The organism is Streptomyces rubellus (genome assembly GCF_036323805.1).
Classification (GTDB): Bacteria; Actinomycetota; Actinomycetes; order Streptomycetales; family Streptomycetaceae; genus Streptomyces.
Genome location: NZ_JAZDCX010000004.1, coordinates 114252 through 171304, shown reverse-complemented (window position 1 = coordinate 171304; position 57053 = coordinate 114252). Strand labels below are relative to the sequence as shown.

Genomic DNA, 57053 nt, shown 5'->3' with positions numbered 1-57053 from the left:
AGACGCTCAGGGCGGCGACCAGACTGGTGACGGACGTGACGGAGCGGGCGGTCCCCCTCCTCACCGAGGCGTCCGACACCGTCCGCTCGGCGCAGAGCCAGCTCAGCCGGGTGGACGCCATCGCCGCCGACGTCCAGGAGGTCACGGCCAACGCCTCGGCGCTGTCCTCGACGGTGTCCACCGCCTTCGGCGGCCCGCTGGTGAAGGTCGCCGCCTTCGGATACGGCGTGCGCCGCGCCCTCGCCCGCAAGGACGGCACACCGCGGCCGGGGCGCACCGTCGTCGGCCGCTCCGTCCCGGCCGCGCGCCGCACAGGCCGTGCCGGACGCACCGGACGTGCCGGAAAGGACTGACGACCACCGTGTTCCGCCGCGTCTTCTGGTTCGGAGCCGGCGCCGCCGCCGGCGTCTGGGCCACCACCAAGGTCAACCGCAAGCTGCGCGCCCTCACCCCCGAGAGCCTCGCCGCCCGGGCCGCCGACCAGGCCGTGGCGGCCGGGCACCGGATGAGGGAGTTCGCGCTCGACGTCCGCGCCGGAATGGCGCAGCGGGAGGGCGAGCTGAACGACGCACTGGGGCTGACGGCGGCGGACGGGACGGCCGCCCCGGCCCCCGCCGCTCCCGACCGCCCCGGGCTCCCGGGCGGACGCCCCCGCCGCGAGCTCGGCACCACCCACCCGTACGACCGGAATGAGGACCACTGATGGAGTCGGCTGAAATCCGCCGCCGCTGGCTGCGCTTCTTCGAGGAGCGGGGGCACACCGTCGTGCCGTCGGCGTCACTGATCGCGGACGACCCGACGCTGCTGCTGGTCCCCGCAGGCATGGTGCCCTTCAAGCCGTACTTCCTGGGCGAGGCCACCCCGCCGTACAAGCGGGCCACCAGTGTGCAGAAGTGCGTGCGCACCCCGGACATCGAGGAGGTCGGCAAGACCACCCGGCACGGCACCTTCTTCCAGATGTGCGGCAACTTCTCCTTCGGCGACTACTTCAAGGAGGGCGCCGCCCGGTACGCCTGGGAACTGCTCACCACGCCGCAGGACGGAGGCGGCTACGGGCTGGACCCGGAGAAGCTGTGGATCACCGTCTACGAGGAGGACGACGAGGCCGAGCGCATCTGGCGCGAGGTCGTCGGCGTCCCCGCGGAGCGGATCCAGCGGCTGGGCAAGAAGGACAACTACTGGGACATGGGCGTCCCCGGTCCCTGCGGACCCTGCTCCGAGATCAACTACGACCGCGGCCCGGAGTTCGGCGCCGAGGGCGGCCCGGCCGTCAACGACGAGCGGTACGTGGAGATCTGGAACCTGGTCTTCATGCAGTACGAGCGGGGCCCGGGCGAGGGCAAGGACTACCCGATCCTCGGTGAACTCCCGCAGAAGAACATCGACACCGGGCTCGGCCTGGAGCGGCTCGCCATGATCCTGCAGGGCGTGCGGAACATGTACGAGATCGACACCTCCATGGCGGTCATCGACAAGGCCACCGAGCTCACCGGCGTCCGCTACGGCGACGCCGAGAGCTCCGACGTCTCGCTGCGCGTGGTCACCGACCACATGCGCACCTCCGTCATGCTCATCGGCGACGGCGTCACCCCCGGCAACGAGGGACGCGGCTACGTGCTGCGCCGCATCATGCGCCGCGCCATCCGCAACATGCGCCTCCTGGGCGCCACCGGCCCCGTCGTCAAGGACCTGATCGACGTCGTGATCGGCATGATGGGGCAGCAGTACCCCGAGCTGATCACCGACCGGCGGCGCATCGAGACCGTCGCGCTCGCCGAGGAGGCCGCCTTCCTCAAGACCCTCAAGGCCGGCACCAACATCCTCGACACCGCCGTCACCGAGGCCAAGGCCGCCGGCGGATCCGTCCTGCCCGGCGAGAAGGCCTTCCTGCTCCACGACACCTGGGGCTTCCCCATCGACCTCACCCTGGAGATGGCCGCCGAACAGGGCCTGTCCGTGGACGAGGAGGGCTTCCGCCGCCTGATGCGGGAGCAGCGGGAGCGCGCCAAGGCCGACGCCCGCGCCAAGAAGACCGGCCACGCGGACCTGAGCTCCTACCGCGAGGTCGCCGACACCGCCGGCACCACCGTCTTCACCGGCTACACCGACACCGAGGGCGAGGCCAGTGTCGTCGGCCTGCTCGTCAACGGGCTGCCCGCGCCGGCCGCCTCCGAGGGCGACGACGTCGAAATCGTCCTCGACCGCACCCCGTTCTACGCCGAGGGCGGCGGCCAGCAGCCCGACACCGGCCGTATCCGGCTGGACTCCGGCGCCGTCGTCGAGGTCCGCGACGTCCAGCAGCCGGTGCCCGGCGTCACCGTGCACAAGGGCACCGTCCAGGTGGGCGAGGTGACCGTCGGGGCCGCCGCGTACGCCGTCATCGACGTGACCCGTCGCCGGGCCATCGCCCGCGCCCACAGCGCCACCCACCTCACCCACCAGGCGCTGCGCGACGCGCTGGGCCCGACGGCCGCCCAGGCCGGCTCCGAGAACGCCCCGGGCCGCTTCCGCTTCGACTTCGGCTCGCCGACCGCCGTGCCCGGCGCCGTCCTCACCGACGTCGAGCAGAAGATCAACGAGGTCCTCGCCCGGGAACTCGACGTCATGGCCGAGGTGATGAGCATGGAGGAGGCGAAGAAGCAGGGCGCCATCGCCGAGTTCGGCGAGAAGTACGGCGACCGGGTGCGGGTGGTGACCATCGGCGACTTCTCCAAGGAACTGTGCGGCGGTACCCATGTCCACAACACCGCCCAGCTCGGCCTGGTGAAGCTGCTGGGCGAGTCCTCCATCGGCTCCGGCGTACGCCGGGTGGAGGCCCTGGTCGGGGTGGACGCCTACAACTTCCTCGCCCGTGAGCACACGGTGGTCTCCCAGCTCACCGAACTGGTCAAGGGCCGCCCCGAGGAGCTGCCGGAGAAGGTCTCCGGCATGCTCGCCCGGCTGAAGGAAGCCGAGAAGGAGATCGAGCGCTTCCGCGCCGAGAAGGTCCTGGCCGCCGCCGCCGGACTGGCCGCCGCCGCCCGGGACCTGAACGGGACCGCCTTCGTCGGCGGCCGGGTGCCCGACGGCACGGGCGCCGACGACCTGCGCAGGCTGGTCCTGGACGTGCGCGGCCGGATCCAGGGCGGGCGCCCGGCCGTGGTGGCCCTGTTCAGTGTGGTCAACGGCCGTCCGCTGACCGTCATCGCCACCAACGACGCCGCCCGCGACCGCGGGCTGAAGGCCGGTGACCTGGTGCGCGCCGCCGCCAAGGCCCTCGGCGGCGGAGGCGGCGGCAAGCCGGACGTGGCCCAGGGCGGCGGACAGCGCCCGGAGGCGGTCGAGGACGCCGTGGCCGCCGTCGAGCGCCTGGTGGCGGCCTCCTGATGCGACGCGGCAGACGGCTCGCCGTCGATGTCGGCGAGGCCCGGATCGGGGTCGCCTCCTGCGACCCCGACGGGCTGCTGGCCACTCCCGTGGAGACCGTGCCGGGACGCGACGTCCCGGCCGCCCGCCGGCGGCTGGCCGAACTCGTCGCCGAGTACGAGCCCCTGGAGGTGGTGGTCGGGCTCCCGCGTTCCCTCAACGGGCGCGAGGGCCCGGCCGCGGCCCGGATCCGTACCTTCGCCGGGGAACTCGCCGGGCAGCTCGCCCCGGTGACCGTGCGCCTGGTGGACGAGCGGATGAGTACGGTCGCCGCGGCCCGGGGTATGCGGGCATCGGGCGTGTCGGCGAAGAAGGGACGGGGCCGCATCGACCAGGCGGCCGCGGTCGTCATCCTCCAGAACGCCCTGGAGGCCGAGCGGGCCCTGGGGGAGCCGCCGGGCGAGTGCGTCGAGGTGGACGGCCCATAGCGGTACGGTAACGTTCCGCTTCGGACGGCGCTGTTCGAACACCGAGCCGTACGGTGGAAGGTCCCTTCGGACGAGGCGTCCGTGTACACCGCAACCGTCTGCCGTCGTACGGCTCTAGGGGACCGATGACTGAGTATGGCCGGGGTTCCGGATCCGAACCGTGGGATCCCGACGACCCGCTCTACGGGGACCGGGGATGGAAGAGGACCCAGACGGGAGACTGGGACACCCACGGCGAGCAGCAGTACGGCGATCCGTATGGTCAGCAGCAGGGGCACCAGCAGCAGTACGGTGATCCGTACGGTCAGCAGCAGGGCCATCAGCAGCAGTACGGTGATCCGTACGGTCAGCAGCAGGGCCATCAGCAGCAGTACGGTGATCCGTATGGTCAGCAGCAGGGCCATCAGCAGCAGTACGGTGATCCGTATGGTCAGCAGCAGGGGCACCAGCAGCAGTACGGTGATCCGTATGGTCAGCAGCAGGGGCACCAGCAGCAGTACGGTGATCCGTACGGTCAGCAGCAGGGGCACCAGCAGCAGTACGGCGACTCCTACGGCGACGGGCAGTACGCCGACCGGCCCGATCCCCAGCAGCCCAGGCACGAACAGCACGGGGAACAGGGGCAGGAACCCGAACCCCCGCGGAGCCGGGGCCGGGAGCGGCCCGCCCCCGCTCCCGAGCCCGACGAGGAGACCGGCTGGGACCCCGGCCCCGACCAGGGCGAGCACGCCTTCTTCGCGGACGACGACACCGATGACGACGACCACGGCGCCGACGGCCGGTCCGCCCGCGAGCGCCGCGGGAAGGGCGGCACCAAGCGCCGCAACGGCTTTGCCTGCCTGGTCGTCGCCACCGTCCTGATAGGCGGGGTCGGCGCCGGCGGCTACTTCGCGTACGACTTCTACCAGACCCGTTTCGCCCCCGCGCCGGACTTCTCCGGCTCCGGCAGCGGCGAGGTCCAGGTGGAGATCCCCGAGGGCAGCAGCCTTGCCGAGATGGGGGCGATACTGGAGAAGGCGGGCGTGATCAAGAGCCAGGCCGCGTTCATCGAGGAGTCCAACGCCAACGCCAAGTCCAAGTCCATCCAGGCCGGCGTCTACACCCTCCGCAAGGAGATGTCGGCCGAGGCGGCCATGGCGATGATGCTCGACCCGGCCACCCAGAACACCCTGATCATCGCCGAGGGCAAGCGTGCCTCGGACATCTACCGGCTGATCGACGAGAAGCTCGGCCTGGAGGAGGGCGCCACGGCCGAGGCCGCCGAGAACACCGACCTCGGCCTGCCCGAGTGGGCCGAGGGCAATCCCGAGGGCTTCCTCTTCCCGGCCAGATACACCCTGGGAGAGCAGACCAAGCCCGGTGACCTGCTCAAGAAGATGGTCGCCCGGGCCGAGAAGGAGTTCGCGGAGATCGACCTGGAGGCCCAGGCCGCGCAGCTGGACAAGACCCCCTACGAGATCCTCACCATCGCCTCGCTGATCCAGGCGGAGGCCCAGGAGGACGAGGAGTTCGGCAAGGTCTCGCGGGTGATCTACAACCGGCTGGACAAGGAGATGCTGCTCCAGTTCGACTCGACCATCAATTACGCCAAGGGCGAGTCGAAGCTCGACATAACAGTGGGGGAGACCAGGCTCGACCACCCCTACAACACCTACGTCAACAAGGGACTGCCGCCCGGCCCCATCGACAACCCCGGCCACCAGGCGCTCGAGGCGGCGCTCGACCCGACCGAGGGGAACTGGCTGTTCTTCGTCACCGTCAAACCCGGGGACACCCGCTTCACCGACAGCCAGGCCGAGCACGACAGGAACGTCCGGGACTTCAACGCCGAGCGGAACAAGGACTGACCGAGGACCGGGGCCGAGGGCCGGGGACCGTGGAACCGAAGGAGGAGGAAGGGCGATGACGGACGGCAGGCGGGCCGCGGTCCTCGGTTGCCCCATCGGGCACTCGCTCTCCCCGGAGCTGCACCGGGCGGCCTACCGGCAGCTGGGACTGGCCGGCTGGTCGTACGACCGGTTCGAGGTGGACGAGGCGGGCATCGGCCCCTTCCTGGAGAAACTGGCCGCGAGCGGGGAGGACTGGGCCGGGCTGTCGCTGACCATGCCGCTGAAGCGGGCCGTCATCCCGCTGCTGGACACCGTCGGCGACACCGCCGCGTCGGTCGAGGCCGTCAACACCCTGGTCTTCGCCCCCGGCGGCCGCCGCCACGGCGACAACACCGACATCCCCGGCATCGTCGCGGCGCTGCGCGAGCGCGGTGTCGAGCGCGTCCCGCACGCCGCGGTGCTGGGCGCCGGTGCCACCGCCTCCTCGGCGCTGGCCGCCCTCGCCCGGATCTGCTCCGGTGAGGTCACCGTGTACGTCCGCAGCCGGGAGCGGGCCGAGGAGATGCGCGGCTGGGGCGAGCGGCTCGGGGTGCCCTTGACGGCCGCCGCCTGGGCGGACGCGGCACGGGCGCTGACCGCGCCCCTGGTGATCGCCACTACCCCGGCCGGTGCCGCCGACGCGCTGGCCGGCGCGGTGCCCGAGCGGCCCGGCACCCTCTTCGACGTCCTGTACGACCCCTGGCCGACCCCGCTGGCCGCCGCCTGGGCGGCCCGCGGCGGGGCGGTCGTCGGCGGCCTGGACCTCCTGGTCCACCAGGCCGTGCTCCAGGTCGAGATGATGACCGGCCGCGCCCCCGCCCCGCTGGCCGCGATGCGCGCCGCGGGCGAGGCGGCCCTGGCGGCCCGCGGCGCCTGACCGGCGGGACGCGGCCGTGCCCGGTTCGGCGCCCGACCTGACACAACCGTTCCGTCTGCTGGACGGTCGGCCGATCCCGCCGCGCGGACGTGGGAGGATCGGCAGCGAGGACGTAGGGCCCGGATTGAGGAGCACCGTTGAGCAGGTTGCGCTGGCTGACCGCGGGGGAGTCGCACGGTCCCGCACTGGTGGCGACGCTGGAGGGGCTGCCCTACGGCGTGCCGATCACCACCGACATGGTGGCGGACGCGCTCGCGCGGCGGCGGCTGGGGTATGGGCGTGGCGCCCGGATGAAGTTCGAGCGTGACGAGGTCACCTTCATCGGCGGCGTGCGGCACGGCCTGACCCTCGGCTCCCCGGTCGCCGTCATGATCGGGAACACCGAGTGGCCCAAGTGGGAGAAGGTCATGGCGGCCGACCCGGTGGACGAGGCCGAGCTCGCCGAGCTGGCCCGCAACGCGCCGCTGACCCGGCCGAGGCCCGGCCACGCGGACCTGGCCGGGATGCAGAAGTACGGCGTGGGCGACGCCCGCCCCATCCTGGAGCGGGCCTCCGCGCGGGAGACGGCGGCCCGGGTCGCGCTGGGCACGGTGGCGCGCTCCTACCTGCGGGAGACGGCCGGCGTCGAGATCGTCAGCCATGTCGTCGAGCTGGGCGGCGCCAAGGCCCCGGCCGGGCTGCTGCCGGAGCCCGGCGACGTGGCGCGGCTGGACGCCGACCCGGTCCGCTGCCTGGACCCGGAGGCGAGCGAGGCGATGGTCGCTGTGATCGACCAGGCCCACAAGGACGGCGACACCCTGGGCGGTGTCGTCGAGGTCGTCGCCCACGGCGTGCCGGTCGGACTGGGCTCCCATGTCCACTGGGACCGCCGCCTGGACGCCCGGCTGGCCGCCGCCCTGATGGGCATCCAGGCCATCAAGGGCGTGGAGCTCGGCGACGGCTTCGAGCTGGCCCGGGTGCCCGGCTCGCAGGCGCACGACGAGATCCTTCCCGGCGAGGACGGGATCCGCCGTGCCTCGGGCCGCTCCGGCGGCACCGAGGGCGGGCTGTCCACCGGCGAGCTGCTGCGGGTGCGGGCCGCGATGAAGCCCATCGCGACCGTGCCGCGCGCGCTGGCCACCGTGGACGTCACCACCGGCGAGGCCACCCGCGCCCACCACCAGCGCTCGGACGTGTGCGCGGTACCGGCGGCCGGCATCGTCGCCGAGGCGATGGTCGCGCTCGTCCTGGCCGACGCGGTCGCCGAGAAGTTCGGCGGTGACAGCGTCGCCGAGACCCGCCGCAACGTGACCGGCTACCTGGACAACCTGGAGATCCGGTGACCACTCCGGCCGTCGTACTGGTGGGTCCGCCCGGCGCGGGCAAGACCACCGTGGGCACCGTCCTGGCCCGGCGGCTCGGCGTCACCCTGCGGGACACCGACGCCGACATCGAGGCCGCCGCGGGCAGGCCGATCCCCGACATCTTCGTCCAGGACGGCGAGGGACACTTCCGGGAACTGGAGCGGCGGGCCGTGCGCGCCGCCGTCACCGGGCACGACGGGGTGGTCTCGCTCGGCGGCGGGGCGGTGCTGGACGCGGACACCCGCGCCCTGCTGGCCGGTCTGCCCGTGGTCTTCCTGGACGTGTCGCTCGCGGACGCGGTCCGGCGGGTCGGCCTGGACGCCCCGCGCCCGCTGCTGGCGGTCAACCCCCGGCAGCAGTGGCGCACCCTGATGGAACAGCGCCGCCCGCTGTACACCGAGGTGGCCCGCGCGACCGTCACCACCGCCGACCGCGACCCCGAGGAGGTCGCGCAGGCGGTCCTGGACGCACTCGAGCTGAAGGAAACATGACTACCGCATCTCCCTCCCGGCCCCCCGTCCGCATCACCGTCGGCGGCACCGCGGGCACCGCGCCGTACGACGTCCTCGTCGGACGGCAGCTGCTGGGCGAGCTCCCGGACCTGGTGGGCACCGCCGCCCGGCGGGTCGCCGTGATCCACCCCGAGGCGCTGACCGAGACCGGCGAGGCGATCCGGGAGGACCTGGCCGGGCAGGGCTTCGAGGCCATCGCCATCCAGGTGCCCAACGCCGAGGAGGCCAAGACCGCCGAGGTCGCCGCCTACTGCTGGAAGGCGCTGGGCACCTCCGGCTTCACCCGCACCGACGTCGTCGTCGGCGTCGGCGGGGGAGCCACCACCGACCTGGCGGGCTTCGTGGCCGCCAGCTGGCTGCGCGGAGTGCGCTGGATCGCGGTGCCCACCACCGTGCTGGGCATGGTGGACGCCGCGGTCGGCGGCAAGACCGGCATCAACACCGCCGAGGGCAAGAACCTCGTCGGCGCCTTCCACCCGCCGGCGGGTGTGCTGTGCGATCTGGCGGCGCTGGAGTCCCTGCCGCCGCACGACTACGTCAGCGGGCTCGCCGAGGTCATCAAGGCGGGCTTCATCGCCGACCCGGCCATCCTCGACCTGATCGAGGCCGATCCCGGAGCGGCCCGCACACCGGCCGGCCCGCACACCGCCGAACTGATCGAGCGCTCCATCCGGGTGAAGGCCGAGGTCGTCTCCGCGGACCTGAAGGAGTCGGGCCTGCGGGAGATCCTCAACTACGGCCACACCCTCGCCCACGCCATCGAGAAGAACGAGCGCTACGAATGGCGGCACGGCGCCGCCGTCTCCGTCGGCATGGTCTTCGCCGCCGAACTCGGCCGGATCGCCGGCCGGCTGGACGACGCCACCGCCGACCGCCACCGCGCGATCCTCACCTCCGTCGGGCTGCCCGTCACCTACCGCGGCGACCAGTGGCCGAGGCTGCTGGAGACGATGCGGGTGGACAAGAAGACCCGCGGCGACCGGCTGCGCTTCATCGTCCTGGACGGCCTGGCCAAGCCCACCGTCCTGGAGGGGCCGGACCCGGCGATGCTGCTCGCGGCGCACGCGGAGATCGCGGCCTGAGCTTCTCCGCGGGCGGGTGTCCCGGACGGCCGGGCACTCCACCGTCTCCCCGGCCGTTCACACTGGACCGGCCGGGGGAGGTACGGTTCGGTACCGGCAGACACACCGGAGACACGGTGACACCCGGCCAGGGCCCGACCGGGCCCGCGCGGGACACCCGCACGGAAACGGAGTTGGGACCGGATGCAGCAGTACGGGACGCAGCCGCCCGTCCCGCCCCCGGGCTCTCCCCGGGGGCGTCCCCAGGGCCACCCCCCGCATCCCCAGGCGCAGCCGCGGTCCGCCGTCCCGCCGGGCTGGGGCGCTCCCCACCAGGCCCCGCCTCCGCAGGCCCCGCCGCGACAGGCACCGGCCGCGCCCGTCTCCCCGCCGCCTCCGGCACCACCCCAGGCCCCGGAACCCACCGGGCATGTCCAGCTGCCGCCGGGCGGGCCGGTGCAGCTGTCGGGCGTTCCCGACCCGTCCGCCGGACCGGTCACGGTGGAGGCCGCGCACACCGCCGCCGTCGCCGTCCTGCTCATCGGCCCGGCGGGCGCGGGCAAGACCACCGTCGCCCGGTACTGGGCCGACCACCGGCGGGTGCCCACCGCGCACATCAGCCTGGACGACGTCCGCGAGTGGGTCCGCTCCGGTTTCGCCAATCCGCAGTCCGGCTGGAACGAGCACTCCGAGGCGCAGTACCGGCTGGCCCGCCGCACCTGCGGTTTCGCCGCCCGGAACTTCCTGGCCAACGGCATCTCCTGCATCCTGGACGACGCCGTCTTCCCCGACCGGCCGGTCGTCGGCCTCGGCGGCTGGAAGCGGCACGTCGGCCCCGGGCTGATCCCGGTCGTGCTGCTGCCCGGTCTGGAGGTCGTCCTGGAGCGCAACGCCGAGCGCGCGGGCAACCGCAGGCTGTCCGACGAGGAGGTGGCCCACATCCACGGGCGGATGGCCGGCTGGTACGGCTCCGGACTGCCGATCATCGACAACTCGCGTCAGGACGTGGCGACCACCGCCCGGCTGCTGGACGAGGCGGTGGCCCGCAGCCTCACCAGCCCGCCCAGCTGGTGACTCCGCCGCGCCGTGCGGCCGGTGCCCGGCGGGCACGGCATGGAGCCGCGGCGCGGCGGGTGAGGGGACGCGGTACGGCGGGTGAGGGGACACGGCACCGCCCGACCGGACGCCCGACCGGACGCCCGGCCGGACGTGTCGGCGCGGTCGGCGCCCGCCGTCCTGCGTAGGCTCGAAGCCATGTCCGAGGTGCACCTGGCCCGCCGTGCGCGACTGCGCGAGCGGTGCGCGGCGGCGGGCAGTGAGGCCGTCCTGGTCTCGCGGCCCGCCAACATCCGCTATCTGACCGGCCGTGCCGTCCCCGGCGCGGTGCTGCTGCTCGGCGCGGACGGCCGCGACACGCTGCTGAGCCCGCCGGGAGCCGGTACCGGCACCGGAGCGGAACCACCGGGTGACACCACCGATCCGCTGCACTGCCTGGCCCTGTCCGGGTACGCCCCGGGGCGTACCGCCGATCCGGCCGCGGCGGCCGCCGAGGTGGCCGCCGCGGCGGGAGCGAGGGTGCTGGCGGTGGAGGAGCACGATCTGACCGTGGCCCGGCACCGGGCCCTGGCCGCGGCCGCGCCGCGGCTGCGCCTGGCGGACCTGGACCGCGCGGTGGAGCAGCAGCGCCTGGTCAAGGACGCCGAGGAGCTGGCGGCGCTGCGGATCGCCGCCGAGATCACCGACCACGCCCTCGGCGAACTGCTGGAGTCCATCCTGGTCGGCCGCACCGAGCGCCATCTGGCGCTGGAGCTGGAACGGCGGCTGACGGACCACGGCGCCGACGGCCCGGCCTTCCCGACCTGTGTCGCCACGGGCGGCAACTCCGGGCTGGCCGGCCACCGCCCCACCGACCGGCGGGTGGCGGAGGGCGACTTCCTGACCGTGTGCCTGGGCGCCGTCTACCGGGGCTACCGCTGCCGCATCGGCCGCACCTTCGTGGTCGGCCCCGCCCCGGCCGACTGGCAGGTGGAGCTGTACGAGCTGGTCTTCGCGGCCCAGCGCGCCGGGCGGGAGGCGCTGGTCCCCGGCGCGGAGTACCGCCGGGTGGACCGGGCGGCCCGCCAGCGGCTGGCGGCGGCCGGGTACGGTGAGACGCTGGAGCCGTACACGGGCCGCGGGGTGGGGCTGGAAATCGGCGAGGACCCGCAGTTGTCGCCCGCGGCCATGGGTAAACTGGACGCTTGTGTGCCGGTCACCGTCGAACCGGGGGTCCACCTCCCGGGACGGGGCGGCGTCCGGATCGACGACACGCTCGTCGTCCGCCCTCAGGCGGACGGCGGACCCGAGCTACTCACCATCACGACCAAGGAGCTGCTCGCCCTCTGATCGGGCACACGATTGGAAGGCCGCCGCTCCGCGGTCTTCCGCAGCAGCAGTCTCAGGAGATTCCGCGACCGTGGCCACCACGAACGACCTCAAGAACGGCATGGTGCTCAAACTCGACGGAGGCCAGCTCTGGTCCGTAGTCGAGTTCCAGCACGTCAAGCCCGGCAAGGGCGGCGCCTTCGTGCGCACCAAGCTCAAGAACGTCCTGTCGGGCAAGGTGGTGGACAAGACCTTCAACGCCGGCACCAAGGTCGACACGGCCACCGTCGACCGGCGCGGCATGCAGTTCTCGTACAAGGACGGCGCCGACTTCGTCTTCATGGACACCCAGACGTTCGACCAGCTCCAGGTCAGCCCGGAGGTCGTGGGCGACGCCGCCAACTACCTGCTGGAGGGCCAGGACTGCACGGTGGCCATCTACGAGGACAACCCGCTGTACATCGAGCTCCCGGCCGCCGTCGAGCTGACCGTCGAGTACACCGAGCCGGGTGTCCAGGGCGACCGCTCCACCGGCGGCACCAAGCCCGCCAAGCTGGAGACCGGCTACGAGATCGGAGTGCCGCTCTTCATCACCACCGGGGAGAAGATCAAGGTCGACACCCGCTCCGGCGAGTACCTCGGCCGGGTGAACAGCTAACCGTGGCTGCCCGTACCAAGGCCCGCAAACGCGCCTTCCAGATCCTGTTCGAGGCCGATCAGCGCGACAGCGCCGTGACGGCCGTGCTGGCGGACTGGCTCCGGCACGCGCGGACCGACAACCGCCAGCCGCCGGTCGGCGAGTACACGATGCAACTGGTCGAGGGGTACGCGGAGCACGCGGGCCGGATCGACGAGCTGCTCGAGAGTCACTCCGTCGGCTGGTCCCTCGACCGGATGCCCGCCGTGGACCGCAATCTCCTGCGGCTCGGCGCGTACGAACTGATCTGGGAGGACGAGGTGCCCGACGCGGTGGTGATCGACGAGGCGGTACAGCTCGCCAGGGAGTTCTCCACGGACGATTCCCCTTCCTTCGTCAACGGCCTGCTGGGCCGGCTGAAGGAGCTCAAGCCGACGCTGCGCTGAGGCCGCGCGGGAGCGTACGGCCGCACGGCGGACGCACGGAGGCGGGGGCCGGGACACATCGTGTCCCGGCCCCCGCCTCTTTCTTTACCGCACCGGTCCGCCGCGGGCCGCGCGTGTCCGGCCCGAGCGGTGGCGATACGTTTCTGCGGTGTGTTCGGCGCGGCGGCCCCTGGACCGCCGCGCCCGGGCCTCAGGCCTCCTCGTGCTGGACCGCGCGGCGCGCGTCGGCGTCCAGCACACCCCAGCTGATGAGCTGCTCGGTCAGCACGGACGGCGACTGGTCGTAGATGACGGCCAGGGTGCGCAGGTCGTCCTGGCGGATCGACAGCACCTTGCCGTTGTAGTCACCGCGCTGGCTCTGGATGGTGGCGGCGTACCGCTGCAGCGGTCCGGCCTTCTCGGACGGAACGTGTGCCAGCCGCTCCAGGTCCAGGACGAGCTTCGGCGGAGGCTCGGCGGCGCCGCCCGGCGTGCTGCCCGGCAGCAGTTCCTGCACCGGGACGCCGTAGAAGTCCGCCAGCTCGGCGAGGCGCTGCACGGTCACCGCACGGTCACCGCGTTCGTACGAGCCGACCACGACCGCCTTCCAGCGGCCCTGGGACTTCTCCTCCACGCCGTGGAGGGAGAGGCCCTGCTGGGTGCGGATGGCGCGGAGCTTGGCTCCGAGCTGTTTGGCGTATTCGCTGGACATATGGCTCCCCGGGGGACGTCTTCGTAACTCACTGTGATGTTACGCAGCGTAATGTCCGCCGTCAAGCCGAACCGGCCATACCGGGGGGCCGGTCGGGTGCGGAGGCAGTACGAGGGCGCCCGCCGGAGGTGCCCCGGCCGGACCCTGATACCGTTGACGGCGCACCATCCGGCGTCCTTTAAGACCCGTCCCGTGAGGCGGGGAAGGAGGTCCTCTTTCCATGGACGTTCCCACGAACGCCCCCACGAACGTTCCCGCGAACGGCGACAGCGGCCGTGACGGCGGCACGTCCGGCACCGCGGACGCCCCCGGCACGGGCGCCCCGGCGCGCTCCGTGCTGGAGGCACCGGACATCGCCCGGGTCCTGACCCGCATCGCCCACGAGATCGTCGAACGCGCCAAGGGCGCCGACGACGTGGTGCTCCTCGGCATCCCCACCCGCGGCACGCATCTGGCCCGGCGGCTGGGCGCGAAGCTGACGGAGATCACCGGCAGACCGCTGCCGGTCGGTTCCCTCGACATCACCATGTACCGCGACGACCTGCGCATGCGCCCGGCCCGCGCCCTGGCCCACACGGAGATCCCCGGTGAGGGCATCGACGGGCGGCTCGTCGTCCTCGTCGACGACGTGCTCTTCTCCGGGCGCACCATCCGGGCCGCGCTCGACGCGCTGAACGACATCGGCCGACCGCGCGCCGTGCAGCTCGCCGTCCTCGTCGACCGCGGCCACCGCGAGCTGCCGATCCGCGCAGACTACGTCGGCAAGAACCTCCCCACGTCGCTGCGGGAGACGGTCCGGGTCCGGCTCACCGAGGAGGACGGCCGCGACGGCGTGCTCCTGGGCGTCCGGGAGACCGCCCAGTCCGGCGAGCGGTAGCGCCACCGCCCGTTCCGCGCCCCGCCCCGGCCGGGTCCCTCCCGCCCGGGCCCGCTCCGGCGGAATCCGCCCGGGCCGCCCCGTACCGCCCCGCGCCCGCGCGCGGCCGCGGCCCGCCCCGCCTCTCAGCCACGGAAGGCAACAGATGCAGCGCCATCTCATCTCGGCCGCCGACCTCACCCGCGACGACGCCGTTCTGATCCTGGACACCGCCGAGGAGCTGGCCCGGGTCGCCGACCGGCCGATCAAGAAACTGCCGACCCTGCGCGGCCGCACGGTCGTCAACCTCTTCTTCGAGGACTCCACCCGCACCCGGATCTCGTTCGAGGCCGCCGCCAAGCGGCTCTCCGCCGATGTCATCAACTTCTCCGCCAAGGGCTCGTCGGTTTCCAAGGGCGAGTCGCTCAAGGACACCGCGGCGACCCTGGAGGCGATGGGCGCCGACGCCGTCGTCATCCGCCACCACGACTCCGGTGCCCCGCACCGGCTGGCCACCTCGGGCTGGATCGGCGGCTCGGTGGTCAACGCCGGGGACGGCACCCACGAGCACCCCACCCAGGCGCTGCTGGACGCCTTCACGCTGCGCCGCCGCCTGGTCGGCGGACCCGGCGGGGGAGCGGGACAGGACCTGGCCGGCCGCCGGGTCACCGTCGTCGGCGACATCCTGCACAGCCGCGTCGCCCGCTCCAACGTGCACCTGCTCACCACGCTCGGCGCCGAGGTGACCCTGGTCGCCCCGCCGACCCTGGTGCCGATCGGGGTGGAGAGCTGGCCGTGCGAGGTCTCCTACGACCTGGACGCCGTCCTGCCCAAGTCCGACGCCGTGATGATGCTGCGGGTCCAGCGCGAGCGGATGAGCGCCGCCTTCTTCCCCACCGAGCGCGAGTACTCCCGCCGCTACGGCCTGGACGGCCGGCGCATGGCGCGGATGCCCGAGCACGCGGTCGTGATGCACCCCGGCCCGATGAACCGCGGCATGGAGATCACCGCCGAGGTCGCCGACTCCGGCCGCTGCACCGCGGTGGAGCAGGTCGGCAACGGCGTCAGCATCCGGATGGCCGTGCTGTACCTGCTGCTGAGCGGCGCCGGACCCGCCGGGCCCGCCGACGCCCCGGCCCCCGCCACCACCCGTTCCCCCGAGGAGAGCAAGTGACCGACAGCACCTATCTGATCCGCGGCGCGCGGATTCTCGGCGGTGAGACCGCGGACGTACGGATCGCGGACGGGACCATCAGCGAGGTGGGCACCTCGCTGGCCGCCGGCGGGGCCACCGTGGTCGAGGCCGCCGGGCGGATCCTGCTGCCGGGCCTGGTGGACCTGCACACCCATCTGCGCGAGCCCGGCCGGGAGGACTCCGAGACGGTCCTGACCGGCACCCGGGCCGCCGCTGCCGGCGGCTACACCGCCGTCCACGCCATGGCCAACACCTTCCCCGTCGCCGACACCGCCGGCGTGGTCGAGCAGGTCTGGCGGCTGGGGAGGGAGTCCGGCTACTGCGACGTGCAGCCCGTCGGCGCCGTCACCGTCGGACTGGAGGGCAAGCAGCTCGCCGAGCTGGGCGCGATGCACGACTCGGCCGCCTCGGTGCGGGTCTTCTCCGACGACGGCAAGTGCGTGGACGACGCGGTGATCATGCGCCGGGCGCTGGAGTACGTCAAGGCGTTCGACGGCGTCATCGCCCAGCACGCCCAGGAGCCCCGGCTCACCGAGGGCGCGCAGATGAACGAGGGCACCGTCTCCGCCGAGCTGGGCCTGGGCGGCTGGCCCGCCGTCGCCGAGGAGTCGATCATCGCCCGCGACGTGCTGCTGGCCGCGCACGTCGGCTCGCGGGTGCACATCTGCCACCTGTCCACCGCCGGGTCGGTGGAGATCGTGCGCTGGGCCAAGTCCAAGGGCTGGCACGTCACCGCCGAGGTCACCCCGCACCACCTGCTGCTCACCGACGAGCTGGTGCGCTCCTACGACCCGGTCTACAAGGTGAACCCGCCGCTGCGCACCGAGGCGGACGTCACCGCCCTGCGCGAGGCGCTGGCGGACGGCACGATCGACTGCGTCGCCACCGACCACGCCCCGCACCCGCACGAGGACAAGGACTGCGAGTGGGGTGCCGCCGCCATGGGCATGGTCGGCCTGGAGACCGCCCTGTCCGTCGTCCAGCACACCATGGTGGAGACCGGGCTGCTGGACTGGGCGGGCGTCGCCGACCGGATGTCCTTCCGGCCCGCCGCCATCGGCCGGCTGGCCGGCCACGGGCGGCCCGTCTCGGCTGGTGAGCCCGCCAACCTCGTCCTGGTCGATCCGGCCTACCGTGGAACGGTGGATTCCGCGCACTTCGCCTCCCGCAGCCGCAACACCCCCTACCAGGGCCGCGAGCTGCCGGGCCGGGTCACACACACCTTCCTGCGGGGCAGGGCGACGGTCATGGACGGAGAACTCGTATGAACCCCTCACAGGCGGCCCTCGCCGCCCGGTACACCGCCGCCCCCGAGTCCCAGCAGGTGACCGACCTGGCCTCCCGCATCGCCTGGGTGGTCGGACTCGCGCTGGTCGTCGCCCTGCTGTACTGGCTGATGCGGGAGGGCTGGAAGTGGCGGGCGGTGCTCCAGTCCGACCTGCCCGAGCTGCCGCAGGCCCCCGCCGGACGGGGCGAGCCGAGGCTGGTCATGACCGGCCGCTACCACGGCTCCACCACCGCCGGGCAGTGGCTCGACCGGATCGTCGCCCACGGCCTGGGCACCCGCAGCCGTGCCGAGCTCACCCTCACCGAACAGGGCGTCGACGTGGTGCGGCCCGGAGCGGCGAGCTTCTTCATCCCCGCCGGACGGCTGCGCGGCGCCCGGCTCGACAAGGGCATCGCGGGCAAGGTCCTCACCGAGGACGGCCTGCTGGTGATCACCTGGGAGCACGGCGGGCGGCTGCTCGACTCCGGTTTCCGCTCCGACCGCTCCGCGGAGCACACCGCCTGGCGGGACGCGCTGCGGGCGATGTCCGCCCCGGAGCCCGCCGGCACCGCGGACGACCCCCACGGCACCACCGACGCTGCCGCCACCACGCACCACGGGGCCGCACCCTCCCGGGGGACGGCCCCCGGCAACCCCGAGAAAGGCGCACGATGACGACCTCCACCCGGAAAGCCGCCAGGGTGCCCGCCGTACTCGTCCTGGAGGACGGCCGCACCTTCCGCGGCCGGGCCTACGGAGCCGTGGGCGAGACCCTCGGCGAGGCCGTGTTCTCCACCGGCATGACCGGCTACCAGGAGACCCTGACCGACCCGTCCTACCACCGCCAGGTGGTCGTCATGACCGCCCCGCACATCGGCAACACCGGCGTCAACGACGAGGACCCGGAGTCGAAGCGCATCTGGGTGGCCGGCTACGTCGTACGCGACCCCGCCCGCGTCCCCTCCAACTGGCGCTCGGTGCGCACCCTGGACGAGGAGCTGGCCGCCCAGGGCGTCGTCGGCATCAGCGGTGTCGACACCCGTGCGCTCACCCGCCATCTGCGCGAGCGCGGCGCGATGCGGGTCGGCATCTTCTCCGGCGACACCGTCACGGACGAGGCCGCCATGCTGGCGAAGGTGAGGTCCGCGCCGGAGATGACCGGCGCCGACCTCGCCGCCGAGGTCGCCACCGCCGAGCCGTACACCGTCCCCGCGATCGGTGCCAAGCGGCTCACCGTGGCCGCGGTGGACCTGGGCATCAAGGGCATGACCCCGCGCCGGATGGCCGAGCGCGGCATCGAGGTCCACGTCCTGCCCGCCACCGCCACCCTGGAGGAGGTCTACGCGGTCGACCCGGACGGGGTGTTCTTCTCCAACGGCCCCGGGGACCCGGCCACCGCCGACCACCCCGTCTCCGTCATGCGCGGTGTGCTGGAGCGCTCCACCCCGCTGTTCGGGATCTGCTTCGGCAACCAGGTCCTGGGCCGGGCGCTCGGCTTCGGCACCTACAAGCTCAAGTACGGGCACCGCGGCATCAACCAGCCGGTGCAGGACCGCACCACCGGGAAGGTCGAGGTCACCGCGCACAACCACGGCTTCGCCGTGGACGCCCCCCTCGACGCGCCCAGCGACACCCCCTACGGCCGCGCCGAGGTCTCCCACGTCTGCCTCAACGACGGCGTGGTCGAGGGGCTGCGGCTGCTGGACCGCCCCGCGTTCAGCGTCCAGTACCACCCCGAGGCCGCCGCCGGCCCGCACGACGCCGCCTACCTGTTCGACCGGTTCGTCTCCCTGATGGAGGGCCAGCGTGCCTAAGCGCACCGATATCCAGTCCGTCCTGGTCATCGGCTCCGGCCCGATCGTCATCGGGCAGGCCGCCGAGTTCGACTACTCCGGCACCCAGGCGTGCCGCGTCCTCAAGGCCGAGGGCATGCGGGTGATCCTGGTCAACTCCAACCCCGCCACGATCATGACCGACCCGGAGATCGCCGACGCCACCTATGTCGAGCCGATCACCCCGGAGTTCGTCGAGAAGATCGTCGCCAAGGAGCGCCCCGACGCGCTGCTGCCCACCCTGGGCGGTCAGACGGCGCTGAACACCGCGATCTCGCTGCACGAGTCGGGCGTCCTGGAGAAGTACGGCGTGGAGCTGATCGGCGCCAACGTCGCGGCGATCCGCAAGGGCGAGGACCGCGAGCAGTTCAAGGAGGTCGTCGAGGCGGTCCGGGGGAAGATCGGGCACGGCGAGTCCGCCCGCTCGGTCATCTGCCACTCCATGGACGAGGTGCTGGCCGGGGTCGAGGGGCTCGGCGGCTACCCCGTGGTCGTCCGCCCGTCCTTCACCATGGGCGGGGCGGGCTCCGGCTTCGCCCACGACGAGGACGAGCTGCGCCGCATCGCCGGGCAGGGCCTGGCGCTCTCCCCGACCACCGAGGTGCTCCTGGAGGAGTCCATCCTCGGCTGGAAGGAGTACGAGCTGGAGCTGATGCGCGACCGCAACGACAACGTGGTGGTCGTCTGCTCCATCGAGAACCTCGACCCGATGGGCGTGCACACCGGCGACTCCATCACCGTCGCCCCGGCGATGACGCTGACCGACCGCGAGTACCAGGTGCTGCGCGACATCGGCATCGCGGTCATCCGCGAGGTCGGCGTGGACACCGGCGGCTGCAACATCCAGTTCGCCGTCAACCCGGCCGACGGGCGGGTCGTCGTGATCGAGATGAACCCCCGGGTCTCCCGCTCCTCGGCGCTGGCCTCCAAGGCCACCGGCTTCCCGATCGCCAAGATCGCCGCCAGACTGGCGGTGGGCTACACCCTCGACGAGATCCCCAACGACATCACCGAGCAGACCCCGGCCTCCTTCGAGCCCACCCTCGACTATGTGGTGGTCAAGATCCCGCGCTTCGCGTTCGAGAAGTTCCCGGCCGCCGACGCCACCCTCACCACCACCATGAAGTCGGTGGGCGAGGCCATGGCCATCGGCCGCAACTTCCCCGAGGCGCTGAACAAGGCGCTGCGCTCGCTGGAGAAGTCCGGCAGCCAGTTCGACTTCGCCACCCCGGTGGGGGAGCTCGGCGACAAGGACGAGCTGCTGGCCGCGGCCCGCCGCCCCACCGACGGGCGGATCAACACCGTGATGGCCGCCATCCGTGCCGGGGCGAGCCCCGAGGAGGTCCACGCGGCCACCGGGATCGACCCCTGGTTCACCGACCAGCTCTTCCTGATCAAGGAGATCGCCGACGAGCTGGCCGCCGCCGGCCGGCTCGACGCCGAGCTGCTGGCCGAGGCCAAGCGGCACGGCTTCTCCGACACCCAGATCGCCGCGCTGCGGGGGCTGCGCGAGGACGTCGTGCGCGAGGTGCGGCACGCCCTCGGGGTGCGCCCGGTCTACAAGACGGTCGACACCTGCGCCGCCGAGTTCGCCGCGAAGACCCCGTACTTCTACTCCTCCTACGACGAGGAGAGCGAGGTCGCGCCCCGCGAGAAGCCCGCCGTGATCATCCTCGGCTCGGGCCCCAACCGCATCGGCCAGGGCATCGAGTTCGACTACTCCTGCGTCCACGCCTCCTTCGCGCTGCGCGACGCGGGCTACGAGACCGTGATGGTCAACTGCAACCCCGAGACGGTCTCCACCGACTACGACACCTCCGACCGGCTGTACTTCGAGCCGCTCACCCTGGAGGACGTCCTGGAGGTCGTCCGCGCCGAACAGCAGGCCGGCCCCGTGGCGGGTGTGATCGTCCAGCTCGGCGGCCAGACGCCGCTGGGCCTGGCCCAGGCGCTCAAGGACAACGGCGTGTCCGTGGTGGGCACCTCCCCGGAGGCCATCCACCTCGCCGAGGACCGCGGCGCCTTCGGCCGGGTGCTCGCCGAGGCCGGTCTGCCCGCGCCCAAGTACGGCACCGCCTTCTCCTTCGCCGAGGCCAAGGAGATCGCCGCCGGGATCGGCTACCCGGTCATGGTCCGCCCCTCCTACGTGCTGGGCGGCCGCGGCATGGAGATCGTCTACGACGAGTCCTCGCTCGCGGAGTACCTCAAGCGGCACGCCGGCCTGATCTCCGAGCACCCCGTGCTGATCGACCGGTTCCTCGACGACGCCATAGAGATCGACGTCGACGCGCTCTACGACGGCACCGAGCTGTATCTGGGCGGGGTGATGGAGCACATCGAGGAGGCGGGCATCCACTCCGGCGACTCCGCCTGCGCGCTGCCCCCCATCACACTGGGCGGCTTCGACATCAAGCGGCTGCGGACCTCCACCGAGGCCATCGCGCGCGGCGTGGGGGTGCGCGGACTGATCAACATCCAGTTCGCGCTGGCCGGGGACATCCTCTACGTGCTGGAGGCCAACCCGCGCGCCTCCCGCACCGTCCCCTTCACCTCCAAGGCCACCGCCGTCCCGCTGGCCAAGGCCGCCGCCCGGATCTCGCTGGGCGCCACCGTCGCCGAGCTGCGGGAGGAGGGCATGCTGCCGGCCGACGGGGACGGCGGCACCCTGCCGCTGGACGCGCCGATCTCGGTGAAGGAGGCCGTCCTGCCCTGGACCCGCTTCCGGGACGTACACGGCCGCGGCGTGGACACCGTGCTCGGCCCGGAGATGCGCTCCACCGGCGAGGTCATGGGCATCGACACCGTCTTCGGCACCGCCTACGCCAAGTCGCAGGCCGCCGCGTACGGCGCGCTGCCCACCAAGGGCCGGGCCTTCGTCTCGGTCGCCAACCGCGACAAGCGCTCGATGGTCTTCCCGGCCCGTGAGCTTGTCGCCATGGGCTTCGAGCTGCTGGCCACCTCCGGCACCGCCGAGGTGCTGCGCCGCAACGGCATCAGTGCCACCGTGGTGCGCAAGCAGAGCGAGGGGGAGGGGCCGAACGGCGAGAAGACCATCGTCCAGCTCGTCCACGACGGCGAGGTCGACCTCATCGTCAACACCCCCTACGGGACCGGCAGCCGGCTGGACGGCTACGAGATCCGCACCGCCGCGGTCGCCCGGGGCATCCCCTGCCTGACCACGGTCCAGGCGCTGGCGGCCGCGGTGCAGGGCGTCGAGGCCCTCACCCGCGGGGACGTGGGGGTGCGCTCCCTGCAGGAGCACGCGGAGCGGCTGACCGCGGCCCGCGAGGGCTGAGGCGGCGAGGGGGACACCGGCTCCGGTGTCCCCCTCGCCGCGAGAGTCCGCACTCCCGACGCCCTGGCGTCCCGACGTCCCGACACGCCGCAGCCCCGCAGCCGAGGAAGACCGCCATGTACGCCCTGCTGTTCGACCTGCTCCTCAAGCGCCTGGATCCCGAGCGGGCGCACCGACTGGCGTTCGCGCTGATCCGGCTGACGGCCCGCGTCCCGGGTCTGCGCGGACTCGTCGCGGCCGTTCTCGCCCCCACCCGGGCGCAACGGAACGCCCTGGCCACCGAGGCCTTCGGCCTGCGCATGCGCGGTCCCTTCGGGCTGGCCGCCGGCTTCGACAAGAACGCCGTCGGCATCGACGGACTGACCATGCTCGGCTTCGACCACGTCGAGATCGGCACCGTCACCGCGCACGCCCAGCCGGGCAACCCGGCGCCCCGGCTGTTCCGCCTGGTCGGCGACCGCGCCCTGGTCAACCGCATGGGCTTCAACAACGACGGCTCCGCCGCCGTGGCCGCCCGCCTCGCCGGGCGCCGCGCCGTCTTCCCCACCACCGTCGGCGTCAACATAGGCAAGACCAAGCTCACCCCCGAGAGCGAGGCCGCGGACGACTACGCGCTCTCCGCCTCCCGACTGGCTCCCCACGCCGACTACCTCGTCGTCAACGTCTCCTCGCCCAACACCCCAGGGCTGCGGAACCTCCAGGCCACCGAGCAGCTGCGCCCGCTGCTGACGGCGGTGCGCGCCGCCGCGGACGCCGCGGTGCCCGGCCGCCGGGTGCCGCTGCTGGTCAAGATCGCCCCCGACCTGGCCGACGAGGACGTCGACGCGGTCGCCGACCTCGCCGTCGAGCTGGGTCTGGACGGCATCATCGCCACCAACACCACCATCGCCCGGGACGGTCTGGGACTGACCGCCGACCGCGCCGAGATCGAGGTCATCGGTGCCGGAGGACTGTCCGGCGCGCCCCTGAGGGACCGTTCCCTGGCGGTGCTGCGGCGACTGTACGCGCGCGTCGGCGACCGCGTCACCCTGGTCGGGGTCGGCGGGGTGCGCACCGCCGACGACGTCTGGGAGCGCGTCCTGGCCGGCGCCACCCTCGTCCAGGGCTACAGCGCCTTCGTCTACGAGGGCCCGGCGTGGTGCCGCCGCGTCCACCGCGGGCTGGCCGCGCGCCTGGCCGCGAGCCCGTACGCCACCCTCGCCGAGGCCGTCGGCGCCGACACCCGGAAGGTGACCCCCTGATGACCGGCACGACTGACACCCCGCCCGGCACGGCGGGCGCGGTGCACCCCGAGCCCTTCGGGGCCCGCCTGCGCCGTGCCCTGGACGACCGCGGCCCGCTGTGCGTCGGCATCGACCCGCACCCCGGGCTGCTGTCCGCCTGGGGACTGGACGACGACGTGGCGGGCCTGGAGCGCTTCACGCGCACGGTCGTGGACGCCCTCGCCGGGCAGGTGGCGGTCCTCAAGCCGCAGTGCGCCTTCTTCGAGCGCTTCGGCTCCCGGGGGATCGCGGTGCTGGAGCGGGCGATCGCCGACGCGCGGTCGGCCGGGGCGCTGGTGCTCACCGACGCCAAGCGCGGCGACATCGGCTCCACCATGGCGGCCTACGCCACCGCCTACCTCGATCCGGGCAGCCCGCTGTTCTCCGACGCGGTGACCGTCAGCCCCTATCTCGGTTTCGGCTCGCTGCGGCCCGCCCTGGACGCGGCCCGGTCGGCCGGTTCGGGTGTCTTCGTGCTGGCGCTCACCTCCAACCCGGAGGGCGCCGAGGTGCAGCGGGCCACGGTCGCGGACGGCGCCTCGGTCGCCCAGACGGTGCTCGGCCACATCGCCCGGGAGAACGCCGGGGCCGCCCCGCTCGGCTCGGTCGGCGCGGTGGTGGGCGCCACCCTGGGGGAGGCCGGCGTCGACCTGGCGGTGAACGGCCCGCTGCTGGCTCCCGGACTCGGGGCGCAGGGAGCCACCGCCGAGGACCTTCCCCGGGTCTTCGGCGCCGCCGTGCGTGATGTCGTGCCGAGCATCAGCCGGGGCGTCCTGGGGCGGGGCCCCTCCCCGGCGGCGCTGCGCGAGGCGGCCGCCCGGGAGACCGGCCGCCTCCGGGCGGTCCTGGGCTGAACCCCGGACCGCCCGGAGACCGTCCCGCGGCGGCCCATGTGCGGCCTCCGCAGGGGGTCTTGGCGCCCCCGAAGCGCCCCGGGAGCCCCTCTCCGGGGCGCTTCGGGGGCAGTGGCCGGGGGAGCGGAGGCCGTGGAACCGGCCTCCCGATGTAGGTATTTGTCCTTGAATGTCCCGGTCGACTTGAGTCTGACCTGGACTTTTCGCTTGTTCTCGCTGACTCTGGCGTCCGGGGCCGCTAGTCTCCGACGAGAGCACCGCGAATTCCGGGGTCTCCCCAGGTCCGGAGGGCCGAGTCTGGTTCTCCCCGGGGCCAGGGGGCCGGGGGACGTGTTGCTCGTTGCCCCGCGGAAGCGGGGCTACTAGGTTCCTCACCGATCATCCGTATCCGACAGTTCGACATCCGAGGTGACGTAGGCGTGGCTCTTCCGCCCCTTACCCCTGAACAGCGCGCAGCCGCGCTCAAGAAGGCCGCCTCGGCTCGCCGGGAGCGCGCCGAGGTCAAGAACCGACTGAAGCACTCCGGCCTCTCGCTCCACGAGGTCATCAAGCAGGGCCAGGAGAACGACGTCATCGGCAAGATGCCGGTCTCAGCCCTCCTGGAGTCCCTGCCCGGCGTCGGCAAGGTCCGGGCCCGCCAGATCATGGAGCGGATCGGCATCTCCGAGAGCCGCCGGGTGCGTGGCCTGGGCTCCAACCAGATCGCCTCTCTCGAGCGCGAGTTCGGCGGCGGTTCCGCCTGACGTTTCCGGGTCACCCCGGGAACCGGGATAATCGCCGTATGAGTGAACGTCCGCGGCTGACCGTGCTCTCCGGCCCCTCCGGGGTCGGCAAGAGCACGGTCGTCGCTCATCTGCGCAAGGTCCATCCCGAGGTCTGGCTCTCGGTCTCCGCCACCACCCGCGGGCCGCGCCCCGGCGAGCGCCACGGTGTCCAGTACTTCTTCGTCGACGACGAGGAGTTCGACAAGCTGGTCGCCAACGGCGAGCTGCTGGAGTGGGCGGAGTTCGCGGGAAACCGCTACGGGACGCCCCGGCGGGCCGTACTGGAGCGGCTGGCGGCGGGCGACCCGGTGCTCCTGGAGATCGACCTCCAGGGCGCGCGGCAGGTGCGCGAGTCGATGCCCGACGCCCGGCTGGTCTTCCTCGCCCCGCCGAGCTGGGACGAGCTGGTCCGCCGGCTCACCGGCCGGGGCACCGAGTCCCCCGAGGTCATCGAGCGGCGGCTGGCGGCGGCCAGGATCGAACTGGCGGCCGAGCCGGAGTTCGACGTCACCCTGGTCAACACCTCCGTCGAGGACGTCAGCCGCGAGCTGCTAGCCTTGATGCAGGTTACGTGATCCCCGTCCGCATGCCCCGGCGTCCTCGCCGGACCGCCGGGACCGGGACACGGGTCACCGCCCGCCCGGCGCACCGGCCCCGGATCACCACCCGTACTGTCCACCGCTGCGGAAGGTAGAGAGTGTCCTCTCCCATTTCCACGCCCGAGGGCATCATCAATCCGCCGATCGATGAGCTGCTCGAAGCCACCGACTCGAAGTACAGCCTGGTGATCTACGCCGCCAAGCGCGCGCGTCAGATCAACGCCTACTACTCGCAGCTCGGTGAGGGCCTGCTGGAGTACGTCGGCCCGCTGGTGGACACCCACGTCCACGAGAAGCCCCTGTCGATCGCGCTCCGCGAGATCAACGCGGGTCTGCTGACCGCCGAGGCGACCGACGCCCCGGCGCAGTAGCCACCCGGCCGCCGCGGTCGGCGGCCGCACCGGCGCGCACCACCGCGCCACGGGCCCGGCAGCCGCGCTGCCGGGCCCGTGGTGTGTCACGGAGGTGGCCGGGACGCGGGGACACCGCGAGGGGAACGCCGCGGGAAGACCCGGCGGGAAGAACGCCGTGCGAGCTCCGGGAGAGGCGAGGATGCACACACCCGACAAGCCCAGGGTGGTCCTGGGGGTCAGCGGCGGCATCGCCGCCTACAAGGCGTGCGAGCTGCTGCGGCGGCTGACCGAGTCCGGCCACGACGTACGGGTGGTGCCGACCGAGTCGGCGCTGAACTTCGTCGGCGAGGCCACCTGGGCGGCGCTGTCCGGGAACCCGGTGGCGACCGGGGTCTGGGAGGACGTCCACGAGGTCCCGCACGTCCGCATCGGCCAGACGGCCGATCTGGTCGTCGTGGCGCCCGCCACCGCCGACACCCTGGCCCGGGCGGCCCACGGGCTCGCCGACGACCTGCTGACGAACACCCTGCTCACCGCCCGCTGCCCGGTGGTCTTCGCGCCCGCCATGCACACCGAGATGTGGGAGCACCCCGCCACCGCCGAGAACGTGGCCACCCTGCGCCGCCGCGGCGCGGTCGTCGTCGAGCCCGCCGTCGGACGGCTGACCGGGGCGGACACCGGGAAGGGGCGGCTGCCCGAGCCCGGCGAGATCCTCGAGGTCTGTCTGCGGGTGCTGGCCCGGGGCGCCGGGGGCGGGCGGGATCTGGCCGGACGCCATGTGGTGGTCAGCGCGGGCGGCACCCGCGAGCCGCTGGACCCGGTGCGCTTCCTGGGCAACCGCTCCTCGGGCCGGCAGGGGTACGCCCTGGCGCGCACCGCGGTGGCGCGCGGCGCCCGGGTCACCCTGGTCGCGGCCAACACCGCGCTGCCCGATCCCGCGGGCGCGGACGTGGTGCGGGTGGGGACGGCCGTACAGCTGCGGGAGGCGGTGCTGAAGGCCGCCGGGGACGCGGACGCGGTGGTGATGGCCGCGGCCGTGGCCGACTTCCGGCCCGCCCGCTACGTCCAGGGGAAGATCAAGAAGCGGGACGGGCAGGACCCGGAGCCGGTCGCCCTGGTCCGCAACCCCGATGTCCTCGCCGAACTCTCCGCGGCCCGGCCCCGCCCCGGGCAGGTGGTCGTCGGCTTCGCCGCCGAGACCGACGACGTCCTGGCCAACGGCCGTGCCAAACTCGCCCGCAAGGGGTGCGACCTGCTGGTCGTCAACGAGGTGGGCGAGGACCGGACGTTCGGCTCGGCGGAGAACGAGGCCGTCCTGCTGGGTGCCGACGGCCGCGAGACACCCGTGCCGCACGGCCCCAAGGAGGCCCTGGCCGACACGGTGTGGGACGAGGTCGTCCGCATGCTGAACCCCGGGTGACCTCCGGAAACCGCCGGGAACCGCTCTGACCTGCTCGTACTGTCTTTTCCGGCGGCTTTCGGGGCTCCCGTCCGGAGCGTACGGCACGGTGCGGATGTGTCGGAGTGCGAGACAACCTGGCCGAACCGTGAGGACCTGCGGATAAACTGACGGCGGACCGCGCCCGGGTGCCGGTCCGCCCGAACACAGTCAGCAGCCGCTGCAACCCCAGGGAGCGATGTGTCCCGCCGCCTGTTCACCTCGGAGTCCGTGACCGAGGGCCACCCCGACAAGATCGCCGACCAGATCAGCGACACCATCCTCGACGCCCTCCTGGCGCAGGACCCGACCTCCCGGGTCGCCGTGGAGACGCTGATCACCACCGGCCTGGTGCACGTGGCCGGTGAGGTGACCACCGCGGCGTACGCGGACATCCCCACCCTGGTGCGGGAGAAGGTCCTCGCCATCGGCTACGACTCCTCCAAGAAGGGCTTCGACGGCGCCTCCTGCGGGGTGTCGGTGTCCATCGGCGCGCAGTCCCCGGACATCGCCCAGGGCGTGGACACCGCGTACGAGCAGCGCGTCGAGGGAGATCAGGACGAGCTGGACCGGCAGGGCGCCGGCGACCAGGGCCTGATGTTCGGCTACGCCTGCGACGAGACCCCCGAGCTGATGCCGCTGCCGATCCATCTGGCGCACCGGCTCTCGAAGCGGCTGACCGAGGTCCGCAAGAACGGCACCATCCCCTACCTGCGCCCGGACGGCAAGACGCAGGTGACCGTCGAGTACCACGGCGACAAGGCCGTCCGGCTGGACACCGTGGTGGTCTCCTCCCAGCACGCCTCGGACATCGACCTGGACTCGCTGCTGGCCCCGGACATCCGCGAGTTCGTCGTCGAGCACGTCCTGGCCCAGCTGGTGGAGGACGGGATCAAGCTGGACACCGACGGCTACCGGCTGCTGGTCAACCCCACCGGCCGGTTCGAGATCGGTGGCCCGATGGGCGACGCGGGCCTGACCGGCCGGAAGATCATCATCGACACCTACGGCGGCATGGCCCGCCACGGCGGCGGCGCGTTCTCCGGCAAGGACCCCTCCAAGGTGGACCGCTCGGCTGCCTACGCGATGCGCTGGGTGGCCAAGAACGTGGTGGCCGCCGGGCTGGCCTCGCGGTGCGAGGTGCAGGTGGCGTACGCGATCGGCAAGGCCGAGCCGGTGGGCCTGTTCGTGGAGACCTTCGGCACCCACACCGTCGAGGTGGAGAAGATCGAGCAGGCCATCTCCGAGGTCTTCGACCTGCGCCCGGCCGCCCTCATCCGCGACCTGGACCTGCTGCGCCCGATCTACGCCCAGACGGCCGCCTACGGCCACTTCGGCCGCGAGCTGCCCGACTTCACCTGGGAGCGCACCGACCGCACCGACGCGCTCCGCAAGGCCGCCGGGCTGTAGTCCCGGGAGCTCTCCGGCGCCACCGACACGGTCCGGCTCCCGCCCCGGGGTTGTCGTCCGGCCGCGGGAACCGGACCGTGTCGGTGGCTTCTGGTAGGACTGAAGGCTGTGAGCAGCGAGAACGGTCGGCCGGACGACACCCCGGGGCAGGAGCCGCCGGGGAGTGAGCAGCTCGCGCTGATCCGGGAGACCGTCCGCCGGGCCAGGCCGTCCCGGGCCCGGCCGCGCACCTGGCGCGGGGCCGAGCTCGCCGAGCGCGACCCGGTCGCCCGGGTCCTGGTCGACAAGGGGCTGCTCCACCTCGACCGCCTCTTCGACTACGCGGTCCCCGCCGCCATGGACGCCGAGGCCCGGCCCGGGGTGCGGGTGCGGGTCCGTTTCGGGGCGGGGGAGCGCGGCGGGCGCCGCGAGGGCGGCGGCCTGGTCAACGGCTTCATCGTCGAGCGCCGCGCGGAATCCGACTTCCCCGGCGTCCTGGCCCCCATCGCCCAGGTGCTCTCCCCGGAGCCGGTCCTCACCCCCGGTCTGCTGGCCCTGTGCCGGGCCGTCGCCGACCGCTACGCCGGGGCGCTGGCCGACGTCGTCCAGCTGGCCGTGCCCCCCCGTATGGCCCGCGCCGAGCGGACGGCCGGACAGGCCGCCGGACGGACCGGGCCGGACGGCGCGGCGGCGGCCGGCGTTCCGCGCCCCTCGCCCCCCGCCCCGGGCGGCTGGGCCCGCTACCCGGCCGGGCCCGGCTATCTGCGGGCCCTGGCCGCCGGCGAGTCCCCCCGCGCGGTGTGGACGGCGCTGCCCGGCCCGCACTGGCCCGAGGAGCTGGCCCGGGCGCTGGCCGCGACCCTGGCCGCCGGCCGCGGCGTGCTCGCCGTACTGCCCGACGGGCGGGCCGCCGCCCGGGTGGACGCCGCCCTGGCCGCCCTCGTCGGCACCGGGCACCACGTACTGCTCACCGCCGACGCCGGGCCCGAGGCCCGTTACCGCCGCTGGCTCGCCGTCAGCCGTGGCACGGTGCGCGGTGTGGTCGGCACCCGCGCCGCGATGTTCGCGCCCGTGCGCGACCTCGGGCTCGCCGCGATCTGGGAGGACGGGGACGCCGGGCACCGCGATCCCCACGAGCCGATGCCGCACGCCCGCGAGGTGCTGCTGCTGCGCGCCGCCCGGGAGGGGTGCGGCTTCCTGCTGGGCGCGCACGGCTGCACCGTGGAGGCCGCGCAGCTCGTCGAGACCGGCTGGGCCCGCCCGCTGGCCGCCGACCGGGACGCGGTGCGCGCGGCGGCACCGCTGGTGCGCACCGTCGGCGACGGGGACGAGGCGCGCGATCCCGCCGCGCGTGCCGCCCGGCTGCCCTCCCTCGCCTGGGAGACCGTCCGCGACGCCCTCGGACGCGGCCCGGTGCTCGTCCAGGTGCCGCGCCGCGGCTATGTGCCGAAGCTGGCGTGCGCGCGCTGCCGGGAGCCCGCCCGCTGCGCCCACTGCGCGGGTCCGCTGGCGGCCACCGGCGAGCGGACCCCGCCCGGCTGCGGCTGGTGCGGACGCGCCGTGCCGGAGTGGACGTGCCCGGAGTGCGGCGGCACCCGGCTGCGCGGCCAGGTCTTCGGGGCCCGGCGCACCGCCGAGGAGCTGGGCCGGGCCTTCCCGGCCGTCCCCGTGCGCACCTCCGGACGCGACCACGTCCTGGCGTCGGTGCCCGACCGGCCCGCCCTGGTGGTCAGCACCCCGGGCGCGGAGCCGGTGGCCGAGGGGCCGGGATACGCGGCGGCGCTGCTGCTGGACGGCTGGGCGCTGCTGGGCCGCCCCGACCTGCGGGCCGCGGAGGAGGCGCTGCGCCGCTGGCTGGGCGCCGCGGCGCTGGTGCGTCCCCGGTCCGGGGGCGGCACGGTGGTCGTCATGGCCGAGCCGACCCTGCGCCCCGTCCAGGCGCTGGTCCGCTGGGATCCGGCCGGACACGCCCGCCGCGAACTGGCCGAGCGGGCCGAGCTGGGCTTCCCGCCGGTGTCCCGGATGGCCGCGGTGACCGGGCCGCCCGAGGCCGTCGCCGAACTGCTGGAGTCGGCCGACCTGCCGGCCGGCGCCGAGGTGCTGGGGCCGGTGCCGCTGCCGGTGGCCCCGCCCGGGCGCCCCCGGCGCCCGGGCGCTCCCCCGCCGGGGGAGCGGTGGGACCGGGCGCTGGTCAGGGTGCCGCCGGGCAGCGGCGCCGAACTCGCGGCCGCGCTCCGTACCGCCCGGGCGGCCCGGCTCGCCCGCCGTGCGGGCCCGCCCGTGCGGGTCCGTATCGACCCGGAGGACATCGGCTGACGGCGCCGCCGCCCGCGGTCCCGGGCCGTCCGGCGCCGGGGGCCGGAGAGCAGGGCAGCGCCGGGAACGGAGAAAAAGCGTGCCAAGCGCCCGCCTGGCAGTGTGGGACCTGCCAGGCGCCCGGCAGCGGGTCAGCCGTTGCGGGGGCCGGGCAGGGCGTTCGGCCGCGGCTCCGCCGACCGGTCGGACCGGCCCGGCAGGGCCGTGGCACCGTTGGCCACCGGACGGGCGGGCGGCGCGGCGGTGCCCTCACCGCCGGCGCTCCGCCGGGCCGCCGGGTCCTCACCCGTGCCGCCCTCCGCGTCGCCGCCCGTGCCGTGCTGCTGCGCCGCCGTGGTCCGCCGAGTGCCGTAACGGCGGTGGACGGCCTGCTTGGTCACCCCGAGGGCCGAGCCCACCGCGTCCCAGGAGAATCCCAGTGAGCGGTCGAACTCCACCGCCGACGTCACCAGTGACTCCACACTGTCGCGCAGCTCCTGGGCGAGCCGTACGGTGGGTGCCGGGGCCCGGCCGTAGACGACGAAGCCCGCGGACGGGCCCGCACGCCGCGGCCGGTAGACGTTGCCGAGCTGGGACGTGAGGGTGCGCAGCGCGTCCACCTGTCGGCGGACCCGCTCGATGTCCCGCACCAGCAGGTGCAGACTGGCCCGTGTCCGGGCGTCGGGGGTGGCGTGGTCGGCCATTGGAAGCCTCTCGAACCGCGTGGGAGGGACCGGCCGCGTCCGCGGCCCGTTTCGGTCAAGGTGCATTGACCAACGCCGCTCGGCCACCGGGGTCACGCTGCGGGGCTCGCGAACAGCCGTGGGAGCGGTCCACCGCCGGGCGCACGCCCCCGGAGCGCCCCCGGGAGACCGGGCGCTGACGGACCGTAGACTGGTGCGCCGTTCCGCGTACCGTCCGTGTCCCTTGCGGGCCCGGGCCGGTCCCGCCGTCCGCGAGAGGTGTTTCCCCGCCCATGAGGCTCGTCTTCGCCGGTACCCCAGAGGTCGCCGTACCCGCCCTCGACGCCCTGATCGCCTCGGAGCGGCACGAGGTCGCGGCCGTCGTCACCCGGCCCGACGCGCCGGCCGGCCGCGGGCGCCGCACGGTGGCCAGCCCGGTCGCCGAGCGGGCCGAGGAGGCGGGCATCGAGGTCCTCAAGCCCGCCCGCCCCCGGGACGAGGACTTCCTCGCCCGGCTGCGCGAGATCGCCCCGGACTGCTGCCCGGTCGTCGCCTACGGGGCGCTGCTGCCCCGGGCCGCCCTCGACATCCCGCCCCGGGGCTGGGTCAACCTGCACTTCTCGCTGCTGCCCGCCTGGCGCGGCGCGGCCCCCGTCCAGCACGCGATCATGGCCGGGGACGAGGTCACCGGCGCCGCCACCTTCCTGATCGAGGAGGGCCTGGACTCCGGCCCGGTCTACGGGGTGGTCACCGAGGAGATCCGGCCCACCGACACCAGCGGCGACCTGCTGACCCGGCTGGCCTTCGCCGGTGCCGGGCTGCTGGCCGCCACCATGGACGGGATCGAGGACGGCACCCTGCGGGCCGTCCCGCAGCCCGCCGAAGGCGTCAGCCTCGCCCCCAAGATCACCGTCGAGGACGCCCGCGTCGACTGGTCCGCCCCCGCGCTGCGCGTGGACCGGGTGGTGCGCGGCTGTTCGCCCGCCCCCGGCGCCTGGACCGTCTTCCGCGGCGAGCGCCTCAAACTGCGGCAGGTCGCCCTGGCCCCCGACCGTACCGGACTGGCCCCCGGCGAGCTGTCGGCCGGGAAGAACGCCGTGTACGCCGGGACCGGCTCGCACGCCGTGGAGCTGCTGTGGGTCCAGCCGCAGGGGAAGAAGCCGATGGCGGCGGCCGACTGGGCGCGCGGGGTCCGTATCGCGGCGGGCGAGCGGCTGGGCGGGTGACCGGGGAGCGGCCGGACGCGGCGGGCCGGGGACGTAGGCTGGTAGGCCGCGCCCGCCCCGCGGTCCACCGCGCGTCCTCCCGACCCCCAGCCGGAGCACCCCACCCGTGAGCAGTCGGCCCCGCCGTCCCGCCAGGCCCCACCACCGTCCCAACCGCGGCTCGGACTCCCGTCCGGACCGCGGCCCGAACCGCCGCCCCAAGCGGGACCCCGTCCGCGCCCTCGCCTTCGAGGCGCTGCGGGCCGTCGACGAGCGCGGTGCGTACGCCAACCTCGTCCTGCCCCCACTGCTGCGCCAGGCCCGCGAACGGGACGGCCTGGACGGCCGCGACACGGCGCTCGCCACCGAACTGGTCTACGGCACCCTGCGCCGGCAGGGCACCTACGACGCGGTCATCGCGGCCTGCGTGGACCGGCCGCTGCGCGAGGTGGACCCGCCCGTGCTGGACGTCCTCTCGCTCGGTGCCCACCAGTTGCTGGGCACCCGCATCCCCTCCCACGCGGCGGTGAGCGCCACGGTGGAGCTGGCCCGTGCGGTGCTGGGGGAGGGGCGGGCGAAGTTCGTCAACGCCGTGCTGCGCCGGATCGCCGCCGACGACCTGGACGGCTGGCTGCGGAAGGTGGCCCCGCCCTACGAGGAGGACCCCGAGGAGCACCTGGCGGTCGTCCACGCCCACCCCCGCTGGATCGTCTCCGCCCTGTGGGACGCGCTCGGCGGCGGACGCGAGGACATCGAGGCCCTGCTGGCCGCCGACAACGCCCGTCCCGAGGTCACCCTGGCGGCCCGCCCCGGCCGGGCCGCCGCCGCGGAACTGCTGACCGGCGACGCGGCACCGGGCCGCTGGTCGCCGTACGCCGTCCGGCTCGCCGAGGGCGGCGACCCGGGCGGGATCGACGCCGTGCGCGAGGGGCGGGCCGGAGTGCAGGACGAGGGCAGCCAGCTCGTCGCCCTCGCGCTGGCGAACGCCCCGCTGACCGGCGGCGACCGCCGCTGGCTGGACGGCTGCGCCGGACCGGGCGGCAAGGCCGCCCTGCTGGGCGCGCTGGCCGCCGAACGCGGCGCGGCCCTGCTCGCCGCCGAACGGCAGCCGCACCGCGCCCGGCTGGTCGCCCGTGCCCTGGCGGGCAACCCCGGCCCGTACCAGGTGGTCACCGCCGACAGCACCCGCCCGGCCTGGCGGCCCGGCAGCTTCGACCGCGTCCTGGTCGACGTGCCCTGCACCGGTCTCGGTGCGCTGCGCCGCCGCCCCGAGGCCCGCTGGCGCCGCCGCCCGGACGACCTGGACTCCCTCGTGCCGCTCCAGCGGGAACTGCTCACCGAGGCGCTGCGGGCCGCCCGTCCCGGCGGTGTCGTCGGCTACGCCACCTGCTCGCCGCACCCGGCCGAGACCCGGGCCGTCGTCCGGGACGTACTGGCCCGCGAGGGCGCCGAGCCGGTCGACGCCCGCCCGCTGCTGCCGGACATGCCCGGCCTGGGCGAGGGCCCCGACGTCCAGCTGTGGCCGCATCTGCACGGCACCGACGCGATGTACCTCGCCCTGCTGCGCCGGGTCTGACGCCGGTCCGGGCCGCCCGCCGGCCGGTGGCGGGGACGCCGCGCCGGCTACCCCGGCCGCCCCGCCCCCGGACAGGCGGCGCACCGGACCAGTTCGGCGGTGGTGGGCGCCTCCAGGGTGGCCACGATCCGCCCTTCGGCCAGCACCAGCGCCCGGTCCGCCCAGGCGGCGGCGACCGGATCGTGGGTGGCCAGCACCAGGGTCTGGCCGAGGCCGCCGACCAGACCGGCCAGCAGATCGAGCAGCTCGTGGGCGGTGCCCGGATCCAGTGAGCCGGTCGGTTCGTCGGCGAGCAGCACCGCCGGCCGGGCCACCAGCGCCCTGGCGAGAGCGACCCGCTGCCGCTGCCCGGCCGGCAGTTCGCCCGTGCGGCGGGTCAGCAGCCCGGCGGTCCCGGTCCGTTCGAGCACCGCCCGCAGCCACACCCGGTCCGGTGCCTGGCCGGACAGCCGCAGCGGAAGCGTGATGTTGTCCGCGGCGCTCAGCTCCGGGAACAGGCCGCAGGACGGGGATACGAAGCCGATCCGGCGGCGGCGCAGTTCGGTGCGGCGGGTCTCGTCCAGCGAGCCGATCTCGGTGCCCTCGACGAGGACCCTCCCGCCGGTGGGGGTGTCCAGCCCGGCGGCGCAGTGCAGCAGGGTGGTCTTGCCCGCCCCCGAGGGGCCCAGCAGGGCGGTGAACGTCCCCGGCACCGCGGTGAGGGACACCTCCCGCAGCACCCGGACGCCACCGGGATGCACCTTGTCGATCCGCTCCAGCGCCAGGGCGGGCACCCGCCGGGTGGTCAGCCCGCCCTTCTCCCCGCCGCGGGCCCGTTTCACCGGCGGTGGCGCAGCCGGTGGTGGACGATCAGCGCGGCGGCGCATCCCAGGGCGGCCGTCCCGAACCCGGCACCGACGACCGGGCCGAGGCCGGCGGAGGCGGCCACGGAGCTGCCGACCGCGCTGACCAGCAGCAGCAGCCACAGCACCGGGCGTACGGGCCCGCCCCCGGAACCGGCCGGCCGCGGCCGGCCCGGCGGCCCGGCGGGCCCGGTGAGGCGGTACGGCTCCGGCACGTGCGCTCCCTGCTCGGTCGGTCTTCGCCCGATGGGCCGTCGGCGTCCACCGACGCTACGGATCACCGCCGCCGACCGCGATCCAGCCAGCGGCCCGGTCCGGGTACAGCCTGCTGTACCCTGTCCTCCCCACCGCCCTCCCGTCCGTGCGGGAACGGGAGGGGGACCGGCCCGGCGGCGGCCCGCGCGGTGCTCTATCCTCGCTGGCCATGGGGCCGGCCGGAGGAGGTGCGGATGCCGGACGTCGACTCCGTGCCGGCCGCTTCGGGACCGGCACGCTCCCGGGACGCGTTCACCCGTGCCCGCGCCGCTCTCGACGCGCTCGAACACCTCTGCGGCGGGCTGGGCACCGCCGTCCTGGCCGTGCTGGCGCTGTTCTGGCTGGCCGTCACCCTGCTGCTGTGCCCGGTCGGCGTGGGGCTGCCCATGGTGCCCCTGGCGCTGCGCCTCGTACGGGCCGTGGCCGAGCGGGAGCGCGCCCGGCTCTCCCGCTGGGGGCCCCGGATCGTCGGTCCGTCCCCGGGGCCGCTCCGGCTGCGTGCCGCCGCCGCGGATCCGGCCACCCGGCGGGAGCTGGGCTGGCTGGTCACCCACGCGACGGCCGGGCTGTTCCTCGGACTGCTGGGCCTGACGATGCCCCTGCGGGCGGTGCAGGACAGCACCTTTCCACTGTGGTGGGGGCTGCTGCCGGCGGCGGAGGCCGAGTCCTCGGCCCTGGGGCTGTGGACGGTGCACGACCAGGGCGACGCCCTGGGGGTGGCCGCGCTGGGCCTGGGCTGGCTGGCGGCCTCGGTGCTGCTGATGCCGGTCCTGGCACGTCTGCAGGCATGGCCCGGACGGCGGCTGCTGACACCTGGCCCCGGTACCGACCTCGTGCTGCGCGTCGCCGAGCTCACCGCCACCCGCGCCGCCGCGCTGGACGCGCACGCCGCCGAGCTGCGGCGCATCGAGCGCTCGCTGCACGACGGCACCCAGAACCGGCTCGTCGCCGTCAACGTCCTGCTCGGCGCCGCCCGCCGGGCGCTGGCCCGTGACCCGGCCGGTGCCGACGCGGTGCTGGAGCGCGCGCAGGAGGCGGCCGAACAGGCGCTCGCCGAACTCCGCGGGGTGGTCCGCGGCATCCTGCCGCCGGTGCTGACCGACCGGAGTCTGGCCGACGCCCTCACCTCGCTGGCCGCGACCTGCCCGGTGCCCTGCCGGGTGGACACCTACCTCCCCGGCCGGTGCGCCGCCTCCGTCGAGGCGACGGCCTACTTCGTGGTGGCCGAGGCGCTCACCAACGCCGCCCGGCACAGCGGCGCCCGGCACGCCGCCGTCACCGCCCGCCGCGACGGGGACCGCCTCCACCTGCGGATCACCGACGACGGCAAGGGCGGCGCCGACGAGGGCGGCGGGTCCGGTCTCACCGGCATGCGCCGGCGGACCGAGGCGCACGACGGAACCCTGACCCTGACCAGCCCGCCCGGCGGGCCGACCACTGTCGAAGTGAGCCTGCCATGCGGATCGTGATAGCAGAGGACGACTCCCTGCTGCGGGAGGGGCTCGCGCTGCTGCTGCGCGCCGAGGCCCTCGACGTGGTGGCCACCGCCGACAACCCCGGCGACTTCCTGGCCGCCGTCGACGCCCACCGGCCCGAGGTGGCCATCGTCGACGTCCGGATGCCGCCGACCCACACCGACGAGGGGATCGTCGCGGCCGTGGAGGCCCGGCGCCGTCACCCCGGGCTGGCCGTGCTGGTGCTGTCCGCGTACGTGGAGCGGGCCTTCGCCACCGAACTGCTCGCCCAGGGCGGCGCCGGCCTGGGCTATCTGCTCAAGGAGCGGGTCGGGCGGGTGGAGGAGTTCCTGGACGCGCTGCACCGGGTGGCGGACGGCGGCACCGCCGTCGACCCCGAGGTCGTCGCACAGCTCCTGGTGCGCGGCCGGTCCGACACCCGGCTGGACCGCCTCAGCCCCCGGGAGCGCGACGTGCTGGCCCTGATGGCCGAGGGGCTGGGCAACGCGGCCATCGCCGAGCGGCTCGTCGTCACCCAGGGGGCCGTGCACAAGCACATCCGCAGCATCTTCGCCAAGCTGGACCTGACACCCACCGACCGCACGGACCGGCGTGTCGCCGCCGTCCTGCACTATCTGGAGGAGTCCCAGGGGAGGGGCTGACCGCCGCGGGGTAGTGCCTGCTGTACCGCGCGGGCTCCAGCGGCCGGGATCGACTCCCAGGCCCGCCGGGAGCATCCTGGCCCGGCCAGTGCCGACCGCCGTCCCACCCGGAGTCCCCGACGTGCCGCAGCTCCGCACCCTGCCCGCGCCGTCCGCCACTCGGTGGCGGGCGCTCCTCGCCGCCGTCCTCGCCGTGCTCGCCCTCCTCGCGGCCGCGGCCGTGACCGGCGACGCCGCCGCCCCGAGCCCGCGGCCGACGGTCCTGTCCGGCCACGGCACCGGTCCCGCCGCCGGCTGAGCCGGCACCGGGCGGCGGGCGGACCGCCGCCGCCCGCCATACTGGGGCCATGGTTCAGATCAACCCCAGCATCCTGTCCGCCGACTTCGCGCGTCTGGCCGAGGAGGCGCGGCGTGTCACAGGGCCCGAGGGCGCCGACTGGCTCCATGTGGACGTGATGGACAACCACTTCGTCCCCAACCTCACCCTCGGTGTCCCGGTCGTCGAGTCGCTGAGCCGGGCGACCGACACTCCGCTGGACTGCCATCTGATGATCGAGTCCCCCGACCGCTGGGCTCCGCAGTACGTCGAGGCGGGAGCCGGATCCGTCACCTTCCACGTGGAGGCCGCCGCCGCCCCGGTCCGGCTGGCCCGCGAGATCCGCGCCAAGGGCGCCCGCGCCGGCATGGCCCTCAAGCCCGCCACCCCGATCGAGCCGTACGAGGACCTGCTCCCGGAACTGGACATGCTGCTGGTGATGACCGTCGAGCCGGGCTTCGGCGGCCAGGCGTTCCTCGACATCATGCTGCCCAAGATCCGCCGTACCCGGCAGCTGATCGACAAGCACGGACTGCGGCTGTGGCTCCAGGTGGACGGCGGCGTCTCGGCCGAGACCGTCGAGCGGTGCGCCGAGGCGGGCGCGGACGTCTTCGTGGCGGGCTCGGCGGTCTACGGCGCGGACGACCCGGCCGCGGCCGTACGGTCGCTGCGCGCGATGGCACAGGAGGCGGCGGGAGTGCCCGGCGGCCCGTGCGCCCACTGAGAGCCGGGCGGCCGAACGGCGCGCCGGAGCATGGGTGCACTGTGCACGGAGTGGATCGGCGCCGGTACGGATCTGCAAGGATGAACCCGCAGGCCGAGGACGGGGCAACAGGAACGAGGTGAGTGCGGTGTCGACCGGGCGGTCAGCCACGAGAATGGGTCCCGCCGAGCTGATGCAGGCGGCAGCCATGGCGCGCCGCTTCTATCTGGAGGGCAAGTCCAAGATCCAGATCGCCGACGAGTTCGGGGTGAGCCGCTTCAAGGTGGCCCGGGTGCTGGAGACCGCGCTGGAGCGGGACCTGGTCCGCATCGAGATCCGGGTCCCCGCCGAACTGGACGCCGAACGGTCCGACGCGCTGCGCGCCCGCTACGGACTGCGGCACGCCGTCGTCGTCGAGTCGCCCTCGGACGCCGCCGAGGACGCCGCCGACCCGGAGAACCTGGGCGAGGTCGCCGCCGACCTGCTCGGTGAGCTGGTCACCGAGGGCGACGTCCTGGGTCTGGCCTGGGGGCGCTCCACCATCCACATGGCCACGGCGCTGCACCGCCTCCCGCCGTGCACCGTCGTCCAGCTCACCGGTGTCTACGACGCGGGCACCGCGGAGCGCGGCTCGGTGGAGGCGGTCCGCCGCGCCGCCGCGGTCTCCGGCGGCGAGGCCCACCCCATCTACGCGCCGATGCTCCTGCCGGACGCGGCCACCGCCGCGGCGCTGCGCGGCCAGACCAGCATCGCGGCGGCGTTCGAGTACTTCGACAAGGTGACCGTGGCCGCGGTGTCCATCGGTTCCTGGGAGCCGGGCGTCTCCACAGTCCACGACATGATCAGCGAGGAGGAGCGCGCCCACTACGCCTCGCTCGGGGTCGCCGCCGAGATGTCCGCCCACCTCTTCGACGCCGAGGGCCGCCGCATCGGCCGCGACCTGGGGGAGCGCTGCATCACCGTCGAGGCCGACCGGCTGCGCCGCATCCCCGAGGTCATCGCCATCGCGGGCGGCCGCCGCAAGGCGGAGGCGATCTGCGCGGTGCTCCGCTCCGGGCTGGTGACCAGCCTGGTCACCGACACCGCCGCCGCCGACCGGCTGCTGCGGGAGACCGAACCGGGCCCCTGGCCCGCGCTGGAGCGGGTGGACCCGGACGAGGGCGCCGCCTGAGGGAGCGCGCCTCCCCCGGAGGAGACGGTCCCCGAGGGACGCCTCCCCGGGCCCCGGCCTCCCCGGGGTCTCCCGGAGGGGCGGCCCTCCGCGCGGGGAACCTCTCCCGCCGGGGGCTCCGTACCGCCGTGTGACAATGAGGTACGTGCGATTCCTCAATGACCAGCGGCCCCCGTACGACCTCACCTACGACGACGTCTTCATGGTGCCGGGCCGCTCCGCGGTCGGCTCCCGGCACGCGGTGGACCTGTCGACCCCGGACGGCAGCGGCACCACCGTGCCGCTCGTCGTGGCCAACATGACCGCGGTCGCGGGGCGCCGGATGGCCGAGACGGTCGCCCGCCGCGGCGGGCTGGCGGTCATCCCGCAGGACATCCCCCTCGACGTGGTCACCGAGGTGGTCTCCTGGGTCAAGCGGCGCCACCTGGTCCTGGACACCCCCATCGTGCTGGCGCCCACCGCCACCACCGGCGAGGCGCTGGCCCTGCTGCACAAGCGGGCGCACGGCGCGGGTGTCGTCACCGAGGACGGGCGGCCGGTCGGCGTCGTCACCGAGTCCGACCTGACCGGGGTGGACCGCTTCACCCAGCTGCACCAGGTCATGACCCGGGAGATGCTGCTGCTGGACGCCGGCATCGACCCGCGCGAGGCGTTCACCCGCCTGGACACCGCGCACCGCCGGGTCGCCCCCGCCGTGGACGCCGACGGACGGCTGGTGGGCATCCTCACCCGCAAGGGCGCCCTGCGCGCCACGCTCTACACCCCCGCGACCGACGACCGGGGCGGGCTGCGGATCGCCGCCGCCCTCGGCATCAACGGCGATGTCGCCGGCCGAGCCGAGGGGCTGCTGGCCGCCGGGGTGGACACCCTGGTCGTGGACACCGCGCACGGCCACCAGGAGTCGGCGCTCGCCGCGGTGCGGGCGGTGCGTGCCCTGGAACCGCGCGTCCCCGTCGTCGCGGGCAACGTCGTCTCCGCCGAGGGCACCCGCGACCTGCTCGAGGCGGGGGCCGACATCGTCAAGGTCGGGGTCGGGCCGGGCGCCATGTGCACCACCCGGATGATGACCGGGGTGGGCCGCCCGCAGTTCTCCGCCGTCCTGGAGTGCGCCGCCGAGGCCCGCCGGCACGGCGGGCACGTCTGGGCCGACGGCGGGGTGCGGCATCCGCGGGACGTGGCCATGGCGTTGGCCGCGGGCGCCTCCAACGTCATGATCGGCTCCTGGTTCGCCGGGACGTACGAGTCTCCCGGGGACCTCCAGCAGAGTGCCGACGGGCGGCTGTACAAGGAGAGCTTCGGCATGGCCTCCGCCTGCGCCGTGCGCAACCGCACCGCCGAGGAGTCCCCGTACGACCGGGCCCGCAAGGCGCTGTTCGAGGAGGGCATCTCCACCTCCCGGATGTTCCTCGACCCGGCCCGGCCGGGCGTGGAGGACCTGATCGACACGATCGTCGCCGGAGTCCGCTCCGCGTGCACCTACGCCGGTGCGGCCGATCTGGCGGAGTTCGCCGAGAAGGCCGTCGTCGGCGTGCAGAGCGCCGCGGGGTACGCCGAGGGCAAGCCGCTGCCCGCCGGCTGGTAGGCCCGGCCCGCCGGGGGTGCGGGCCCGCCGCGGCCCGCACCCCGGACCTGTCCGCTCCCCTTCCGGGAGCGGGCCGTTGCTGCTGTGATGGGGCGCGTGAACGAGTGGACACGCGAGGGACACGGCGGTACCGGAGCCGGGGCGATCACCCCCGACGGCTGTGCGGTGGAGGTCTACACCCGCCTCCCCGCCGGCGACGAACCCGAGGTCGTCGCCTCGGCCGTCCCCGCCGGGGCGAGCCTGCTGGAACTGGGCTGTGGCGCGGGCCGGGTGACCCACCCGCTGCTGGAACGCGGCTTCGCGGTGACGGCCGTCGACGAGTCGCCGGAGATGCTGGCGCACGTGCGCGGTGCCCGCACCGTCCATTCGTCCATCGAGACACTGGATCTCGGCGAGCGCTTCGACGCCGTCCTCCTGGCGTCCTTCCTGGTGCACGCGGGCGACGTCCGGGTGCGCGACGCGCTGCTGCGCGCCTGCCGGCGGCATGTCGCGGACGACGGCTGTGTCCTGGTCCAGCGCGAGGGCGAGGACTGGCACGAGAGGGTGCCGCGGGAACGGAGGGCCGGGGACGCCCTGATCCGGATCGTCTCCGCCGAGCCCGACTCGGACCCCGAGGTGTCGTCCGTCCGCTGTGAGTACACCTTCCCGGACGGCACATGGACCCAGACGTTCCGCTCGCGGCGGCTGAGCGGGGAGGAGTTCGAGCGGGCGCTGGCCGGTGCGGGCCTCGCCGTGGACGCCTACCTCACCGAGGACCGGACCTGGGTGCGGGCGCTTCCGGTGCGGTGACGCGCGGGCGGGGTGCCCGGACGGTCGCGGCGTCCGCGGGTGGCCGGTGTGCGAAGCTCTGGGTGAAATGCCAGGTGTGCGACCGATTCCGCAAGGAGCCGTACCGCGATGGACCAGGGCACCGCGTCCCCCGCACCCGAGCCGCGTCCCCCGGCGGCCGGCTCCCGGCTGACCCGCCGCAAGCCCGTCGAACTGTTCACCGCCGACGGCCGGGGAGAGGGCGGTGCGCTGCGGCGCTCGCTCGGGGTGTGGCAGCTGACGGCGATCAGCATCGGTGCGACGCTGGGCACCGGCATCTTCGTCGTCCTGGGGGAGGCCGTTCCCGAGGCGGGCCCGGCCGTGGTCCTCTCCTTCGCCCTGGCCGGGGTGACCGCCCTGTTCTCCGCCCTGTCCTACGCCGAACTGGCCGGCACCATCCCGGTGGCCGGCTCCGCCTACAGCTACACCTACGCCACCATGGGCGAACTGCTCGGCTGGGTCATCGGCTGGTGCCTGATCCTGGAGTACGGGGTGTCGGTGGCCGCCGTCGCCGTGGGCTGGGGCGAGTACCTCAACGAACTGCTCGACGGCACCGTCGGCGTCACCCTCCCCGACGCGCTGGCCGCCCCGCCGGGCGAGGGCGGCCTCTTCAACCTCCCCGCCCTGCTGCTCGTCCTGCTGGCCACGGCCCTGCTGCTCGGCGGCGTACGGGAGAGCGCCACCGCCAACGCCGTCATGGTGGTGGTGAAGATCGCCGCGCTGCTGATGTTCTGCGCCGTCGCCGTCACCGGGGTGCGCGCCGGGAACTACACCCCGTTCATGCCGCTGGGCCTGGCCGGGGTCAACGCGGCGGCCGCGACGCTGTTCTTCTCCTACATCGGCTTCGACGCCGCCTCCACGGCCGGTGAGGAGGCGAGGAACGCCCGGCGCGACCTGCCGCGCGCCATCATCCTGTCGCTGGCCGTCGTCACCGTGCTGTACTGCCTGGTCGCCGCCGTCGCGGTGGGCGCCCTCGACTGGCGGGGGTTCACCGGCTCCGAGGCGGCTCTCGCCGGGATCCTCCAGCGCGTGACCGGCCAGGCCTTCTGGTCGGTCCTGCTGTCCCTGGGGGCCGTCGTCGCCATCGCCAGTGTCGTCCTGGCGGTCCTGTACGGCCAGACCCGCATCCTGTTCGCGATGGCCCGTGACGGGCTGATTCCGGGGATCTTCTCCCGGGTGCACCCGGGGACCGGCGTCCCGCGTGCCAACACCCTGTTCGTGGCCGCCTTCTGCGGTCTGCTGGCCGCGGTGATCCCGCTGGGCCGGCTCGCCGACGCCACCAGCATCGGCACGCTCTTCGCCTTCGCGCTGGTCAACGTCGCCGTCATCGTGCTGCGCCGCACCCGCCCGGACCTGCCCCGCGGTTTCCGCGTCCCGCTCTTCCCGCTGCTGCCCGCGCTCGGCTTCGCCTTCTGCGCCTGGACGATGGCCGGTCTGGACGCGGTCACCTGGACGGTCTTCGGCCTCTGGCTGGCCGGGGGCCTGGGGGTCTACCTCGGCTACGGCATCCGCCACTCCCGCCTGAACACCCTCGGCTGAGGGCGGGATGCCGCGGGCCGGTGCGGCCGGCCCGCGGCATCCTGTCCAGCGCTCAGGTGCACTCGCCGGACTTGGCGACGGCTTCGGCGTAGGCGGCGATGAGCTTCTTCATCGCCGCCTCGTCGGGTGAGCCGGAATCGGCGACCCTCGCTGCCACGAAAAGCTTTCCGTCGGACACCCGCGGGTTCTTGCAGGTGACCTCTCCGACGGCTCCGGTGTCCGAGTAGAGGTAACGTCCGTCCTCAGTCTCCTTGTCGCCAGGCTCGACACCGGGAAACACGGAGGCGTAGTCGCGCAGCGAATCCGTGTCCTCCCACCACTCGATGCTGAGATCGAGAGCCGGCTCGCCGTCCACGTCGATCAGGCAGCGATCCAGCCCCTCGGCCTTGGACGATTCGCTTGCGGAGATCTGGTCCCCCGAGGGCAGGAGGGATTCCAGCGGGCCGGACGGCACGGCCGTACCGCACAGGGAGGAAGGGATCTCGTAGTTGCGCTTCTCCTGCTCTGACGAGCACGCGGCCGTGCCGAGGCCCAGAGCCAGCACTCCGGCGGCCAGGATCAGAAGCCGGATCTCCGGCCTCAGGTGTTCTCCGATGCCTTTCACTTCGACCTTCTGCGTCAGTTGGAAGCCAGTGGGACGGGGGCGGGGGCGTGGAGCCGCCTTGCGACGGTTCAGGAGGGAGGGATCTCGGTGTCGAGCTCTCCCGCCATCCGGGAGACGTTGTCCGAGGCGTCGGAGAAGCCGTCCTGGACTCCGGTCCTCGCCCATTCCGCCACGTCGCCGGTCTCCGCCAGCCCGTACTCCTCGGCCGCGGTCTTCGCCGCCAGCTGGTTCATCGCGATGTTGTTCTCCCTGGAACGCTCCCACAGCCTGCCCGCGCCCTCTCCGGCCTCCTGAAGCTTGTTGGACTCGGCCAGGCCGAACAGTTCCTCCAGGACGACGCTGCTGGCGGTGCTGGCCCCGCCGCCGACCAGGGCGCCGGCGACGGGGGTCGCGATGAAGCTCGTTGCCACGCCGACCCCGGTACCGATGACGCCGGAGGTGATGTTCTTCGCCTGAGTGACCGCCTTGTTGTAGTCCTTGTCCTCCTGGGTCTTGTCGGCCAGGATCGCCTCCTGGCTGCCGATGGCAAGGGTTCCGCTGATCTCACCGGATCTGCGTGAGATCTCCGTAACGGTGTCCCTGAGGACGTCCGAGTAGCGCTTGTCCGCCGGCAGGTCGGGGTTGAGGTGGTAGTCCATCAGGTTGGCCATGTAGACCTTCTGGCCCACCTCGACGGCGGCGTACCCCTCCGAGTTCTGACCCACGCTGACGAGGAAGCGCGTGACGTCGTTGTGGTCCATGTCGGCGACGGCACCGTTGACGGGGAAGAGCTTGGGGGTGTCGCCGTGCTTGTCGTCGGCCATGGCCCGGTTGATGTCGGGCAGGTACTCGGCCGCGATCTGGCCCATGCTGTCGGACAGGTAGCCGCGTTTGGTCAGGCGCTCGGGATCGTCGGAGACGGAGTTGACGACGGCCTCCATCAGCCTCGCCTGCTCCGGGGTGTGCGGCGGGAGGTCCGCGGTGGGCTTCTCACCGGCCGGGTGGCCGGTCGTCGCGGCCTCCAGCGCCCAGCCGAGGGCGTTCTGCCCGGGGAAGGTCTCCTTCAGGTCGGAGTCGTACTCCTTGGGCCACTTCCGCTCCTCGAAGAGGTACTGGAAGTTGGTCAGGCCGCGGTCGAAGTCGTGGTCCTCGTCCTTGGTGACGAAGGTGCCGTTGAGGAAGTCGGTCGCGGCCTCCGGGCTCCTGCCGAGGGCCATCATGTAACCGGTCATCGGGTCCGAACCCGTGTCGGTTCCCGTCCGGTTGAGGTAGCCGTCCCCGGGGAAGTGGCGCCAGCCCAGGGACGCGTCCCGGCCGTTGCCGCTGCGCTCCTTCTCGACGCGCACGAGCTCGTTGCCGTAGTCCTTGAGGAACTTGTCGTCGAAGTCCCCCCAGCGCATGAGGTTGCTCATGATCTGGACGCCCATGGCCCGGGGGTTGTCCTTGGGCACGAACTCGCCGCCCAGGCCCACCATGTCCCGCTCCCAGCGCTGCATGGCCGCGCTGTCGGACTGGGTGGCGTTGGCCAGGGTGAGACCGAGGTTCTCCTGCAGGCCGGCGAACCTGTCGCCCCGTGCGTGGGGGAGTTCCGAGTACAGGTACGGATCGTTGATGCCCGCCCAGAACTCCAGGGTCTTCTGAGGGCCGAGCGCAGTGGCGAACCGCTCGGCGAACAGGTCGTCGTTCTTGTACTTCTCCAGGGAGCCGTAGAGCTCGTCGAACTCCTTCGGGGAGAGGTTCTTGGGGTCCTTGGCGAGTACGGCGGCCCGTTCGGCGGCCTTCATCGCCTCGGCGGCGGCGTCGCGGTCGCCGTAGGAGGCGCCGGAGAAGCCGTACGGGCTCTGGTCGGCCAGCGCGCGCAGGGCCTTGGCCGCGCTGCTGTCGCTCTCGGTGGCCTTGGCGAGGATGGACTGGACCTCGTCGCGGAGGTTCTCGGCGTCCTGGGGCGTGTGGTCGGGGACCTCGGTGCCCTTGGCGGCGCGGTCGGGGTGGATGTTCATGGTGACGGTGAAGCCGCCGTCACCGGTGTCCCGTACCGTCAGGTTCTTGTCCAGGCCGCTCTCGATGGCGTTGTTGAGCTGGCGGCGGTACTCGACCAGCTCGTCGCGGGTGTCCTCGAGGATGTTGCGGATGGAGGAGGCCTGGGTGTGGGCGTCGGCGAACTCGCCGACGGTCTTGGCGATGAACTCCCGGGTCACCGTGGCGTTCTCCCCGGACCAGCCGGCCTTCTCGGCCTTCCCGTTCAGATCGGACTCGGCGTCCTCCTGGAGGGTCTTGAGCTTGGTGACCATCTGCGACCAGTCGCCGATGGCCGTGTCCAGCGTGGCGAAGTCCGCGAAGCGCAGGGCGTCGAGGTCCATCAGCGCTGCGTCCTCTCGTCGAAGCCCTCGGTGAGCGTGGTGAGGCTGTTGAACACCCCGCTGATGTGCTGCTCGTCGTTCGCGTGCGCCTTGTCGCTGTACTCCAGGTGGCTGGAGATGTGGGCGCAGGCGTCGGCCAGGGTCCGCAGCTGCTCCTTCCAGCGGGTGGTGACGTGGTCCAGCGCGCCGCCGATCTCGAAGTCCTTCTTCAGCGCCGCCGCGGCGCCGTAGCTGCTGGCCCGGGCGTGGTCGCCGTCCTTGACCAGCCGTCCGTGCAGGGTGAACGCCGCGTCGCCGATCGCCGCCAGGTCCTTCTGCTCGACGGTCAGGTCGCCGTGCGGGGCGCTGCCGCCGCCTCCGCCGTCGTGCTGGTTCAGCCGCATCCCCACGGCCTGCCGCTCCCCGGCGGCCGCCACCAACTGCTTCCACTCCTCGTCGAACGACACGCGCTCTCCCCCGTGCTCCGAGCCTTCTCCTCCTGCGAGGGCACACGGTATAGAAACGGCGACCGCCCGTGCCAGAGCCGTCCCGGGGAGGACCGTGCCGTCCGGTGGTGCCGCGGCACGGGGCGGTGCGGGATGTCCGGTTCGCGGACCGTGTTTCGGGAGGAATGACCGGAAAGACGGGGGACGGGCTCCGTCGCAGGTCCGGGGGCCGGGATCCGTGGTGATCGGGTGAGCGTCCGGTGAAGCACCCGGTCCGGCCCGTCCGGCACTCCGGACCGGCTCCGGCCGGGGGCGCCGGACGGGGTGTGCTGTACTTCGCCCGGGGAGGCGCCGCGCGGTTCGCGGCGCCGTACGGACCGCCCGCGCACAGAAGTGGCCCATTCGCAGTGCGACTGAACCAGCTCGACGAACGCATCGTCCGCGCCCTCGCCGAGGACGCCCGCCGCTCCTACGCCGACATCGGCGCCGAGGTGGGGTTGTCCGCACCGGCGGTCAAACGGCGGGTGGACCGGCTGCGCGAGCAGGGGGCGATCACCGGGTTCACCGTGCGGGTGGACCCGGCGGTGCTCGGCTGGGAGACCGAGGGCTTCATCGAGATGTACTGCCGTCACAAGACCTCTCCGGACGACATCCGCCGCGGGCTGTCGCGCTACCCGGAGGTGGTCTCCGCCTCCACCGTGACCGGGGACGCGGACGCCGTCGTGCAGGTCTTCGCCGCCGACATGCGGCACTTCGAGCGGGTGCTGGAGCGGATCGCGGGCGAGCCGTTCGTGGAGCGCACCAGATCGGTGCTCGTCCTCTCCCCGCTGGTGCGCCGCTACGGGGCGGGCCCGCCCGCCTGACGGGTCGGGGGCACCGGGAAGCACCAAGAGGACGGCGCGGAGGGATCCGTGCAACGAATCGGTGCTCCCGGTCGGAAAGACGCAACGAATCGGCACCCGGTGTGCAACGAGTGCGCCTTGTGAGGCCCCGGGGGCGGCCGTACCGTCGAGTCGTCCCAGGTCAACACGTCCGTACCGGTGTCCCGACACCCCGGCGCACCGGTACGGGCGAACGAGGTGAACACGAGGTGAAAAGGCGCCATGACGCCGCTGCGCACCGCGCTGCTCCAGGGCCCCGGCGGTGCCCCCGGCTCCACCGCCCAGGCCCTGGCGGCCCTCGACCGCGCCGCCGGCCGGGCCGCCGACGCGGGGGCCCGGCTGCTGGTCGCCGCCGAGCTGTACCTGACCGGCTACTGCATCGGCGGACGGGTCGCGGAGCTGGCCGAGCCCGCCGACGGGCCCGGTGCCGAGGCGGTGGCCCGGATCGCCGTCCGGCGCGGCCTGGCCGTCGCCTACGGCTACCCCGAGCGCGACGGCCGCGGCCTGTACAACTCCGCCCAGCTCGTCGGTCCCGACGGCGCGCGGCTGGCCAACTACCGCAAGACCCACCTGTACGGCGGCTTCGAGCACGCCTGGTTCACCCCGGGCGGGACACCGGTCGTCCAGGCCGAGTTCGACGGCCTCCGGATCGGGCTGCTGATCTGCTACGACGTGGAGTTCCCCGAGACCGTCCGGGCCCATGCGCTGGCCGGTACGGAGCTGCTGCTGGTGCCCACCGCGCTGATGCGGCCCCACGAGACCGTCGCCCGCGCGGTCGTCCCGGTCCGCGCCTTCGAGAGCCAGCTCCACATCGCCTACGCCAACCGCTGCGGCACCGAGGGGGAGGGCGGTGAGGCGCTCACCTTCACGGGGCTGAGCTGTCTGGCGGCCCCCGACGGCACGGTCCGTGCCCGCGCCGGAGCGGGGGAGGACCTGATCACCGCCGAGGTGGATCCGGAGCTGCTGCGGGCGTCACGCGCGGCCAACCCGTATCTGCGCGACCGCCGCCCCGAGCTGTACACCTCCCTGACCTGAGGCCCCGCCGGGCTCCGCCCGGGGACACCACCCCCGTACCGCACCGGCCCGGGCCGATCCCCGGGCTGCCCGCACCACCGCAGGAGACGTCACCCATGACCTCCACCGTGCCCACCGCCGTCCACGACGAGCAGCACGCCGAGGCCCGGAACGAGCCGCCCGTCACCATGTTCGGCCCGGACTTCCCGTTCGCCTACGACGACTACCTCGCCCACCCGGCCGGGCTGGGACAGGTGCCCGCCACCGAGCACGGCACCGAGGTCGCGGTGATCGGCGGCGGCCTGTCGGGCATCGTCACCGCGTACGAGCTGATGAAGACGGGCCTGCGGCCGGTGGTGTACGAGGCCGACCGGATCGGCGGCCGGCTGCGCACCGTCCGCTTCGACGGCTGCGACCCGGAGCTGACCGCCGAACTGGGCGCGATGCGCTTCCCGCCGTCCTCCACCGCCTTCTGGCACTACGCCGACCTGGTGGGCCTGGAGACCAGGCCGTTCCCCAACCCGCTGTCCCCCCACACCCCCTCCACGGTGATCGACCTCAAGGGCGAGACCCACTACGCCCGCACCCCGGCGGACCTGCCGGAGGTCTACCGCCGGGTGATGGACGCGTGGCACGCCTGCCTGGAGGAGGGCGCCGACTTCTCCGCGATGCAGAAGGCCATCCGCACCCGCGACGTGCCGCGCATCCGGGAGATCTGGTCACGTCTGGTGGAGCGGCTGGACGACCAGACCTTCTACGGTTTCCTGTGCGACTCCCCGGCGTTCGCCTCCTTCCGCCACCGGGAGATCTTCGGCCAGGTCGGCTTCGGCACCGGCGGCTGGGACACCGACTTCCCCAACTCGGTCCTGGAGATCCTGCGGGTGGTCTACACCGGCGCCGACGACGACCACCGCGGCATCGTCGGCGGCAGCCAGCAGCTCCCGCTGCGGCTGTGGGAGCACGAGCCGGACAAGCCGGTGCACTGGCCGCCGGGCACCTCGCTGAGCTCCCTGCACGGCGGCGAACCGCGCCCGGCCGTCACCCGGCTGCACCGCACGGCGGGCAACCGGATCACCGTCACCGACGCGTCCGGTGACGTCCGCACCTACCGGGCGGCGGTCTTCACCGCCCAGTCCTGGATGCTGCTGTCGAAGATCGACTGTTCCGACGACCTGCTGCCCATCGATCACTGGACGGCCGTCGAGCGCACCCACTACATGGAGTCCTCCAAGCTGTTCGTGCCGGTGGACCGGCCGTTCTGGCGGGAGCGGGACGAGCGCACCGGCCGGGACACGATGAGCATGACGCTCACCGACCGCATGACGCGCGGCACCTACCTGCTGGACGACGGGCCGGACCGGCCGGCCGCGATCTGCCTCTCCTACACCTGGTGCGACGACTCCCTGAAGTGGCTGCCGCTCAGTCCCCGGGAACGGCTGGAGGTCATGCTCAAGTCGCTGGGGGAGATCTATCCGCATGTCGACATCCGCCGGCACATCATCGGCAACCCGGTCACCGTCTCCTGGGAGGACGAGCCGTACTTCATGGGCGCCTTCAAGGCGAACCTGCCGGGTCACTACCGCTACCAGCGGCGGCTGTTCACCCACTTCGTGCAGGACCGGCTCCCGGCGGACCGGCGGGGGCTGTTCCTGGCGGGCGACGACATCTCCTGGACGGCCGGGTGGGCCGAGGGCGCGGTGCAGACGGCGCTCAACGCGGTGTGGGGCGTGCTGCGCCACCTCGGCGGCGCCACCGATCCGGCCAATCCCGGGCCGGGCGACGTCTACGACGAGATCGCCCCGGTCGAGCTGCCGGAGGACTGAGTCGGCACCGCCGGGCCCGGTCCGGCCGCGGCCGCCACGCCGGCCGTGCTCTCCCGGACGAGCAGCCGGTGGCCCGCCACCACCGTGGGCGCACCGGGACGGCCGGAGCCGCCGGGAGCGCCGGAAGCGCCGTCGATCCGGGCGGCCAGCAGCGCCACGGCCGACCGGGCCAGGGCCGCCTTGTCGGGGGAGACGGTGGTCAGCGTCGGGGTGCTGTACCGGCCGTCCTCGATGTCGCCGAAGCCCGCCAGCGCCAGGTCCCGCGGCACCCGCAGCCCGGCGGACAGCGCGGCGCGCAGCGCGCCGAGCGCCAGCAGGTCGTCGAAGCACAGCACCGCCCGCGGCGGTTCGTCCAGCTCCAGCAGCCGGAGCAGCAGTGCGGCGCCCTCGGCGCGGCGGTACGCCCCGGTCGGCGGCACCAGGCGCGCGTCCCGGGGCAGCCCGGCGTCCCGCAGCGCCTGCCGGTGGCCGGCCAGCCGCCGCCGGGCGGCGCCCGGGCCCCGCGCGCCCCGGGCGCCGATGACGCCGACCCGGGTGTGGCCCAGGGAGAGCAGGTGCCCGGTCGCCTCGTGGGCCGCCCGCCGGTCGTCGACGGCCACCTGGGGCACGGTGCCGCCCGGGACGCGCTCGCCGAGCAGTACCAGCGGGGTGGCGTCGGTGCGGTCGGCCAGTTCCCGCCGGCCGACGGTGACGGGACACAGGAGGAGCCCGTCGGCGAGCTGCGCCCCGGTGCCCCGGAGCACCTGGCGTTCGCGTTCGGCCCGGCCGCCGGTCTGGTCGATCAGCACGGTCCAGCCGTGCTCGGCGGCGGCCTCGGTGACGAGCCGGGCCAGCTCGGCGAAGTACGGGTCGTCCAGGCCGGGCAGGGCCAGGGCGATCACCCCGGTGCGGCCGCGGCGCAGACTGCGGGCGGACAGGTTCGGCCGGTAGCCCAGCTCGGCCAGGGCCCGCCGGACCTTCTCCCGGGTGTGCGGGGAGACCGGTGCGGAGCCGTTGACCACGTTGGAGACGGTCTTGACCGACACCCCGGCCCGTGCGGCGACGTCCTTGAGACTGACGCCCATGCGTTTCCCTTCCCCACCGGCACCCGCCGGGTGCCCCCTTCGCGAAGCGGTACGGCCACCCTGGCACATCGGCGCGGGCGGTACACGGGTGGCACGGGGAGGGATACGGGCCCGCGAAGTGGCCGTGCGGGCCCGTACGGGCGGCGGTGCTCAGCCCGTGCGGGGCGCCGGGCGGCTCTCCAGCGGGGTGAGCAGGAAGCGGCCCACCAGGCCGAGCCCGGTGTCCAGCCGGCGGGTGAACTCCCCGGCCGGTCCGGCAGGTTCGGCCGGCCCGGGCAGGCGTCGCAGGGACCACAGCAGTCCCACCGCCGACCAGGCCGCCTCCCGGGCCCCCTCCACATGCCAGCCGCAGACCAGATGGGTGAGCGGATCGGTGACGTCCAGCGGGCCGGCGCCGGGGGCCGGTTCCTCGCACACCCGCTCCGCCAGACCGGCGAGCACGTCCCCGATCCGCTCGAAGGCGCCCCGCAGCGCCTCCGGCGTGCAACCGCGGGACTCGGCGGCGGCCACCACGGCCAGCGGCAGATCGTGCCCGAGGCACGCGTTCAGTCCGGCCAGTGCGAACTGCACCGGGCGCACCCCGGGGTGGTGGCGGGTCAGGAGCAGCGGGCGCCAGCAGGCGGGGGCGGGTTCCCCGGCGGCGGCGCGGTCGACGGCGGTCAGATAGCGCCGGGCCAGGTCCGCCACCAGGCCGGCGGCCGGATCCGCCGCGGTCCGCGGGCGGGGGAGCGGGTCGCCGGCCGGCTGCCGCCGCAGCGCCAGTACCGCCGCCAGGCAGATCCCGCCGAAGACCGCGACCCCGTCGTGCGGCGGGAGTCCCGCCTCCAGCGCGCGCAGCCGCGCGATCGCCGTGTCGTGCCGTGCCGTCGTCATATGCGTACGGTCGCAGGCCCGCGCGGGCGGGGGAAGGCGTACCGGGAACTCCGCCCTGATCGGGTGTCCTCCGAACGGGGTTGCGGCGGGCGGCATTTGACACTCGCCGGGACGGTACCGTACCGTCCATTTCGTGGACGGTACGGTACCGTCCCGACGATGGGAGACCGGTGGAGACGACAGACCACGACGCCCGGCGGCGGCGCGCCCACGAACTGGTGGACCGGCTGGTGGACCGCCTGCTCGCACACGACATGGCCGGGTTCGCCGAGCTGTGGGCGCCCGACGGCACGGCGGACTTCCCCTTCGCCCCGCCCGGCTGGCCCCGGCCGCGCGGCAGGGAGGAGGTCCGCGCCTACGTGGCCGGCTACAACGAGCTCGTCCTCCCGCGCGAGATCGTCCACCAGACCCGCCACGAGACCGGCGATCCCGACACGCTGGTCCTGGAGTGGGGTGTGGCCGGGACGGTGACGGCCACCGGCGAGCCCTACCGCCTCGACTACGTGGTGGTGATCACCTGCGGCGCGGAGGGCGTGGTGTCCTACCGCGACTACTGGAGCCCGTCGGCCGTGGAGCGGGCGCTGGGCGGGCCGGTGGAGCCGGCCGCCTTCGGTGGAGCGGCGCAGGGAAGCGCCGCGTGAGCGCCGCACGGCCCGGGGGCGGCGGACGGATCCTGGTGACCGGGGCCTCCGGCAACACCGGCGCCCCGCTCACCGCCCTCCTGACGGCCCGGGGAGCGCCGGTGCGCACGGCCACCCGGCGCGCGGCCCCGCCCGGCGGCGCCGAGCACGTCCGCTTCGACTGGGCGGATCCGGCCACCCACGCCCCGGCGCTGGCGGGCGCCGACCGCGTGTACCTGGTGGCCCCGGTGGGGAGGACCGACCCCGCCGCGTTGGTGGAGCCGTTCCTGGCGGCGGCGGTACGCGCGGGGGTGCGCCGGGTTGTGCTGCTGAGCTCCTCGGCGATCGCGGCCGGCGATCCGGGGCTGGGCGAGGTGGAGACGCTGGTGCGCTCGGCCGTGCCGCGGTGGGCGGTGCTCAAGCCGTCGTGGTTCATGCAGAACCTCACCGGCGCCCACCCGCTCGCCGAGGGCGTCCGCGCCACCGGCGAGCTCGTCACCGCCGCCGGCGACGGGCGGCTGGCCCTCGTCGACGCCCGGGACATCGCCGCGGTGGCGGCGACCCTGCTGCTCGACGGCGGGGACGGCGGCGGGCGGGAGAGCGCCGAATACCTCGTCACCGGCCCCGAGGCGCTGAGCTACGGCGATGCCGCGGCCCTGCTGACGGAGGTGACCGGCACCCCCGTCCGGCATGTCGGCGTCACGGCCGGGGAACTGGCCGCCCGGCTGACCGCGGCCGGATTCGACCCCGGGTTCGCCGGGGTCCTGGCCGCCCTGGACACCCTCGTCCGGGACGGGAAGCAGGACTTCACCGCCGACACCGTCGAACGGCTCACCGGGCGCCCGCCCCGCTCCCTGCGCGCGTTCCTCACCGAGCACCGGGACCGCCTGGTGGTACCGGTCCGGCAGGCCGGCGCCGTACCGCCCCGCGGCTAGGGTGGGGCGCCATGCACAGCGGAACACGCAGGAAGCCCAGTGGGGCGGCCGTCCTGAGGCCCGAACTCACCGAGGCGATCGTGGAGATCGCCCTCGGTGAACTCGCGGAGAAGGGCTACGGGCGGATGTCCATGGAGGCCGTCGCGCGGCGGGCGGGAGTCGGCAAGAGCGCCCTGTACCGCCGCTGGCCGTCCAAGCAGGCGCTGGCCGTCGACGCGGTGGCCCGGATCAGCGTCCCGCTCGCCGAGACCCCCGACACCGGCTCCCTGCGCGGGGACGTACGGGCGATGCTGGAGGCGCTGCTGTCCTGGCTGGACGACCCCCGGCTGGGCGGGGTCCTCACCGACCTGATGGCCGAGGCCCGGCGGAACGGGGCGCTGGCCCGGGCGCTGGCGGAGCGGGTCGGTGAGCCCCGGCGGGCCCGGGGCGAGGCCCTGCTGGACCGGGCCGCCGCCCGGGGCGAGGTTCCCGCCGGCCTCGACCGGGAGATCGTCCTCGACCTGATCCCCGGGGCGCTCTTCTGGCATCTGGGGGCACGCCGGCAGCCCGTCACGGCGGACTATCTGGACCGGCTGACGGACACGCTCGTCACCGCCCTGACCGCCGGGCGGACCGGGGTCTGACCGGGGGCGGGGCACACCGCCCCGCCACCGGCGCTCCGACGCGCCGCCACCGCTAGTGCTTCGCGGCGTCCTTCCCCGCGCCGCCGTCCCCGCCGCCGCCGTCCCCGTCGGTGACGGCGGCGTCGTAGGAGGAGGTGCCCTCGTCCAGCAGCGGCTCCTGCTCGCGCAGATGCGCCGGGGCCAGTGCCCGCAGCGCGTGGTAGCCGGTGAGGACCACGAGGGTGCCCAGCGCGATGCCGTTCAGTTCGAAGCTGTCGGTGATCTCCAGGGTGACCCCGCCGACGCCGATGATGACGCCCGCCGCGACCGGCACCAGGTTCAGCGGATTGCGCAGGTCCACGTTGCCCGCCAGCCAGATCTGCGCCCCCAGCAGGCCGATCATGCCGTAGAGGATCACGGTGATCCCGCCGAGCACGCCGCCGGGGATCGCGGCGATCACCGCGCCGAACTTGGGGCACAGTCCGAACAGCACCGCGAAGCAGGCGGCGGCCCAGTAGGCGGCGGTGGAGTAGACGCGGGTCGCGGCCATCACGCCGATGTTCTCGGAGTACGTGGTGGTCGCCGGGCCGCCGACCGCCGTGGACAGCACGGTGGCCGCGCCGTCGGCGCCGATCGCGGTGCCCAGCTCGTCGTCCAGCGGGTCGCCGGTCATCTCGCCGACGGCCTTCACATGGCCGGCGTTCTCGGCGATCAGCGCGATCACCACCGGCAGCGCCACCAGGATCGCCGACCACTGGAACGCGGGGGCGTGCAGGGCGGGCAGCCCGATCCAGTCCGCCTCGCCCACCGCCGACAGGTCCAGCCGCCAGTGGTCGACCGCCTCCCCGCCGCCCGCCGGGGAGTGGATCCTCCCGAAGAGGCGGTCCAGCAGCCAGGAGACGGCGTAACCGAAGACCAGCCCCAGGAAGATCGCGACCCGGGACCAGAAGCCGCGCAGCGCCACCACGGCCAGCCCGGTGAAGAGCATGGTCAGCAGCGCCGTCCACTGGTCCTGCGGCCAGTACGTGGAGGCGGTCACCGGGGCCAGGTTGAAGCCGATCAGCATCACCACCGCGCCGGTGACCACCGGCGGCATCACGGCGTGGATGACCCGGGCCCCGAACCGCCGCACCACGAAGCCGGCCGCCGCCAGGACCGCGCCGACGACCAGCAGCGCCCCGGTGATCGTCGCGCTGTCGCCGCCCGACGCCCGGATGGCCGCGGCGACTCCGACGAAGGACAGGCTGGAGCCCAGATAGCTGGGCACCCGGCCGCGCGTCATCAGCAGGAAGACCATGGTGGCGACGCCGGACATCATGATCGCCAGGTTCGGGTCCAGGCCCATGAGCACCGGAGCGACGAAGGTGGCGCCGAACATCGCCACCACATGCTGGGCGCCCAGCCCCGCCGTCCGCGGCCACGACAGCCGCTCGTCGGGCCGTACGACGGCGCCGGGCGCGGGCGTGCGCCCGTCGCCGTGCAGGGTCCAGCGCAGACCGAGGCCCATGGCCGGTGCTCCGTTTCATGCGGGGAAGCGCTCAGGTGTGCGAGCGGAATCGATCGGTCCACATGTTAGAGGAGGCGTCCGGGCACCCCGGGGGTGCTCAACTCGCCGCCCGGACCATGGCCGGCCCGGACGAGGCGGACCCGCTGTCCCGCACGCCCCCGCCCGGCCCGCCCGGTCCCGCCACGGACCGGCCGCCCCGGATCGGGGCGCCGCCCGTGGGACTGCTGGGTCCACTGGCACCCGGCTGGGCGGCGGCGTTCGCCGCCACCGCCGAGCACCTGCGCCGGGCGGGCGCCGACCTGGTGGAGACGGACCCCGAACCGTTCCTGGCCGCCGCCCGGCTGCTGTACGAGGGCGCCTTCGTCGCCGATGACGGTCGGGCCGGTGGAACTGGCCGACGGCGAGCGGGTGCCGGGCTTCCTGTGCGAACCCCTCGCCCTGGCCGGCGCGCCGGACATCACCGTCCACGGTGGCTGGCGCGGCTGGCGGCCGGCGCGGATCCGGGCGCCCCCGGGGGACCGGCTCTGGTCGTGCCGCGTC

General features: G+C 74.1%; 53 protein-coding genes, 1 tRNA gene and 1 pseudogene (2 of these 55 cut by a window edge). 44 read left to right on the top strand and 11 right to left on the bottom strand.

What is annotated here, in order from left to right:
- The 13 genes from V1L54_RS06375 to nusB form a co-directional block, all read left to right on the top strand.
- A protein-coding gene (locus V1L54_RS06375; RefSeq protein WP_100204288.1) for a DUF948 domain-containing protein crosses the window boundary here: on the top strand, window positions 1–353 show its 3' portion. 91 nt of this gene lie to the left of the window's left edge; 353 of the gene's 444 nt are visible here — the last part of the coding sequence; the start codon falls outside the window, past its left edge; it ends in the stop codon at window positions 351–353.
- Window positions 354–361: 8 nt separating this feature from the next.
- Complete coding sequence (locus V1L54_RS06370; RefSeq protein WP_330116888.1) at window positions 362–703, top strand: DUF6167 family protein; 342 nt, start codon at window positions 362–364, stop codon at window positions 701–703.
- A complete protein-coding gene (gene alaS, locus V1L54_RS06365; protein ID WP_330116887.1) occupies window positions 703–3366 on the top strand; it encodes an alanine--tRNA ligase in 2664 nt (887 codons plus the stop codon). The genes V1L54_RS06370 and alaS overlap by 1 nt, the downstream gene beginning before the upstream one ends.
- Window positions 3366–3833: a Holliday junction resolvase RuvX gene (ruvX, locus tag V1L54_RS06360; RefSeq protein ID WP_330116886.1), complete on the top strand. Its 468-nt coding sequence runs from the start codon at window positions 3366–3368 to the stop codon at window positions 3831–3833. The genes alaS and ruvX overlap by 1 nt, the downstream gene beginning before the upstream one ends.
- Before the next feature lie 125 nt (window positions 3834–3958).
- A complete protein-coding gene (gene mltG / locus V1L54_RS06355) occupies window positions 3959–5680 on the top strand; it encodes an endolytic transglycosylase MltG (protein WP_330116885.1) in 1722 nt (573 codons plus the stop codon).
- 55 nt (window positions 5681–5735) lie between these two features.
- Window positions 5736–6578, top strand: coding sequence for a shikimate dehydrogenase (locus V1L54_RS06350; protein WP_330116884.1), 843 nt, complete (start codon window positions 5736–5738; stop codon window positions 6576–6578).
- A 137-nt stretch (window positions 6579–6715) separates the two neighbouring features.
- Window positions 6716–7900, top strand: coding sequence for a chorismate synthase (gene aroC / locus V1L54_RS06345; RefSeq protein ID WP_330116883.1), 1185 nt, complete (start codon window positions 6716–6718; stop codon window positions 7898–7900).
- Complete coding sequence (locus V1L54_RS06340) at window positions 7897–8412, top strand: shikimate kinase (RefSeq protein WP_330116882.1); 516 nt, start codon at window positions 7897–7899, stop codon at window positions 8410–8412. The genes aroC and V1L54_RS06340 overlap by 4 nt, the downstream gene beginning before the upstream one ends.
- Window positions 8409–9515 carry a 3-dehydroquinate synthase gene (gene aroB, locus V1L54_RS06335; RefSeq protein WP_330116881.1) on the top strand — a complete coding sequence of 369 codons (1107 nt, stop codon included), beginning with the start codon at window positions 8409–8411 and terminating at the stop codon, window positions 9513–9515. The genes V1L54_RS06340 and aroB overlap by 4 nt, the downstream gene beginning before the upstream one ends.
- 183 nt (window positions 9516–9698) lie before the next feature.
- Window positions 9699–10568 carry an AAA family ATPase gene (locus V1L54_RS06330; RefSeq protein ID WP_330116880.1) on the top strand — a complete coding sequence of 290 codons (870 nt, stop codon included), beginning with the start codon at window positions 9699–9701 and terminating at the stop codon, window positions 10566–10568.
- A 180-nt stretch (window positions 10569–10748) separates the two neighbouring features.
- A complete protein-coding gene (locus tag V1L54_RS06325; protein ID WP_330116879.1) occupies window positions 10749–11879 on the top strand; it encodes a M24 family metallopeptidase in 1131 nt (376 codons plus the stop codon).
- A 70-nt stretch (window positions 11880–11949) separates the two neighbouring features.
- Window positions 11950–12516 carry an elongation factor P gene (efp, locus tag V1L54_RS06320; RefSeq protein ID WP_330116878.1) on the top strand — a complete coding sequence of 189 codons (567 nt, stop codon included), beginning with the start codon at window positions 11950–11952 and terminating at the stop codon, window positions 12514–12516.
- Window positions 12517–12518: 2 nt separating this feature from the next.
- The gene (gene nusB / locus V1L54_RS06315; protein ID WP_330116877.1) at window positions 12519–12941 is read left to right on the top strand and encodes a transcription antitermination factor NusB; all 423 of its coding nucleotides are present in this window, start codon (window positions 12519–12521) and stop codon (window positions 12939–12941) included.
- 190 nt (window positions 12942–13131) lie between these two features.
- Here the strand turns inward: nusB and bldD are convergent, their stop codons facing one another.
- Entirely contained in the window at window positions 13132–13632 is a 501-nt protein-coding gene (gene bldD, locus V1L54_RS06310) for a transcriptional regulator BldD (protein WP_093662576.1), read from the bottom strand.
- A gap of 220 nt (window positions 13633–13852) precedes the next feature.
- Between bldD and pyrR the strand changes: the two genes are divergently transcribed.
- The 10 genes and pseudogenes from pyrR to gmk all read left to right on the top strand — a co-directional run.
- Window positions 13853–14509: a bifunctional pyr operon transcriptional regulator/uracil phosphoribosyltransferase PyrR gene (gene pyrR, locus V1L54_RS06305; RefSeq protein ID WP_330116876.1), complete on the top strand. Its 657-nt coding sequence runs from the start codon at window positions 13853–13855 to the stop codon at window positions 14507–14509.
- Between the two features lie 145 nt (window positions 14510–14654).
- Window positions 14655–15662 carry an aspartate carbamoyltransferase catalytic subunit gene (locus V1L54_RS06300; RefSeq protein ID WP_330116875.1) on the top strand — a complete coding sequence of 336 codons (1008 nt, stop codon included), beginning with the start codon at window positions 14655–14657 and terminating at the stop codon, window positions 15660–15662.
- Window positions 15659–16951, top strand: a complete 1293-nt coding sequence (locus tag V1L54_RS06295; RefSeq protein ID WP_330116874.1) for a dihydroorotase — start codon at window positions 15659–15661, stop codon at window positions 16949–16951. Before V1L54_RS06300 ends, V1L54_RS06295 begins: the two co-directional genes overlap by 4 nt.
- Entirely contained in the window at window positions 16948–17625 is a 678-nt protein-coding gene (locus V1L54_RS06290) for a PH-like domain-containing protein (protein ID WP_330116873.1), read from the top strand. The genes V1L54_RS06295 and V1L54_RS06290 overlap by 4 nt, the downstream gene beginning before the upstream one ends.
- Window positions 17622–18764 (top strand): glutamine-hydrolyzing carbamoyl-phosphate synthase small subunit, encoded by a 1143-nt coding sequence (carA, locus tag V1L54_RS06285; RefSeq protein WP_330116872.1) that lies wholly within the window; start codon window positions 17622–17624, stop codon window positions 18762–18764. Before V1L54_RS06290 ends, carA begins: the two co-directional genes overlap by 4 nt.
- Window positions 18757–22077: a carbamoyl-phosphate synthase large subunit gene (gene carB, locus V1L54_RS06280; protein ID WP_330116871.1), complete on the top strand. Its 3321-nt coding sequence runs from the start codon at window positions 18757–18759 to the stop codon at window positions 22075–22077. The genes carA and carB overlap by 8 nt, the downstream gene beginning before the upstream one ends.
- 116 nt (window positions 22078–22193) lie before the next feature.
- A complete protein-coding gene (locus tag V1L54_RS06275) occupies window positions 22194–23318 on the top strand; it encodes a quinone-dependent dihydroorotate dehydrogenase (RefSeq protein WP_330116870.1) in 1125 nt (374 codons plus the stop codon).
- 41 nt (window positions 23319–23359) lie between these two features.
- Window positions 23360–24193 carry an orotidine-5'-phosphate decarboxylase gene (pyrF, locus tag V1L54_RS06270; protein ID WP_330117002.1) on the top strand — a complete coding sequence of 278 codons (834 nt, stop codon included), beginning with the start codon at window positions 23360–23362 and terminating at the stop codon, window positions 24191–24193.
- Between the two features lie 419 nt (window positions 24194–24612).
- A complete protein-coding gene (locus V1L54_RS06265; protein WP_100204307.1) occupies window positions 24613–24936 on the top strand; it encodes an integration host factor in 324 nt (107 codons plus the stop codon).
- A gap of 38 nt (window positions 24937–24974) precedes the next feature.
- Window positions 24975–25460: pseudogene (gmk, locus tag V1L54_RS29425) on the top strand (guanylate kinase); the annotation flags it as partial.
- Here gmk and V1L54_RS06260 read toward each other — a convergent pair.
- A tRNA-OTHER gene (locus V1L54_RS06260) sits at window positions 25420–25484 on the bottom strand. The pseudogene gmk and the gene V1L54_RS06260 overlap by 41 nt on opposite strands.
- Before the next feature lie 170 nt (window positions 25485–25654).
- Here V1L54_RS06260 and rpoZ point away from each other — a divergent pair.
- The 4 genes from rpoZ (at window position 25655) to V1L54_RS06240 (ending at window position 31052) form a co-directional block, all read left to right on the top strand.
- Window positions 25655–25927 (top strand): DNA-directed RNA polymerase subunit omega, encoded by a 273-nt coding sequence (gene rpoZ, locus V1L54_RS06255; protein ID WP_100204309.1) that lies wholly within the window; start codon window positions 25655–25657, stop codon window positions 25925–25927.
- Between the two features lie 181 nt (window positions 25928–26108).
- Window positions 26109–27329, top strand: a complete 1221-nt coding sequence (coaBC, locus tag V1L54_RS06250; protein WP_330116869.1) for a bifunctional phosphopantothenoylcysteine decarboxylase/phosphopantothenate--cysteine ligase CoaBC — start codon at window positions 26109–26111, stop codon at window positions 27327–27329.
- A 219-nt stretch (window positions 27330–27548) separates the two neighbouring features.
- The gene (metK, locus tag V1L54_RS06245; RefSeq protein WP_330116868.1) at window positions 27549–28757 is read left to right on the top strand and encodes a methionine adenosyltransferase; all 1209 of its coding nucleotides are present in this window, start codon (window positions 27549–27551) and stop codon (window positions 28755–28757) included.
- A gap of 108 nt (window positions 28758–28865) precedes the next feature.
- Complete coding sequence (locus V1L54_RS06240; RefSeq protein ID WP_330116867.1) at window positions 28866–31052, top strand: primosomal protein N'; 2187 nt, start codon at window positions 28866–28868, stop codon at window positions 31050–31052.
- Window positions 31053–31183: 131 nt separating this feature from the next.
- Here V1L54_RS06240 and V1L54_RS06235 read toward each other — a convergent pair whose 3' ends face one another.
- A complete protein-coding gene (locus V1L54_RS06235) occupies window positions 31184–31735 on the bottom strand; it encodes a hypothetical protein (protein WP_330116866.1) in 552 nt (183 codons plus the stop codon).
- A 272-nt stretch (window positions 31736–32007) separates the two neighbouring features.
- On the opposite strand from V1L54_RS06235, the gene fmt reads away from it, so the two are divergent.
- Both fmt and V1L54_RS06225 read left to right on the top strand, forming a co-directional pair.
- Entirely contained in the window at window positions 32008–32940 is a 933-nt protein-coding gene (gene fmt, locus V1L54_RS06230; RefSeq protein WP_330116865.1) for a methionyl-tRNA formyltransferase, read from the top strand.
- 106 nt (window positions 32941–33046) lie between these two features.
- On the top strand, window positions 33047–34495 hold the full coding sequence (locus tag V1L54_RS06225; RefSeq protein ID WP_330116864.1) for an RsmB/NOP family class I SAM-dependent RNA methyltransferase: 1449 nt from the start codon (window positions 33047–33049) through the stop codon (window positions 34493–34495).
- 47 nt (window positions 34496–34542) lie between these two features.
- Here the strand turns inward: V1L54_RS06225 and V1L54_RS06220 are convergent, their stop codons facing one another.
- Window positions 34543–35316 carry an ABC transporter ATP-binding protein gene (locus V1L54_RS06220; protein WP_330116863.1) on the bottom strand — a complete coding sequence of 258 codons (774 nt, stop codon included), beginning with the start codon at window positions 35314–35316 and terminating at the stop codon, window positions 34543–34545.
- Window positions 35313–35552: a hypothetical protein gene (locus tag V1L54_RS06215; protein ID WP_330116862.1), complete on the bottom strand. Its 240-nt coding sequence runs from the start codon at window positions 35550–35552 to the stop codon at window positions 35313–35315. Before V1L54_RS06215 ends, V1L54_RS06220 begins: the two co-directional genes overlap by 4 nt.
- Before the next feature lie 234 nt (window positions 35553–35786).
- On the opposite strand from V1L54_RS06215, the gene V1L54_RS06210 reads away from it, so the two are divergent.
- The 8 genes from V1L54_RS06210 (at window position 35787) to V1L54_RS06175 (ending at window position 43826) form a co-directional block, all read left to right on the top strand.
- Complete coding sequence (locus V1L54_RS06210) at window positions 35787–37061, top strand: sensor histidine kinase (RefSeq protein ID WP_330116861.1); 1275 nt, start codon at window positions 35787–35789, stop codon at window positions 37059–37061.
- Complete coding sequence (locus tag V1L54_RS06205) at window positions 37049–37708, top strand: response regulator (protein WP_330116860.1); 660 nt, start codon at window positions 37049–37051, stop codon at window positions 37706–37708. The genes V1L54_RS06210 and V1L54_RS06205 overlap by 13 nt, the downstream gene beginning before the upstream one ends.
- Before the next feature lie 121 nt (window positions 37709–37829).
- On the top strand, window positions 37830–38006 hold the full coding sequence (locus tag V1L54_RS06200; RefSeq protein ID WP_330116859.1) for a hypothetical protein: 177 nt from the start codon (window positions 37830–37832) through the stop codon (window positions 38004–38006).
- Window positions 38007–38055: 49 nt separating this feature from the next.
- Entirely contained in the window at window positions 38056–38748 is a 693-nt protein-coding gene (rpe, locus tag V1L54_RS06195; RefSeq protein WP_330116858.1) for a ribulose-phosphate 3-epimerase, read from the top strand.
- Window positions 38749–38902: 154 nt separating this feature from the next.
- Window positions 38903–39898: a sugar-binding transcriptional regulator gene (locus V1L54_RS06190; protein WP_330116857.1), complete on the top strand. Its 996-nt coding sequence runs from the start codon at window positions 38903–38905 to the stop codon at window positions 39896–39898.
- 145 nt (window positions 39899–40043) lie between these two features.
- Entirely contained in the window at window positions 40044–41480 is a 1437-nt protein-coding gene (locus V1L54_RS06185) for a GuaB1 family IMP dehydrogenase-related protein (protein WP_330116856.1), read from the top strand.
- 96 nt (window positions 41481–41576) lie between these two features.
- A complete protein-coding gene (locus V1L54_RS06180; RefSeq protein WP_330116855.1) occupies window positions 41577–42269 on the top strand; it encodes a class I SAM-dependent methyltransferase in 693 nt (230 codons plus the stop codon).
- Between the two features lie 108 nt (window positions 42270–42377).
- Entirely contained in the window at window positions 42378–43826 is a 1449-nt protein-coding gene (locus V1L54_RS06175; RefSeq protein ID WP_330116854.1) for an amino acid permease, read from the top strand.
- A gap of 52 nt (window positions 43827–43878) precedes the next feature.
- Here V1L54_RS06175 and V1L54_RS06170 read toward each other — a convergent pair whose 3' ends face one another.
- The 3 genes from V1L54_RS06170 to V1L54_RS06160 form a co-directional block, all read right to left on the bottom strand.
- Window positions 43879–44430, bottom strand: a complete 552-nt coding sequence (locus V1L54_RS06170) for a hypothetical protein (RefSeq protein WP_330116853.1) — start codon at window positions 44428–44430, stop codon at window positions 43879–43881.
- Window positions 44431–44498: 68 nt separating this feature from the next.
- Window positions 44499–46769, bottom strand: coding sequence for a DUF6571 family protein (locus tag V1L54_RS06165; RefSeq protein WP_330116852.1), 2271 nt, complete (start codon window positions 46767–46769; stop codon window positions 44499–44501).
- Window positions 46769–47215, bottom strand: a complete 447-nt coding sequence (locus V1L54_RS06160; protein ID WP_330116851.1) for a hypothetical protein — start codon at window positions 47213–47215, stop codon at window positions 46769–46771. Before V1L54_RS06160 ends, V1L54_RS06165 begins: the two co-directional genes overlap by 1 nt.
- Window positions 47216–47601: 386 nt before the next feature.
- Here V1L54_RS06160 and V1L54_RS06155 point away from each other — a divergent pair, with 386 nt between their 5' ends.
- The 3 genes from V1L54_RS06155 to V1L54_RS06145 all read left to right on the top strand — a co-directional run bounded on the left by V1L54_RS06155 (window position 47602) and on the right by V1L54_RS06145 (window position 50912).
- Complete coding sequence (locus V1L54_RS06155; protein WP_330116850.1) at window positions 47602–48057, top strand: Lrp/AsnC family transcriptional regulator; 456 nt, start codon at window positions 47602–47604, stop codon at window positions 48055–48057.
- 240 nt (window positions 48058–48297) lie between these two features.
- Window positions 48298–49110 carry a carbon-nitrogen hydrolase family protein gene (locus tag V1L54_RS06150; protein ID WP_330116849.1) on the top strand — a complete coding sequence of 271 codons (813 nt, stop codon included), beginning with the start codon at window positions 48298–48300 and terminating at the stop codon, window positions 49108–49110.
- A gap of 95 nt (window positions 49111–49205) precedes the next feature.
- On the top strand, window positions 49206–50912 hold the full coding sequence (locus tag V1L54_RS06145) for a flavin monoamine oxidase family protein (RefSeq protein ID WP_330116848.1): 1707 nt from the start codon (window positions 49206–49208) through the stop codon (window positions 50910–50912).
- On the opposite strand, the gene V1L54_RS06140 is transcribed toward V1L54_RS06145, so the two are convergent.
- The gene (locus V1L54_RS06140) at window positions 50873–51976 is read right to left on the bottom strand and encodes a LacI family DNA-binding transcriptional regulator (protein ID WP_330116847.1); all 1104 of its coding nucleotides are present in this window, start codon (window positions 51974–51976) and stop codon (window positions 50873–50875) included. The genes V1L54_RS06145 and V1L54_RS06140 overlap by 40 nt on opposite strands.
- Before the next feature lie 150 nt (window positions 51977–52126).
- Entirely contained in the window at window positions 52127–52849 is a 723-nt protein-coding gene (locus V1L54_RS06135) for a DUF5995 family protein (RefSeq protein ID WP_330116846.1), read from the bottom strand.
- 170 nt (window positions 52850–53019) lie between these two features.
- Between V1L54_RS06135 and V1L54_RS06130 the strand changes: the two genes are divergently transcribed.
- Genes V1L54_RS06130 through V1L54_RS06120 form a run of 3 tightly spaced genes read left to right on the top strand, consistent with a single transcriptional unit; the run spans window position 53020 to window position 55027 of the window.
- Window positions 53020–53490, top strand: a complete 471-nt coding sequence (locus V1L54_RS06130; RefSeq protein ID WP_330116845.1) for a nuclear transport factor 2 family protein — start codon at window positions 53020–53022, stop codon at window positions 53488–53490.
- The gene (locus tag V1L54_RS06125; protein ID WP_330116844.1) at window positions 53487–54404 is read left to right on the top strand and encodes an NAD(P)H-binding protein; all 918 of its coding nucleotides are present in this window, start codon (window positions 53487–53489) and stop codon (window positions 54402–54404) included. The genes V1L54_RS06130 and V1L54_RS06125 overlap by 4 nt, the downstream gene beginning before the upstream one ends.
- 11 nt (window positions 54405–54415) lie before the next feature.
- Complete coding sequence (locus tag V1L54_RS06120; protein ID WP_330116843.1) at window positions 54416–55027, top strand: TetR/AcrR family transcriptional regulator; 612 nt, start codon at window positions 54416–54418, stop codon at window positions 55025–55027.
- A 52-nt stretch (window positions 55028–55079) separates the two neighbouring features.
- On the opposite strand, the gene V1L54_RS06115 is transcribed toward V1L54_RS06120, so the two are convergent.
- Complete coding sequence (locus tag V1L54_RS06115) at window positions 55080–56513, bottom strand: uracil-xanthine permease family protein (RefSeq protein WP_330116842.1); 1434 nt, start codon at window positions 56511–56513, stop codon at window positions 55080–55082.
- 369 nt (window positions 56514–56882) lie between these two features.
- Between V1L54_RS06115 and V1L54_RS29420 the strand changes: the two genes are divergently transcribed.
- On the top strand, window positions 56883–57053 hold the start of the coding sequence (locus tag V1L54_RS29420) for an allophanate hydrolase-related protein (protein WP_443076505.1). The gene runs 276 nt beyond the window's last position; 171 of the gene's 447 nt are visible here — the first part of the coding sequence; the start codon lies at window positions 56883–56885; the stop codon falls past the right edge of the window.

Bases quoted from the DNA above. Each gene is read 5' to 3' on its own strand.
- V1L54_RS06140 (WP_330116847.1), bottom strand. From the start codon at position 51,976: ATGGGCGTCAGTCTCAAGGACGTCGCCGCACGGGCCGGGGTGTCGGTC.
- V1L54_RS06135 (WP_330116846.1), bottom strand. From the start codon at position 52,849: ATGACGACGGCACGGCACGACACGGCGATCGCGCGGCTGCGCGCGCTG.
- V1L54_RS06325 (WP_330116879.1), top strand. From the start codon at position 10,749: ATGTCCGAGGTGCACCTGGCCCGCCGTGCGCGACTGCGCGAGCGGTGC.
- V1L54_RS06300 (WP_330116875.1), top strand. From the start codon at position 14,655: ATGCAGCGCCATCTCATCTCGGCCGCCGACCTCACCCGCGACGACGCC.
- V1L54_RS06235 (WP_330116866.1), bottom strand. From the start codon at position 31,735: ATGGCCGACCACGCCACCCCCGACGCCCGGACACGGGCCAGTCTGCAC.
- V1L54_RS06205 (WP_330116860.1), top strand. From the start codon at position 37,049: ATGCGGATCGTGATAGCAGAGGACGACTCCCTGCTGCGGGAGGGGCTC.
- coaBC (WP_330116869.1), top strand. From the start codon at position 26,109: ATGCACACACCCGACAAGCCCAGGGTGGTCCTGGGGGTCAGCGGCGGC.
- V1L54_RS06275 (WP_330116870.1), top strand. From the start codon at position 22,194: ATGTACGCCCTGCTGTTCGACCTGCTCCTCAAGCGCCTGGATCCCGAG.
- mltG (WP_330116885.1), top strand. From the start codon at position 3,959: ATGACTGAGTATGGCCGGGGTTCCGGATCCGAACCGTGGGATCCCGAC.
- V1L54_RS06115 (WP_330116842.1), bottom strand. From the start codon at position 56,513: ATGGGCCTCGGTCTGCGCTGGACCCTGCACGGCGACGGGCGCACGCCC.
- V1L54_RS06190 (WP_330116857.1), top strand. From the start codon at position 38,903: ATGGGTCCCGCCGAGCTGATGCAGGCGGCAGCCATGGCGCGCCGCTTC.
- V1L54_RS06175 (WP_330116854.1), top strand. From the start codon at position 42,378: ATGGACCAGGGCACCGCGTCCCCCGCACCCGAGCCGCGTCCCCCGGCG.
- bldD (WP_093662576.1), bottom strand. From the start codon at position 13,632: ATGTCCAGCGAATACGCCAAACAGCTCGGAGCCAAGCTCCGCGCCATC.
- V1L54_RS06145 (WP_330116848.1), top strand. From the start codon at position 49,206: ATGACCTCCACCGTGCCCACCGCCGTCCACGACGAGCAGCACGCCGAG.
- alaS (WP_330116887.1), top strand. From the start codon at position 703: ATGGAGTCGGCTGAAATCCGCCGCCGCTGGCTGCGCTTCTTCGAGGAG.
- V1L54_RS06120 (WP_330116843.1), top strand. From the start codon at position 54,416: ATGCACAGCGGAACACGCAGGAAGCCCAGTGGGGCGGCCGTCCTGAGG.
- V1L54_RS06150 (WP_330116849.1), top strand. From the start codon at position 48,298: ATGACGCCGCTGCGCACCGCGCTGCTCCAGGGCCCCGGCGGTGCCCCC.
- carA (WP_330116872.1), top strand. From the start codon at position 17,622: ATGACGACCTCCACCCGGAAAGCCGCCAGGGTGCCCGCCGTACTCGTC.
- V1L54_RS06210 (WP_330116861.1), top strand. From the start codon at position 35,787: ATGCCGGACGTCGACTCCGTGCCGGCCGCTTCGGGACCGGCACGCTCC.
- pyrR (WP_330116876.1), top strand. From the start codon at position 13,853: ATGGACGTTCCCACGAACGCCCCCACGAACGTTCCCGCGAACGGCGAC.
- ruvX (WP_330116886.1), top strand. From the start codon at position 3,366: ATGCGACGCGGCAGACGGCTCGCCGTCGATGTCGGCGAGGCCCGGATC.
- rpe (WP_330116858.1), top strand. From the start codon at position 38,056: ATGGTTCAGATCAACCCCAGCATCCTGTCCGCCGACTTCGCGCGTCTG.
- V1L54_RS06165 (WP_330116852.1), bottom strand. From the start codon at position 46,769: ATGGACCTCGACGCCCTGCGCTTCGCGGACTTCGCCACGCTGGACACG.
- aroB (WP_330116881.1), top strand. From the start codon at position 8,409: ATGACTACCGCATCTCCCTCCCGGCCCCCCGTCCGCATCACCGTCGGC.
- fmt (WP_330116865.1), top strand. From the start codon at position 32,008: ATGAGGCTCGTCTTCGCCGGTACCCCAGAGGTCGCCGTACCCGCCCTC.
- V1L54_RS06290 (WP_330116873.1), top strand. From the start codon at position 16,948: ATGAACCCCTCACAGGCGGCCCTCGCCGCCCGGTACACCGCCGCCCCC.
- V1L54_RS06330 (WP_330116880.1), top strand. From the start codon at position 9,699: ATGCAGCAGTACGGGACGCAGCCGCCCGTCCCGCCCCCGGGCTCTCCC.
- V1L54_RS06350 (WP_330116884.1), top strand. From the start codon at position 5,736: ATGACGGACGGCAGGCGGGCCGCGGTCCTCGGTTGCCCCATCGGGCAC.